This is a genomic window from Aromatoleum toluolicum (assembly GCF_012911005.2).
Classification (GTDB): Bacteria; Pseudomonadota; Gammaproteobacteria; order Burkholderiales; family Rhodocyclaceae; genus Aromatoleum; species Aromatoleum toluolicum.
Genome location: NZ_WTVS01000053.1, coordinates 1 through 41,069 on the forward strand (window position 1 = coordinate 1; position 41,069 = coordinate 41,069).

Sequence of the window (41,069 nt, forward strand, 5' to 3'; positions counted from 1 at the left end):
GCTTAACCCATCCCCACCCCAACCCTCCCCTTGAAAGGGAGGGAGTGAGCAACGGCCGTCAATCCGAGATCAAGCGATTGTTGGCAGGAAGATAAGGGACATCAAATGCAACTCGAAAACAGCACCTTCATTGTCACCGGCGGCGCCTCCGGCCTCGGTGAAGCGACCGCGCGCGCCTTCCACGCCGCCGGCGCCAACGTCGTCATCGCCGACCTCAACACCGCGGCGGGCGAGAAGCTCGCCGACGAGCTCGGTCCGCGCGCGGCCTTCCATCGCACCGACGTCGCCACGGAGAGCGACGCGCGCGGCTGCGTCGAACTCGCCGTGTCGCGCTTCGGCGGGCTGCAGGGGCTCGTGAACTGCGCCGGCATCGGCACCGCCGCGAAGGTGCTGGGCAAGGACGGCCCGCATCCGCTCGACGCCTTCAGCCGCATTGTGAATGTGAACCTCGTCGGCACCTTCAACATGATCCGCATCGCCTCCGAAGCGATGGCGCAGGGCGCGGCCAACGCCGGCGGCGAGCGCGGCGTGATCGTCAACACCGCTTCGGTTGCCGCCTACGATGGCCAGATCGGGCAGGCGGGCTATGCGGCCTCAAAGGGCGGCATCGTGTCGATGACCCTGCCGATCGCGCGCGAACTGGCGCGCTTTGGCATCCGCGTCGTGACGATCGCGCCGGGCCTGTTCCTGACGCCGATGATGAAGGGGCTGCCCGAGGACGTGCAGAAGTCGCTCGGCGAGTCCGTGCCTTTCCCGCCGCGGCTCGGCGAGCCGGCGGAGTACGCGCAGCTTGCACGCTCCATCGTCGAGAATGCGATGCTCAACGGCGAGACGATCCGGCTGGATGGGGCGATCCGGCTCGCGCCGCGTTGAGGTCGCATGAGCGATCGGGGCGCCGGTCGAGTGTTCCACAGGAATTGACGAGCAGGGTTGTTCGACCGCTGTGTGTGGCGGGATGCGCTTCGCTCCTCCCGCCCTACGAGATGCATCCGGAGACTGAAGCATGACCGAATACGCCGCGCCCCTGCGCGACATGCACTTCATCCTGCGCGAGCTCGCCGGGCTCGACGCGGTCACCGCCCTGCCGGGCTGCGAGGAGGCGACGCCGGACGTCGTCGAGGCCATCCTCGACGAAGCCGGCAAGTTCGCCGCTGGCGTGCTCGCGCCGATCAACCGGGCGGGCGACCTGCAGGGCTGCCGGCTGGAGGCGGACGGGCGCGTGACGACCCCCGAAGGCTGGAAGGAGGCGTGGCAGCAATACGTCGAGGCCGGCTGGATCGGGCTGTCGTTGCCGGTCGAATACGGCGGGCAGGGTCTGCCCAAGCTGGTGTCCACGCCCGTGTGGGAGATGTGGTTCTCCACCAACATGGCCTTCACGATGCTGCCGCAGCTCAACGTGAGCCAGGCCGAGGCGCTGCGCATCGCCGCGAGCGACGCACTGAAGCAGACCTGGCTGCCCAAGGTCGTCAGCGGCGAGTGGGGCAGCACGATGAACCTCACCGAACCGCAGGCGGGCTCTGATCTCGCGGCGACGCGGGCCCGCGCCGAGCCGGCGGCGGACGGCACATACCGCGTGTTCGGCCAGAAGATCTTCATCTCCTGGGGCGAGCACGAACTCACGGAGAACATCGTCCATCTCGTGCTCGCGCGCCTGCCGGACGCCCCGGCGGGCGTGAAGGGGCTGTCGCTGTTCCTGGTGCCGAAATACCTGCTCGATGCCGACGGCAAGCCCGGCGCGAAGAACGACGTGCGCTGCATTTCGATCGAACACAAGATGGGCATCCACGGCAGCCCGACCTGCACGATGAGCTACGGCGACGCGGGCGGGGCGGTCGGCTGGCTGGTCGGCGAGCCGAATCGCGGGCTGGAGACGATGTTCATCATGATGAACGAGGCGCGCTTCGGCGTCGGCGTGCAGGGCGCGGGCCTCGCCGAGCGCGCCTACCAGCTGGCGCTCGCCTATGCGCGCGAACGCGTGCAGGGGCGCGACGCGATCACCGGCGAGGCCGGCAAGCCCATCCTGTGCCATCCCGACGTCAAGCGCATGCTGCTGTCGATGCGCGCTCGCGTGATGGCGATGCGGGCCTTGCTGTATACCGCCGCCGGCTGGTTCGACGTTGCGCACCAGCATCCGGACGCGGCCGTCGCCGGCAGGGCGCGACGCTATGTCGATCTGCTGATGCCTGTGGCGAAGGGCTGGTGCACGGAGGTGGGTCAGCAGGTGTGCGGCGATGCCATCCAGGTGTTCGGTGGGATGGGCTTCGTCGAGGAGACCGGCATCGCGCAGTTCGCCCGCGACGCGCGCATCATCACGATCTACGAAGGCACGACCGGCATCCAGGCGAACGACCTGGTCGGCCGCAAGATCCTGCGCGAAGGCGGCGAGACGCTGTTCGAGCTGATTGCCGAGTTGCGCGAGACCGTCACGCGCTTGCGGGGCGAGGCGGGATTCGGCGCCATCGCCGACGCGCTCGCTGAAAACGTCGCCTCGCTCAACGAGACGACCCACTGGCTGCTTGCGACCGGGAAGGATCGATTCGGCGAAGTCCTCGCCGGTGCGGTGCCTTTCCTGCACCTGCTCGGCACCGTCTGCGGGAGCTGGCAGATGGCGCGCATGGCGCTCGCGGCGCGACGCAGAGTGGCCGCCGGGGAGGGTGACGCGTGCTATCACGCGAGTCTCATCGACCTTGCGCGTTTCTACATGGCGAGTTTCGCGCCGCAGGCCGCAGCGTATGGCCGCACGGTGCGCGAGGCAGGGGGGGCGGTGGCCGCGTTCGATGCGGCCGCTTTCTGACGAGAATCCCTCAGCGCACGGTGATCGTGATCTTCTTCGAGCGAACCGGCGGGTTGTGGGGAACGTGCTTGTCGTCGCCCATCAACAGCTGCAGCGTGTGCTTGCCCGGCGCCAGTTCCACCATGGCCTCGGTCTCGCCCGCGCCGAAATGCAGGTGGTTCCGGTCCGACGGGATTTCCTGGTCCATCGCAGGCAACTCCGTGTCGATCAGCAGGTGGTGGTGGCCCGTATTGGGGAATGCGACGCCTTTCGGCGCAACACCCATGTTGCGCAGCCCGAACCACACCTTGAACGGTTTCCCGGCGGGCATGACCTGGCCGTCGACCGGCCAGCCGATGTAAAGATATGCATTCGCCGGGGCGGGCGTGCTGCCGGCGAGCGCGAAATCCGATAGCAGCAAGGCCGCGATGGCGGCAACGAACGGCTTGTACATGGATTCGCTCCCAGTTCCTTACTGCGTAATGATGAAACCTAAGCCGCGGCGATGAGGGTGGGCCGCCCGTTCAGGGCACGGTGATCGTGATCTTCTTCGAATGCACCGGCGGATCGTGCGGGACGTGCTTGTGGTCGCCCAGGAGCATCTGCAGCGTGTGCTTGCCCGGCGGCAGCTCGATGCGCGCCTCAGTCTCGCCGGCACCGAAATGGAGGTGATTCCGGTCGGACGGAATCTCGCCCTCGGTCGTCAATTCCGTGTCGATCAGCAGGTGATGGTGGCCGACGTTGGGCATCTCGACCCCTTTCGGGCACACGCCCATGTTGCGCAGGCCCATCCGTACCCAGAGCTTGCCGCCGACGATGACCGCTCCGTCGGGCGGCCACAGGATGTAGGCCTCGGCGTTCGGCGGTGAGGGGGTCCCCGCTGCGATCGCGGCCGAAAGCGTCAGAGTTGCCGTCGTCAGCGCGGCAAGAGTGATTTCTCGCAACATGCTGCGCGCCCTCCCTGCCATGAATCCAATGCACATACACGGACGCGATTGCAGGATGCGTCCGACCGGCCAGAACTGATTCTCACTACACATTAGGACGGAACTTGCCGGAAAGATACATATAATGGATTGAGATATGGCCCGACCGCGCCGGTCGAAATCCCGCGCGAAGGTTGCGCGGTTCGGCCATGTCTTCTTCCTCCGCGCGACCGCCCGAAGGGGCTCGTCGAAGGCGCCCGCGGCGCCGGAAAGATGCGATTCCGGGGGAGGCCGTACGCTCAACTAAAAAGCAAACGGGGTGCGGACGTGTGGCGAGAACTTCTCATCGTTGCGGTGTTGGGGGCGTGCGCTTCGGCGGGCGTCCAGGCCGGGGTCCTGCCGAAGGACAGCGCCGAGCAATACGAACTCACGTTCTGGGATTCGGTGAAGGACAGCCAGCACGCCAGCGACTACGAGGCCTACCTGAAGGCGTACCCGAACGGACGTTTCGCGGCGCTCGCCAAGGCGCGCATCGAACGGCTGCGCGCCGCGGCACCGAAGGTCGAGACGCCAGCGCCCAAGGTGGAGACGCCGGCCCCGCGCGCACCTGCGCCCGCGCCGGCCCCCCCACGTGCTGCCGAGCGGGCACGCCCAGTGGCACCGGCGGCACCGGCCGCGCCCGAGCGCCCGCGCCCCGCGCCATCGGCTGCGCCGGCAGCGGCGGTATCCGCGGGCGCCGTCGCCGCGCTCGGCGAAACCAGGGATTGCCCCGCCTGTCCGGTCATGGTGGGGCTGCCGCCGGGTGACTTCGTGATGGGGAGCAACACGGACGATCCGACGGAACGGCCTGCGCATCGGGTGTCGATCGCACAACCCTTTGCGATCGGAAAATACGAAGTCACCAACGAGCAGTGGAGCGCCTGCGTCGATGCGGGCGCATGCCCGCGCCTGGCCAGCGAGGCGAATAGCGTGAAGAATGCGCCGGTACGCGACCTGAGCTGGGATGACGCGCGGCAATACGTCCAGTGGTTGAGCAAGAGCACCGGCAAGTCCTATCGGCTGCCGACGGAGGCGGAATGGGAGTACGCCTTGCGCGGCGGCACGGCGACGCGATACTGGTGGGGCAGCCAGATGCGCAGCGGCAATGCGAACTGCAAGGACTGCGGTGAACCGTGGCGTCCGGACGGCCCCGCCAACGTCGGTTCCTTTGCGGCCAATCCGTTTGGCCTGCATGACATGAACGGAAGCGTCTGGGAGTGGGTCAGCGACTGTTGGCACAACTCCTACAAGGGGGCACCCGAGGACGGTCGTTCATGGGAGGACGCGAACTGCTCGGTGCGTGTGATTCGCGGCGGATCCTGGCGTGATGGGGCGGACTACATGTTGGCCTCGACGCGTTTCAAGTACGGCGCCAGCGTGCGTCATTCACAGAACGGATTCCGCGTGGTGCGGGACGCGAAATAGCGCCGCGGCGCGCGGATGGCGTCGTCACCGTCCGCGCGCGTGCGTGGTGATCTGGACCAGATCCACGGCGATGCGATCCTGTCCGTATTTCGCCGCGATCTCGCGCAGGCGCACTTCGACAGCGCGCAGGTAGTCTGCCCTCGATTCCGATTCGGGCCGCAGGGTGTCGAAAAGCGGTACCGGGGTGACCAGCAGCGCGATCAGTTCCGAGCCGAACGGCTTCGAGATCGTCCACCCCGCAAGGGTCCCGATGGTCGCCGAGTAGTTGGGCGGCGCCTGATGGGCCTTGGCCCGTCGGCTCGGCACGAGGTGGACGACGCTGCCGTCGAGGACGTGATAGTCGACATGCACGTAGGACTCGTATCCGGGCGTCGAGACGTCGACGATGAGGGAATCGCCCTCCGTCAGGTCCGTGCCGGTGCCGCGCATCTGGATCGAGGCGAGCCGTCCGGCTTGCCGGTTCCTGACCCAGTAGGGAGCGAGCGTTTCGATGACGCTGCATTTGTCGTCGCTCACCTGCTGCACGTCCGTCTTCAGGGTCGTCACGCCGGGGATGGCGCTCAGGGATTCCTTGAAGCGTGCGATGCCGAATCGTTCGGGCAAGTAACCTTGCACCTGCAGCGTCGGTCCGCTGACCGACGCAGTCAGGGCGGAGCAGGGCACCTGCGCGAGCACGGGGGTGACCGCCCCAAGCGAGAGGACGGGAAGAGGCGGCGGTGTCGCAGGTGCCGCGGGTTGGGCCGGTGCTGCGGGCGGCGGCGCTTCCTGCTGCGGCGTCGGCGCAGGGGTCGCCACGGAGCGGTCGGGGCTGGCGGGCAGCGTTTCGGGGCGCTCGGACGGTTCCCAATACGAGATCACGGCGACCGCCAGCAGTGCCGCCGTCGCGACGCCTGCGGCACCGAGCGCCAGGGGCATGGCGAGCCGATGTTCGCCTCTCATCCCGTTGAGGAACTGGGCCACGCTGGCGGTTCGCGCTTCGCGATCGAACGATAGTGCGGCTTTGAGCGCCCGCCACTGCATGGTGGGGAGGTTTTTCGGGCGCTGCGGCCGCAGACCGGCATTGCGCGCCTGTGTCGCCGGCAGGCGTCCGAACGGATGCGTGCCGGTCAGCAATTCGTAGGTGATGCAGGCAAGGGCGTAAACGTCATCGCGCGGGTCGGGTTCGACGTGTTCGAGGATCTCGGGGCTGGCATAGGCCGGCGTCAGGCCGCCCAGGCTGCCCGCATCGAAAACCGTCGCTTCGACTTCCTCCTCGGAGCGGCGGAAGACACGCGCGATGCCGAAGTCGATGATCTTGACCTGCCCCTTGTCGGTCAGGAAGACATTTGCGGGCTTGAAGTCGCAATGCACGAAGCCGCGTTCGTGCGCATACGACAGCGCATTCGCCATGCCGGTGAAGATGCGCAGCGCGTCGGCGTAGGGCATGCCGCGAAAATCCGGCGCGTGCAACAGGCGACTCAGCGGCTGCCCCGACAGGTACTCCATCGTCAGGTACACCATCGGCCCGTCGCGGTCGAAGTCATACACCGTGACGATGTTCGGGTGCGCGAGCGTCTGCGCCTTCTTGGCTTCGCGCTGCAGGGCGATCAGGGACTTCGGATGGCCGCGGAACTGGACGTTCAGGATCTTGATGGCGATGTAGGGGTTGCGGTCGGCGGCCTCCAGCTTGCGCAGGTCGAGCGCCTTGTACACCGTGCCCATGCCGCCGAAGCCGATGCATTCCTCGAGGCGGAAGCGTCCCTTGATCGTCTCGCCGACCCCCTTGATGCGTTCCGGTGCGCCGTCCGGCGGGGTGGGCGAAGCCGCATCCTCCGGCGGAAAGATGGCGCCGGGATTGATGAGCATCCGCGTCTGGTCGGCGGTGCCGACGCCCTTCTTCTGTTCGGGTTCCGCGAGGTGCTCGATACGGCGATGAACTTCCGCATACACCTCCGGCGGCAGCGGAAACTTGGTGTGCTCCTCGCTGAGGACTTCCATCAGCTGGGTGTAGTCGGTCTTGTCAGTCGACAGAACGCGGTCGACTTGCGCCAAGAACTCATTGCTGGACAAACCTCCGGCCTGAAAGGCGTGAATCGCGTGCGAAAGAGTAGCCATCCGCTTTCCCTCTGTTGGCCACGAGTCTCGGGGTGTCACGTTCTCGCTCGGTCCGGCCTGCGAGGATGTACCAGGCGCTGTTGCAGGTTGATCGATGGGCGCGCATCGAGGTGCCGGTTCGGCCAGGGAACACGACCGCGCAAAATTCCCCAATCGGACCTTTCAAGAAAAATATAGCCCATATCCATGCGCTTGGCGGGCGTGCACCGTGTTCGGGCGCGGGGCACGGGCACGCTCCCCAAGGGTTCTTGGGGGAGGTGTTGCCTTCCGGCAGACAGTGTTCGGGCGAGCTGTTGGTCGCCACCCATCAGTCGACGTCAAGTTGGCGTCATCAGCGCCACCCGGTTTTGCGCGAGTTGAAGAAAAGCATAAAGTTAACAATGGCTTGCATTGTTGTCTGAGCGCGGTGGCGACGCTGGCACGGTCCCTGCGATAGGAGTTTCGAGCGCGCGAAAGTGCTCGAAAGAAATCACCGACCCAAGACTGAAACCCAAGGAGAGCCATCATGAAAACCCTGACCATCAACGACCTGCCGATGACCGAAGAACTGGGCTGCGAGGCCATGAGCGCAGTGCGCGGCGGCATGCACGACATGTACTACACGCCCTTCTACTGGGGCGGATACGTCGATACCTCGACCAGCAACGCCTCGTTCAGCGCCGCGCAGTTGATCAACCAGGGCCAGAGCGTGGTGACCAACGTCGGCAACAACGTCGCGGTGCTGGGCGGCATCGCCTCCCCGTCGGTGCCGGTCACCGCGACGCAGAACGCCAACATCAACAACCACGTCAGCTTCTGAACCGCCTGATCCCGACCCCCAAGGAGAATCATCATGAAAACCCTGACCATCAACGACCTGCCGATGACCGAAGAACTGGCCCGCGAGGCGATGAGCGAAGTGCGCGGCGGCATGATGTACTTCGCGCCCTACCCGTGGTACGGCTACGACGCCTCGGTCCAGAACTCCTCGTTCAGTGCCCTGCAGCAGATCAACCAGGGCCAGAGCGTGGCCACCAACGTCGGCAACAACGTCGCCGTGCTGGGCGGTTTCGCCTCGCCCTTCGTCCCCGTCACCGCGACCCAGAACGCCAACATCAGCAACGACGTCAGCTTCTGATCCTGCACTGATGCGCGGAGGCAGCCTGCCTCCGCGGCAATACCCTGATCCAAATCCGACCCCCAAGGAGAATCATCATGAAAACCCTGACCATCAATGACCTGCCGATGACCGAAGAACTGGCCCGCGAGGCGATGAGCGAAGTGCGCGGCGGCATGATGTACTTCGCCCCCTACCCGTGGTACGGCTACGACGCCTCGGTCACGAACGCATCGTTCAGTGCCGTGCAGCAGATCAACCAGGGGCAGAGCGTGGCCACCAACGTCGGCAACAACGTCGCCGTGCTGGGCGGTTTCGCCTCGCCCTTCGTCCCCGTCACCGCGACGCAGAACGCCGACATCAGCAACAACGTGCACTTCTGAGTCCCCGGGCCCGCGGCGGCGGCAGACGGCCGCCGCTGCGAGCGTCGCATGCCAACCGGAACCGGTCTTCCAGCGCCATGTCAAATTTCGATGGGATTGCCGGTCCGGTGCATGGGGGAGGAGGGGGGATGCAAAACTCGAAATCCGTTCCCGGGGCCGCGACTCCAGTGATGGCTTACCTGGAAGTGACCGCTGCGGGCAAGGTGTTCCCCCTTCACGATGAAGTGCTCATCGGGCGCGATCCGCAGGATTCGCTGGCTTCGGACCGCTTCCTGTGCATTCCCGAGCACACCGTCAGTCGCCGCCATGCGCGTATCCGCCTGCGCGACGGCGCGTATTTCGTCGAGGATCTCCACTCGTTCAACGGCACCTTCGTGTCGGGCAAGCGCCTGCAGCCGGGCGCCTGGCATCCGCTGTGCGATGGCGACGAGTTCTCCGTCGCGGCGGCGCACATCGTTTTCCATTCCCTGCTTGCGCCACCGCCCGAGAGCAAGCCGACGGTGATCAAGCAGACGGTCGACGCGACCCTCTATTCCCGCCCGCTCGCGGCGCCAACGCCGCAGGCGCAAGGCGACGTGCAGCTCACGATCCGCAAGCTGCACGCGATGGCGCAGGTCGGCATCGCCGTGGGCGCGGTGACGAACAGCGAGACCCTGACCGAGAAGATCATGAACCTGATCTTCGACCTGTTCCCGTTGGCCGAACGGGCCTTCATCCTGCTGCGGAAGAACCGCGACGAGGCGCCGGTGCAGGTGGCGGCGAGACGGCGCGACGGGCCGATCGAGGATGCCGACAAGCTGCGGCTTTCGCGCACCATCGTCGATGAGGTGCTGGAGAAGAAACTGTCGATCCTGTCGGTCGACACCCTTGCCGATAGACGCTTCGGTTCCCAGGAATCGATCGTCCAGCAGGCTATCCGCAGCGTGATGTGCGTGCCGCTCCTGCTGGAGGGTGAAGTGCTGGGTCTGATCCAGGTCGACACCTCGTCGGATCCCTACGCCTTTAAGGGGCAGGACCTCGAGATGCTGAGCGGGGTGTGCGCGGAAGCGGCGGTCGCGCTGAAGAATTTCCAGCTGTATTCGGATATCGAGCGCCTGCTGGAAGGCTTCGTCCGCGCCTCGGTGCAGGCAATCGAGGAGCGCGATCCGGTCACGGCGGGGCATTCCTTCCGCGTCGCGCATTATGCGGAAGGCCTGGCCTTGGCGGTGGATCGCGCCGACGCGCCGGAACTGCGGCAGGTCGTGTTCAGCAAGGACCAGCTGCGCGAGATCCGCTATGCCGCCTTGCTGCACGACTTCGGCAAGGTAGGCGTGCGCGAACACGTATTGCGCAAGGAAAAGAAGCTGCACCATGCCGACATGCGCCTGCTCGAGCAGCGCTTCAAGTATGCGTGCGCGTGCCTGGAGCGCCAGGCGTATCGACAATTGGTGGAGCGGCAGTGCGAGCACGAGCTGGGCATTGCGGCGTTTCGCGAGGAGAAGCGCCGGGTCGAGGAGGAATTGGCCGCGGAGTTCGGGCGCCTGGACGAATTTCTCGCCGCCATTCGCCGTGCCAACGAGCCGGCAATCTCGTACACCGCAGCCCCGCACGAGCTCGACGCAATTCTCGACTATACCTACAGAGAACCGGACGGTGTCGCCGTGCCCCTGTTGCAGCCGCACGAGCACCTGGCGCTCGGTGTATCGAAGGGCTGTCTGACCGCCGAGGAGCGCACGCAGATCGAGTCGCACGTCGCCGATACCTATTCGTTCCTGATCCTGATCCCGTGGACGCATGACCTGGCCGGGGTGCCGGCCATCGCGCACGGGCACCATGAGAAGCTGGACGGTTCGGGCTATCCGATGGGGTTACGCGGCGGGCAGATCAGCGTCCAGACGCGCATCCTGACGATCTGCGACATCTACGACGCGCTGACCGCGGGGGACCGTCCCTACAAGAAGGCGGTGCCGGTTCCGGAGGCGCTGAATCTGCTGGAGGCGGAGTGTCGGGCGGGACACATCGATCCGCGGCTCTTCAGGGTATTCGTCGAATCGAAGGTGTGGGCCGCGGCCTAGTCCGCGTGTCCGCGAAAGCACAAGAGGCGTCGTCGTCGAACGGTTGGCACTGCGGGCGGCGGGAGAAAATGGAATGAGACCTATTAACCTGATTGCCGCCCGTTTGCTGCTTGTCGGCGTGAGCACCGTCCTCGCGGGCGGTTGCGCCAATGTGGGCATCACCGAGTACGCCCGTCCCGACACGCCCGCGAAGGCCGCGTGGTCGAGCCCGGCGGTGTCGGCGGCCGACACGATCGCGCCCGACTGGTGGCGGGAGTTCCGCGACCCCTATCTCGACGAGTTGGTGAACAAGGCGATTGCGGGGAACTTCGACGTCAAGATCCTCGCCGCGCGTATCCAGGTCGCCAACGCACAGATCGGCGAGGCGCGTGCCGGCGCGCTGCCGACGCTGGACCTCGGCGCCGGCGCGAGCTTCGAGAAAAGCACCGGCCAGAAATCCGTGACGCAGTACAACCTCGGCACGCAGCTCAACTGGGAAATCGACATCTGGGGCAAGGTGGAGAAGGGCGTTCAGGCGCAGACTGCCGAGTACCGCGCGTCCGAGGCCGACTGGCGGGCCGGCTACCTGACGCTCGTCGCCAACGTATCGACGACCTATTTCCAGATTCTGCAACTGGACGAGCAGATCGACCAGCAGCAGCGCGCGCTCGCCAAGAACCGCGAAATCCTCGCCACCTACGAGGCGATGCACAAGCACGGGCTCGTGCCCAATACGCAGGTGCTGCGCCAGCGCGCCGAGATCAACAAGCTGACCCACGACCTGCTGGACCTGCGCCGCTCGCGCGAACTGGCCGGCAATGCGCTCGCGACCCTGCTCGGGGTGCCGGCGGGCGAATTCAGGGTGCCGGTCGGGCGCCTGCAGGACCGTGTCCAGCTGCCGGCGGTGCCGGCCGGCCTTCCGTCCTTGCTGCTCGAGCGCCGGCCCGACATCGTTGCGGCGGAGTTCCGTGTGCTGCAGGCCCATAACCTGGTCGGGCAGGCCAAGCTCGCGCAGCTTCCGTCGATCAGCCTGACCGGGCGCGGTGGCACGTCCAGTTTCGCCCTCGGCGACCTGCTGAAGTCCTTCACCTTCGGCTTCCTGCCGAGCATCAACATCCCGCTGCTGGACCCGAGCGTGAAGGCACGCGTGAAGACCAGCGAGGCGCAGATCAAGGTCGTGGAGCACGATTACCAGCGTGTCGTGATCGGCGCGTTCGAGGAAGTGGAGAACGCGCTGGTGAATCTCGATGCGCACAAGCAGCAGAGAACCGAATTGCAGCAGCAGATCGACCAGCTGCAGGTGGTCGCGACCCAGACCGAACGGCAGCTCAAGGAAGGCGTGGTGTCGCAACTGGAAGTGTTCGAGACCGAACGCACCCTGCTGGCGGCGCAACTTGCGTTGCTCGCCAATCACCAGCAGATCCTGGCCGATACGGTGACCCTCTACAAGGCGCTGGGCGGCGGCTGGCCAACGGTGGGGGTGGCGAATGCCAGCAATTGAGCAATTACTTTCCCGGCAAGCAATTACGTGATGTCAGCTGAGTGCTTCACGCTTGCTCCCTCCCCTTCAAGGGGGCGTAGGCGGGGTTTCGCGGAGCACCGCTCCACGCCGCCGGAGCGGCGGAGCGAAGCGGAGACTCCCGGGCTGGGGTGGGGATGGGTTAAGCGGAGGTGGCACAAAACCCATCTCCCTCCTAACCTCCCCCTTGAAGGGGGAGGAACGAGGTGCCCGAGCAGACTTCACATATTTGATTGCCGCATTAATGACCGAGGCGCCAAATGCATGAGCCTGGTGTCGCAACATGACCGCTGACGAAGCCTTTTCCGCCGCGATGCAGGCAATGGCTGAACAGGAGTTCGATGTTCGGCTCAAGCCCAGGTCGCATCCGGAACTGGGCGAGATCCTCATCGAGGAGAACCTGTTCGCGATCGGGCGCAACGAGTCGCCGTTCGCGTCGTATGACCGCGAGCTCATCGCCGAGCTGTCGCGGCGCCATGCGCGGATCTTCTGGGAGGGCGGTGCGCTTTACGTCGCCGACCTGGGCAGCAAGAACGGCACGAGCGTGAACGGCGTTGCCGTGCAGGAAAAGCCGTGCAGGCTATACGACCGCGACGAGATCGGCCTGGGCGGCACGCTGACGTATCGCGTCAAGATCGCGCCGCGCACGACGAAACCGAGGCGTGCGGGCGCGTTGCTGAGCCTGACGCTCACGCCCGTGCGCGACGACCTCGGGCTCCAGCCCATCGTCATCGCCCGTTTCCCCTTCCTGGTCAGCAAGGCCGACGAGGTGTTCGCGCGCTACAAGGAGGCGAGCCCCCATCAGGTGAATTATGTGTCGCGGCGCCATGCCCATATCTTCCTGAAGAGCAATGCGCCCTTCGTCGAGGACCTGGGCAGCACGAACGGGACCTTCGTGGACGGAAAGCGGCTCGACGAGCATGCCGTGGAGCTGCGCGAAGGCACGGTGCTGGGGTTTGCCGGCAGTCATTTCGTTTACACGGTCAGCCTGCAGCGCGAACCCGAGACCGATCCGACGCTGACCACGTTCAGCCCAGTCGATGCCGTCGCCGCCGATCCCCATGCCAATGCCGACCGCACGACGTTCGTCGCGGCAGCCGACTCCTTCCTCGACATTTTCTGCAACGATCCTGGTGCCCCGCAGGACGAACTCAACAACGACGACGCGCGGGCCGAGGAAGCTCCACCGCAGGTGGTGGAGCGCGAGCGCAGTCGGGCCGCGATCCTGGTGCGCGAATTGGGCAAGGCCTTTGCGGGTGGCGATCGCGAGGCGAAGCAGCGTGCGCTGCGCTGGGGGATTCCCGGGCTGGTGCTGCTCGTGGCGATTGCGGTCGGGGTGTATTTCATCGGCTCCACCGAGCGGGAAATCAGGGATCTCATCGCCGATGGCGCCTATGCGCAGGCGCTCGCCGCTGCCGATGAATACCTGGCCCGGAATCCGGACGACGCGGCGCTGGAGGCTCTCGGCACCGAGGCCTTGTTGAAGGCGAAGCTCCCCGCGTGGATCGAGAGCCTGCAGGCTGGCGGCTTCGATCGGGCGACGGCCGTGCTCGCCGACATGAAGACGGGCGCCACCCACAATACCGATGCGCAGGCACTGCTCGGGGAGCTCGAATGGATCGCGGCCCTCGAACAGTTCGTTCGCGAGCGGCGCGGCGCCGATGCGCCGATTCGCATGTATGCGGACGAGGAGCGGATCCGGAGCCTGTTGCAGCGCTGGAACGACGACGCCAAGGGGCACCAACGGGCGCTCGCCCTGATCGGGGCGCACGTGCCGGCGTTCAAGGACGTCTACGCTGAAGCGCTGACCCATCTGCGCAGGCTGGAAAGCGACGAATCGGTCTATCTCGCCGCGATCGAGCGGCTGAACGCGAGTATCACCGAGGAACTGGCGCAGGACCGGCCGGAGGCGCTGGACGCTGTGTTGAACGAATACGCCGACAAGTACCCGCGGCTCGCGGGGATCGATGCGCTGCGCGAGGACTTGCGCCAGTACGTCGCGCTCGATGGCGCAATGAGCGCGGGCAAGCTGGGGCCCCTCGTCGCCGTCCTGGATAAGCTGAAGTTCGCGACGCCGCCCTTCCAAGAGCAGTTCGCGAAGCTCGGAGCGAGCCGGCTGCCATCGGCGGATCTCCTGCGCCACTATCGCACGGCCTCCGCCGCATGGCGTGAAGGCAAGGCGGACCAGGCGTTCGCCGCCCTGCAGCAGGTCTCGACCGGCCCTTGGGCCGACGTGGTTGCACGCCAGCTCGAGCACCGCAAGGCCGTGCAGCAGCAGTTCACGGAGCTGCAGCAGGTGCGCGGCAGCAAGGGATACGACGAGCGCCTGCTGGCGTTCTACAGTTCACTCGATACCGACGAAGACAGCTGGTTCGTCCGCGCGACCGAAGCGGACGTGCGCGTCTATCGCGAAAAGGCGCTGGGCCGGGCGAACGAACTGCTGAACCAGGCGCAGGGGATGTGGCGCCAGTACCGGAGCAACGGCGGCATCGGCGGCGAGCACCGGCTCGAATCCGGCATCTCGGGGGCCTTCCGCTCGCAGGCCCGCCTGCTGTCCGAAGCGCACACCGACATGCAGCAGGCGATGCGCATCTACCAGCTGCTGAACGCCGCGGACGCCGCGAAGTGGAGCGCGCTCGCGGACGAGATCGATACGGAGACCGAACTGCAGCGCCGCTCGTTGCGGGATCTGCACATGGTGCTGGAGCCCGGCTTGCTGAAGGCCAAGCTCGCGCTGATCGGAGGTCGGAGCGATGAAGAACGAAAGTCACCTCAGTAAGAGTCAACTCAGGCCGCTGACCGAGGCCCTGGAGGATCACAGCGCCGAGGGCATCGAGATCCTCACGGCGGAGCCGGGGCGACTGAGCCTGGCGCTCGTCGTCGTGATGCTGGGGCTGGTGGTGGCCACCCTGATCTGGTCCTTCGTCGGGCACGCCGACGTGATCGTGACGGCGCCCGGCATCCTCGCGCCCGAGTCGGAAGTCCGCCGCGTCTACGCCCCCATCGACGGGGAGCTGGCGGACGTCTACATGGAGCCGGGGCAGCCGGTGTCGAAGGGCGACGTGCTGGCGCGGCTCAACGCCCGGGGCGCGGTCGAGGCTGCGACCCATGCGCTGGAGGCGCAATTGAAGCTCGAGGATGCCGAGCGCGAATGGAAACGCTTTCCCGAGCGCAAGGCGCTGCTCGAGCGCAAGGCCGAAGCGCTGAAACAGCAGATCGAGGCGGCGCTGCACGTCCATGAGAAGCGCATCGCGGAGGGCACGACCAAGCTCGCCGAAGGCCAGAAGGCGCAGCTGCAGCAAGCGCGCAGCGAACTCGACAACGCGCGCCGGACGCGCGACGCGGCGAAGCTGGAACTCGACAAGTACCAGAGCCTGTTCGCGCTGCCCGGTGGCGGGGGCGTGTCGCAGCTGCAGGTCGAAACGAAGAAGACCGCTTGGCTCGCTGCGGAGAACGCCTTGCGCGTCGCGCAATCCCGGCTCGGCGAACTGGACTTCCGCTTGAGCCAGGAGACCGCGAAGGCGAGCGCCGAACTCGAAAGCAGCGACCAGGAAGTGACGCGGCTGCGGATCGAGCATGACGCGGCTTCGCGCGAAGTCGCGAAGGAGGAGGACAAGCTTCGGCTGCAATTGCAGACGGCGCGTCTCGCGGCCCAGGCAGCCGAGCGGATCCGTTTCGAGAACATCGACAAGGACAATTTCCTGCTGATCCTCGCGCCGGTCGACGGCGTCGTCACCGATGTCAGCTCGACCCAGCCCGGCGACAAGATCCAGGCGAACACGCCGCTCGGCGGCATCGCGCCGAAGGACGCGCGCGCGGTGATCAAGATGGAGATCGCCGAACGCGACCGCGCCTTCCTGCGCGAAGGCCTGCCGGTGAAACTGAAGTTCAATGCCTTCCCTTACCAGCGCTACGGCCTCATCGACGGCACGCTCGAATTCATCTCGCCCGCGACGGCGGCGTCGGCGAGGACCAAGGAGCCGGTCTACGAGGGCCACGTGACACTCGCCCGCGATCACTACCTCGTCTCGGACACCAAGTACCCCGTCCGCTACGGCATGACGGCCACCGCCGAGATCGTGGTGCGCGAGCGTCGCGTGATCGACCTGGCGCTGGACCCGTTCCGGCAGATCAGCGGTTGATTGGACAGGCGTTTACCTCAAGGAGCACATGACATGACGGCGATCGTGCGCATCGATGATGAGAACATCGGCACCGAGGAATTCGTGCGGATCCTGAAGCTGACGGGACGCTTCGAGGGTCTCGTCGACGAGATCGTGCGTGACCGGGTGGCCGTGCATGCGGCGAAGAAGCAGGGGATTCCGGTGTCGCCCGAGGAAATCCAGGAGCGCGCGGACCAGTACCGGCGCGTGCTGGGCCTGCATCGCGCGGCCGACATGAATCGCTACCTCGACGCGCTGGGCGTGAGCCTCGACGAGTTCGAGGAATTCATCATCGACGGCCTGTACCAGGAAAAGATGATGCAGCACGTCTGCAGCGACCGGGCGGTGGAGGAGTTCTTCCAGCTCAATTCGCCGCGCTTCGACAGCATCGAGGTGAGCCATATCGTGCTCGAGAACGAAGGCCAGGCGAAGGAAATGATGTCGCTGCTGGCCGACGATCCCGACAGCTTCGGCGAGCTGGCGCGCGAGCATTCGATGGCCGACACGCGTGAACAGGGCGGCTACATCGGCACGGTGTTGCGCGGCTCGCTCAAGACCGAGATCGAGGCCAAGGTGTTCAACGCCAACGTCGGCGACCTGCTCGGACCTTTCGCCGCGTCCGACCGCTCGTTCTTCGAGATCTTCCTCGTGAACGCGAAGAACCCGGCACGCCTCGACGGCGACACCGCGGCGGAGATCCGGCGCCTGCTGCGCGATGCCTGGCTGGCGGCGCGGGCGCAGGAACACGTCATCGAAGTGCGTTAGCACACGAGGCCGGCAGACCATGGACGCACCCCCGAAAACCCCGCCACAAACTGACTCGCTCGCCGACTTCCTGGCGTCCGTCGAGCTGTTGTCGCCCTTCACGCGCGACGAGCTCGAGCGCCTCGCGGAGCAGTGCCAGTCGCGCTTCCTCGCGTTCGGCGAGACGGTTTGCAACGCGGGCGAGGCGGCCGAGGGCGTGTTCGTGATCCGTTCCGGCTCGGTGCGCGTCTTCGCCGACGAGCACGGCAAGGAAGTGAGCCTCGGCGTGCGCAAGACGGGCGAGGTCGTCGCCGAGATGGCGATGTTGCGCGAATACCGCCACGAATTCTCGGCGCGCGCCTCGGCCAAGACCGAGCTGCTGCTGGTGCCGCGCAAGGCGATCGAACCGATCATCGCGCAGAACCCCGCCGCGCTCGCCTTCATCACCAGCTACGTCGCGATCGGGTCCGCGGGGGGCGTGGTCGCGCGGCTCTTCGACCTGCGCGGCAAGGTCGACAAGAAGGAACTCGAGGAGCTCGTGCGCAGCGTCGGCGTCAAGCGCGTCGCGGCGGGCAAGGAGATCCTGAAGCAGGACGGGCGCGAGGACCGCCGGCTGTACGTGGTGCGCCACGGCGAGGTGCGCGTCGTGCGCAGCGAGCAGGGCAACGAGTACGTGCTCGCGACGCTGGGCCACGGCGAGATCTTCGGCGAGAAGGCGTGCATGATGCGCCAGGAGCAGATGGCCTCCGTCATCGCCACGACCGACACGACGCTGCTGGTCGTGCCGGAGAAATCGGTGCACCTGATCCTCGAGCGCAATCCGAAGCTGCGCGAGGTGCTGGAGGAGCGCATCCGCTTCGTCGAACGCGAGCTGGAGCGCCAGAAGAAGCTCGCGGACCGGCGCAAGCTGAAGGTCATGCTCGACCTGCAGTCGAAACCGGAGATGGGCGAGCGGGTGATCCGCCGCTTCCCGCTGGTCGAGCAGGCCGAGGAGATGGACTGCGGCGCCGCCTGCCTGGCGATGATCTGCCGCCATTTCGACATTCCCATGACGCTGGGCAAGCTGCGCGAACTCGCCAACGTCACGACGCAGGGCGCGACGCTGGAGAGCCTCGCGCGCGCGGGCGAGTCGCTCGGCTTCACGACGCGCGGCGTGCAGTGCACCTTCGACGCGCTGCAGGGCTTCGAGCTGCCCTTCATCGCGCATTGGGAGGGCTACCACTACATCGTCGTCTACGGCGTCTCGAAGAAGCAGGTGTGGATCGCCGACCCGGCGCTCGGCTTCCGGCAACTGGCGGTCGAGGACTTCGAGCGCGGCTGGAGCGGCACCTGCCTGCTGTTCGCGCCGGGGCAGAACCTCGTGCAGATGGCGGCGGCGCGCTCGCCGTGGATTCGCTTCGTCGGCTACCTGCGCCCGTACAAGAAGATCCTCGCCCACCTGGTGATGGCGACCTTCGTGATCCAGGTGCTGGGCGTGGTGCCGCCGCTGATCATCCAGAACATCCTCGACGGCGTGATCGTGCATGAGAACGTGAGCCTGCTGCACCTGCTGATCGCCGGGCTGATCATCACCAACCTGTCGACGCAGCTGATGTCGACGATCCGCGCGTTTCTCGCGAACTTCATGGTGCGCAACATGGACTTCGCGATGATGTCGCAGTTCTTCAAGCACACGATGTCGCTGCCGTTCTCCTTCTTCGCCAAGCGCAAGACCGGCGACATCCTCGCGCGCTTCCAGGAAAACCAGACGATTCGCGCCTTCCTCACCGAGTCGACGGTCACGACGGTGCTGAACCTGCTGATGGTGTTCATCTACTTCACGATCCTGTTCCTCTACAACGTGAAGATGACGCTGCTGCTGATCGCCTTCGTCATCCCGATCATGGTGCTGACGGTGGTCGTCACGCCCAAGGTCAAGAACTACGCGCGCGAGATGTTCAGCGCCTCGACCGAAGCGCAGGCCTTCCTGATGGAGGCCCTCGGCGGGGTCGAGACGATCAAGGGCATGGGCATCGAACGCCCGGTGCGCCTGAAGTGGGAGAAGAAATACGCCAAGGCGCTCGCGGTGCAGTACCGGGCGCAGATGTTCAACGTGGGGGTGGGCTTCGTCAGTCAGCTGCTCAACTCGGCGACCACGATCACGATCCTGTGGGTCGGCGCCAATCAGGTCCTTGCGCACGAACTCACGGTCGGTCAGCTGATGGCCTTCAACGCGATGATGGGCAGCGTGCTGGCGCCGCTGATGGGCTTGGTGGCGCTGTGGAGCCAGGTCAATGACGCGGCGGTCGCGATGGAACGCCTCGGCGACGTGCTCGACATCGAGCCCGAACAGCGCCCCGGGGACGTCGCCTCGCGCGTCGTGCTGCCCGACCTGAAGGGCGAGATCAGCCTCGAAGGCGTGTATTTCCGCTACGGCGGCAACGACACGCCGTACGTGCTGGAGAACATCAGCTTCGACATCAAGCCGGGCGAACTGATCGCCATCGTCGGCCGCAGCGGTTCGGGCAAGACGACCCTGGCGAAGCTGCTGGTCGGATTCTACCCGCCGTCCGACGGGCGCATCGTGGTCGACGGCTACGACATGAGCGTGATCGACAAGGAGTACTACCGCGCCCAGGTCGGCTACGTGATGCAGAGCAACCTGCTGTTCTCGGGGACCATTGCCGAGAACATCGCCAGCGGTGACGAGACGCCCGACCGCCGGCGCATCGAGGAGGTGGCGAAGATGGCCGACGCCCACGCCTTCATCCGCAAGCTGCCGCTCGGTTACGAGCAGATCGTCGGCGAGCGCGGAATGGGGCTTTCCGGCGGCCAGATCCAGCGCCTGTGCATCGCCCGCGCGCTGTACCACGACCCGCGCCTGCTGGTGTTCGACGAGGCGACGTCCGCGCTCGACACGCAGTCGGAGAGCAACATCATCGGCAACATGCAGGAGATCCTCAAGGGGCGCACCGCGGTGATTATCGCGCACCGATTGAGCACGATCATGCGCGCCGACAAGATCCTGGTGCTGTACGAAGGGGCGATCGTCGAGCAGGGGCGGCACGACGAGCTCGTCGCGCGGCAAGGCATGTACTACCAACTGGTGCAGAAGCAGCTGGCGGCGGCATGAAGATCATCCCTCCAGCTTCGCGCGGCAGTTCGGCGATCTCCTACGCAGGCTTGCTGGAGAAGATCGAGATCCTGCGCTCGACCCTGCGCTGGGCCTCGACCCTCGCGCGGCCCGAGATCGAGAAGCTGCTGCGCCAGGCGAACACGCTGCGTGACGAGGTGATGCAGCTCTCGCACAAGGAGCGCTTCGTGCAGGCGGCGGCCACCGAGGTTGAGCCGGTCGACCTCGCGCCGGGTGCGCGGCGGCGCGCCTTGCTCGATCGCAGCTTCGTGTTCGAGGGCGCCTTCGGCGACAATCCGCAGCTCCTCGAAGCCCTGGAAATAGCCGAGAAGGCCGCGCCGACCGATCTGCCGGTGCTCATCGACGGCGAAAGCGGCACCGGCAAGGAGCTGATGGCGAAGGTCATCCACGCCAACGGCTCGCGCTCCGACAAGCCTTACATCTCGGTGAACTGCGGGGCGATTCCGGACAACCTGCTCGAGTCCGAACTCTTCGGTCATCGCAAGGGCGCATTCACGGGCGCCGTCAGCGACCGCAAGGGCAAGTTCGAAAGCGCGCACACCGGCACCATCTTCCTCGACGAGATCGGCGAACTGCCGCTGCCCGGGCAGGTGAAGCTGCTGCGGGTGCTGGAATCGCACGAAATCCAGCGCGTCGGCTCCGACGAGCCGATCGCGGTCGATGCGCGCATCGTCGCCGCGACCAACCGCAACCTGCGCCGCCTGAGCGAGGAGGGCACGTTCCGCGAGGACCTGTTCTATCGCCTCAGCGTCATCCACCTGACCCTGCCGCCGCTGCGCGAGCGCCGCGACGAGATCCCGCTGCTGTTCGCCTTCTTCGGCGACGAGGCCGCAGAGGCGCTCAAGCGCCGGCCGATCAAGATGACGCCGCGCCTGCGCGACTTCCTGCTGCGCTATCGCTATCCCGGCAACATCCGGGAGCTGCGCAACATGATCTATCGCCTCTCCTGCCTCGCCGGTGACACGGCCGACCTCGAACACCTGCCGCCCGACATCCGCCCTACGTCCGCGGTTTCGCCGGCGGCGCCGGCTCCCGCGGCCGGCGCGGCAGCCGCGGCGGAAGCGACCTCGCTCAGCGACGCCAAGCGGGTCGCGAGCGACGAAGCCGAAAAGCTGTTCCTGGAACGCGGGCTCGAGCAGGTGGGCGGAACGGTGGCCGAACTGGCCCGCCGCTGCGACATGAACCGGTCGCACCTGCAGACGCTGTTGAAGAAGCACGGCATCCACTCGAAGGACTTCCGCAAGGGGAATTCCTCGCGCGGCGAGGGCGGTACTGAGGGGGCAACTTGAGGGGCCACTCTGCGGGCGCGTGGCGCAGCCCCGTTACAGCGCCGGATTCAGCACCGTCATGTCCGAGCAGTCGGGGTCGTCGGCACGGATGACGACGGCGGTGATGTTGTCGTGCCCACCGGCTTTCAGGGCGAGGTCGACCAGCGCGTCGGCCGCCTGGCGGCAGTCGCCCGCGGCAAGATTGTCGCGGATGTCCTCCTCGCTCACCAGATTGCTCAGTCCGTCGCTGCACAGCAGGAAGATGTCGCCGTCGCCGACCACGACCGCGCCCTGGTCGAGAGCGAGGACGTCGACGGCGCCCACCGCGCGGGTGATCAGGTTGTGGCCGGGTTGCAGCGCGTCGTTGCCAACCGGAAAGCCGCGCGCCCGGAGCTCCTCGAGTGTGCTGTGGTCGCGGCTGAGCAGGGTGAGCCTGCCTTTGCGATACAGATAGATCCGGCTGTCGCCGGCCCACAGATAGGCGCCGTAGCGTTCGCACGCGAGCAGGGCGACGACCGTGCTGCCGATGATCGAGACATCGCGCATCAGCGCCTCCGCGCGAAGCCGGCGGTTGACGTCCTGCAGCCGCTCGCGTGCCGCGTCGACGAGGTTCGTCAGGCTCGAAAAGGCGGGCAGTCCGTCCAGCGTGGCGACCACCATGCCGCTCGCGAGGTCGCCCGCGTCGTGCCCGCCCATGCCGTCCGCGACCGCCCAGAGCGCGCGCTCGGGGCGGTCGAGGAAGGAGTCCTCATTGACCTCCCGCACCAGCCCGACGTGGCAGCGTGCGGCGGAGGTCCAGCGAATCGGAGTTGGGCCGGTCAAGCTTGTCTCCCCAGATGGGGCCCGGCTACTGCTTCAGCGCGTTGCCGTCGGCGCCCACGCCGACGCTGATCGTCGAGTTGGCGGCCGTGTTCGTGATGTCGATGACCTGGAACTGATTGACCATCTGGTCGGCGACGAACGTGTTGCTGATCTGGTAGTAGTTCACCGACCGGCCGAAGCTGGGCTGGGACGACACAAAGGGGCGGATCCAGCCGTAGACCCACGGCGCGCCGCCGCCCTTGATGGACGCCAGTGCGGCGCGATCCAGATCGCGATTCATGCTGAGGTCGTGGATGGCGATGGCGGACATGATATTTCTCCGGATTCGATGTCGATCAGGGCGGTCGGCTTCGGTGCGCAGGGGTTATTTGAACAGCGTGCTCATCGCGGGACGCCGCCGCGTGTCGGGCCTCGCGGCACCGGCGTCACGCGACAGCTCGGGAAAGCGGGGGGCGCGGACCGAGGCAGCCGGACTGGCGCGCAGACGCGCGCCTCCGGTGATTGCCTGCATCGCTTCGCGATCGAGGTCCATGTTTTCCGGCAAGTCCTTGATAACGATGGTGGCCATGGTTTTTCCTGACGGTACGTGGTTGGGGTGACGATCGACGATGGTTCAGTATAGGTCACGCGATTCGACCCTCTGATCGACAAGGGAGGCCGCGGGCCTCCGTTGCCCTAGATTGCGATGACCGGGTTTGCGATCTGCGCCGCATTCAGGTCGAGTTCGAAGCCGAGGTCGGCCCCGATCACGCCCACGTTGTTGAGCGCATTGACCTGGATATTCTGGAATTGTGCGATCGTCTGGTTGATGCCGACATTGACGTTCACGTTTGCGAAGGGAAGATGTGCGATGGGCCCCAGCGCGCCTCCGCGAACGGCTGACATTTCGCCGCTGTCGAGTTCCTTGCTCAGGGCCAGATCGCGAATCATGATCGACGACATGGTAGTGCTCCTCATATTGGTGTGGATCGGTGGAGACCCGGGGGCCTCCACCTGATTCGGTTACGTTCAGAAGTGGACGTGGTTGTTGATGTTGGCGTTCTGCGTCGCGGTGACCGGCACCGACGGGGACGCGATCCCGGCCAGCACGGCGACGTTGTTGCCGACGTTGGTCGCCACGCTCTGCCCCTGGTTGATCTGCTGCAGGGCGCTGAACGACTCGTTCGTCGTGGAGGCATCGACGTAGCCCCCCCAGTAGAAGGGTGTGTAGTACATCGCGTGCATGCCGCCGCGCACTTCGCTCATTGCCTCGCGGCCCAGTTCTTCGGTCATCGGCAGGTCGTTGATGGTCAGGGTTTTCATGATGGCTCTCCTTGGGTTTCGGTCTTGGGTCGGTGATTTCTTTCGAGCACTTTCGCGCGCTCGAAACTCCTATTGCAGGCGCCGTGCCAGAATTTCAGAAGAGCGATGAATATCGTGCAACGTACTGAAAAATAACGATTTAAATCGAAATTCCGGAGGCGGTGCGGGCGCATGATCGTGGCCGGGCGGTGCGAACTGGTGGGCAGCGGCGAACACCTCGCCGTGCCGCTGTCTGCCGACGGGCAACACCCGTGGCCGACGACGCCGCGGGCACGCGCTTGCGGCCCCGGCGCGGCACCATCGGCATTCGCCCGCGCGTGGTCTATCGTGGTTAATAGATCATCTGGCTGGATCACCTGAACAGGCGGGGGCCCCATGAGCCGGACCGTGAACGTATTCGTCAGCTACAGCCACGACGACGGCGCATGGTGCGACGTCGTCGTGAAGCATCTGCAGGGCCTGCACGACCCGATCGAGGTGGAGGTGTGGATCGACCGCAAGGGCATCCGCGCCGGCGACAAGTGGCTGCCGGAGATCGAGACCGCGCTCGCGCAGGCCGACCTCGCGCTGCTGCTGATCAGCCCGTCTTTCCTGAGCTCCGGTTTCATCCGCAAGACCGAACTGCCCAAGTTGCTTGAGCGCAGCAAGGAAGGATTGCGCGTAATTCCGGTGCAGATCCTCCCGAGTGCGTGGGAAGTGATCGGCTGGCTCAGGGAAACCGAGCTGCGGCCCAAGGAAAGGGACGAGAAGACGCGCAAGATCAAGGCGCTGGCGGAGTTCGGCAGCGAGAAATCGGTCGCGGTGAGCCGCAGGCTCAGTGACCTGATGGTCGAAATCGCGGGAATCCTCCGAGACGACGCGAGCGACGCGAAAGCGGTCGCCGGGAACGGTCGCAAGCAGGCAAACGATGACGCACATGCGCGCGCGGCCGCGTCGCTGCTCGTGGCGACGCTGCTGCAGGAGACTGCTGTCGAGGAGCGCGAGCCCTTCGCGCGGCGGAGCGTCGAACGTCTGGCCGCGTACTGCAAGCTGTCGGGCGAGGCGCTTCTCTGCGCGGTGCGCCTCTTCGTCGAGTATCAGCTGCTGCGTGCCGATGCGCCCACGTCGATACTGGAGCTGCAGGCGACGCTGGATGGCCTCGAAGACGATGAGACCGCACAGCGTCTCGCCAGCGAGCTGAAGCGCGGCGCGCACGACGGCGACTTCAGCGGCAGCGTGATCGAGATGAAGTCGCTGTTCTTCATGCTTGCACGAGAGCGTGAGGCGCTGTGGGAGAGCTACTTCGATGCGGTTGCCCGGACCGTGCGCGACACCCCTGCGCGCGATGCCATCGCGACGCTCGCGCGCATCCGGGTGAACCTCGGCTTCATCGCGCCGCAGTTCCTCGTCGCCGGGCTGCTGTCGCGCTTCGAGGACGACTGGCGCCCGGTCCTCAACGCCTACCGGCATTCGATTCCCAAGGCGGGCGGGCGCTCGGGGGCGTTCGAGAGCCTGCAGGCCTCGCAGTGGAACTGCTGGCTGGTATGGGGGCCCAGCATCCCGATCTGCCGCTGTGCGCAGTGGCAGGGGCGTTTTGCGTACCAGTACGGGTACGGCGACGAAAACAACTCGCTGCCGTTGATCGAGCTCGACGTCGCCGACAACGACGAACCGCGCACCCTCGGCCCCCTGGTGGCGGATCTCGCCGCCGAGGGACGCGGCGCGAAGCTGGTGCAACTCACCGGGCGGCTGCGCTGGGGGCCGGATTTCCAGCGCGAAGGAAGCGACCAGGGTAAGCGCGCGCCGGACGACGAAGCGACGCTGGACCTGATCGACGAGCTGGAACGCGACGATTCCGGCGAGGAGCCTCCGCCGCGCAAGTATCCGATGGCCGCCGCGCAGGCGAGCCTATGGTGCGGCGACGGTCCGCAGCACGCGCATCATTCCGACGGTCTCGTGCTGCAGCTGGAGTCTGTCGACCACGCCGTCGAGGAGACGCGTGTGTACTTCTCCGCCTACCTGTGGATGATGTTTCTCGTCGCGCTCGCCCGGCCCGACCGGTCCTCCCCGGACATCGGCCCGCGCCTGCTGCGCCGCAAGCCCTATCCGTCATGGCCGGAGAGCCCGGTCGAGCGCGTGCGTGTCGGCGACGCCCGCCTGTGGGAGAACCTGCTGCCGGTCTTTGTGCACGCCAACGTGGCCGACCCGGCGGCGCTGCATTTCCAGCGGCGCGCGGTGGTCGAGAACAGCGTTCAGTTGCTGCGTCAGGTGTGGGAGCGACGGGCCGAGTTCTTCGACGCCGACGACGTCGCCAGCGGCATCCGCTTCCACCTCGTGTGCAGTTCGGACTACTCCGGCTGTGATTGTGCGATCCGCTACCCGTCGGCCGATCCCTTGCCCGAGTTGCTGCGCCAGCGACTCGAGGCAGAGAGCGATCGCGACTTTGCCGCGGCCGTGGTCGTGCCGGGGAGTGCCGACAACCCCGCGCAGCGGCCCTGGGGGCTCGCCGGCTATTTCTCGTCCTGTCACCTGCCGGAGCTGGTCGCCGACTACTTCGGCTACGTCGACCAGCTGCAGCGGCAGAAATCCAAGCGCTGACATGGGCGAAAATGGAGGGCCGCGCGTCGCCGCAGGCTCCCGGGCGCCCAGCGTGCGCTTCCGCAAGATCGACGCCTCGTCGGCCGGGCTGGCGGCGCTGGAGCGCTTCTACCGCGAGCGCTACGTCGCGGAGTTTCCCGACCCCGACGAGCGCGAGTCGCTCGACAACATGCGGCGCTATCTCGCGCTGAAGGCGCAGGGTTGGTACGGCGACAACAACTACCACATCGTCGTCGCCGAATGCGACGGTGAAGCGGTCGGGGGCGTCGTGTTCGACTATCTCGCCCGGCCGCGTGCGGGCGTGATCGAGTTCCTGTTCGTCGCGTCGAACCGGCGCGAGTCGGGCATCGGCCGCGCACTCCTGGACGAGGCGGTCCGCCTGCTGCGCCGGGACGCCCGTCGGCACGGCGCGCGCCTGGCCGCCGTGGTCGCCGAGATGAACGATCCGTTCCTCCGCCCCGCGACGCCCGACAATATGGACCCCTTCCGGCGCGCGGCGATCTGGGGCCGCTGGGGCTTCGGCGTGCTCGAATTCCCCTACGTCCAACCGGCGCTGTCGGCGGGACAGCAGCCGGTCGACTGCCTGCTGCTGATCATGCGGCCGTTCGGGCGCGTGCCGCGGTCGGGCTTCCGCTCGCAATGGGTCGAACTCGTCGTCGCGGAGTATCTGCGCTGGGCGATGCGCATCGAGGACCCCGCTGCGGACCGCGATTTCCTCGCGATGTCCCACGCGCTCGCGTCGCGTCCGCGCGTCGCGCTGGTTCCGCTCGATCGCTACGCAGGCGAGGACCCGACCGACGGATTGGTGGTCGAAGTCGTGTCGGCGCCGGATCGGCGCCCGGACGGCATCGCGACGGCGGCCGCGATCGCCCGCGCGGCGATTCCCGTCCCCGGCCGCGTCGCCGCGCAGCAGGATTTTGCCGCGGCCTTCGCGCTCGGCGACAGCGGCGCGGCGCACTACCACCTGTGGCTGTTGCGCACCGCACCGGACGCCCCGGCCGAGGGCATGGCGAGTTTCTTCACGCTGCCGACGGCCGGATTCGGCGGCTATCTCGTCCTTGCAGGAGGCCTGCGCGGGCGCGGCCTGCTGCGCCGGGTAGTCGCACGCATCGAGGCGCGCATGAGGCAGGACGGGACGTCCGCGGAAGGCTGGTTCATCGAATGCGGAGCGGAAGCGGTGGCGGTGTTCCGGCACATCGGTTTCGTCGCCGTGCCGTGCGACTACCGCCCGCCGACGGTGGGCGAGGCGTCGCCGGGCGGCGCGCCGGAACGTCTGCACCTGCTGTTCAAACCCTTCGGCATGCGGCGCGAGCCGGACCGCCTCGAGCGCGACTTCGTGTGCCGCGCGCTGCGGGAAATCCTCGTCTCCGTTTATGCGATCGGCAATCCTGCGGCCTCTTCCTGCTATCGGCGGGTGCTGCGGACGCTGGCCGACAGCGGTCGTGAGAGGGGCCGAGGATGCATGTAGGTGCTTGAAAACCATGCTTTTGTCAGGGCTATTACCCGACAAAAGCGGTTGGATATCGGGCGTCGATTTGCTATAGATACGTCATGGATGGGGATTCATCTCCGCAACACGGAGCGATCTCCCCGAATCCGCGTCGCGTTCGCGAACCGGGGAGTGCACATGGCGATGGACGTTTGCGGTCTGCTGCTGGACGAGGCGCCCGATGCATTCGTGGTGCAATCGCCGCAGGGGAGCGTCCTGCACTGGAGCAGGAGCGCCGAAGCCATCTTCGGTTACCTGGCGGACGAAGTCGTCGGGCGGGATCTGCTCGATCTCGTCGTGCCCTCCGACCGGGCCGAAGAGGAGCGCGGCATGCGTCGCGAGGCGCTGGAGAACGGCCTTGCCGCGATCGAATCGCTGCGGCGCTGCAAGGGCGGTTCGCTGGTCTACGTCTCGATCAGTGCGAAGACCGTGCGCGACGGCGAGGGGCGGCCGCAGTACCTGATCGTCGGGATGCAGGACGTCACGCAGCTCAAGGTGCTGCGCGACGCGAAGCTCGTCGAGGCGCGCTACGGCAAGCTGCTGGAGTCGATGCCCGACGGGATCGTGCTGATCAACGCGTCGGGGCGCATCGTGTTCGCGAACAGCCAGGCCGAGGCCATGTTCGCCTACGAGGCGGGACGCCTGCGCGGCCAGCCGGTGGAAGTCCTGCTGCCCGAGCGCCTGCGCGGCGGGCACGTCGCGCATCGTTCGGCCTACTTCGGGCAGCTGCGCACGCGGACGATGGGCATGGGGCTGGAGCTGTACGGCCTGCGACAGGACGGCAGCGAGTTTCCGGTCGAGATCGGACTCAGTCCGCTGGAGACGGGGGAGGGCACGCTGGTGACCAGTGCGATCCGCGACATTACCGAACGCAAGCGCATCGAGCAGGCGCTGCACGAAAAGAACGTCGAACTGGCGAAGGCAAACGCCGCGAAGGACCGCTTCCTCGCGAGCATGAGCCACGAGCTGCGCACGCCGCTCAACGCGATCATCGGCTTCACCGGCACGCTGCTGATGAAGTTGCCGGGGCCCCTGAACGAGGTGCAGGAAAGGCAGCTGCGTCGCGTCCAGTCCGGCGGCCAGCATCTGCTCGAACTCATCAACGATCTGCTGGACATCGCGAAGATCGAGGCCGGCAAGGTCGAGCTGGTGGTCGAACCCCTGGATTGCCGGGCGGTCGTGGAGGACGTGGCGGCGACGCTGCGCCCCGGGGCGGAAGGGAAGGGGCTGGCCTTCGCCATCGAGGTCGTCGACGAGCCCTTGCGGCTGGCGACCGACCGGCGCGCCTTCAGTCAGATCCTCATCAACCTGGTGCAGAACGCGATCAAGTTCACCGAGCGCGGAGGCGTCACGATCCGGCTCGCGCGGCGCATGGAGGGCGAGCGTGCGCTGGTCGAGGTCAGCGTCCGCGACACCGGCATGGGCATCGGCGAGGAGGACCTGCAGCGCCTGTTCGCCCCGTTCTCGCGCATCACGCCGCGCAGCGGCAAGTTTGCCGAGGGAACCGGCCTCGGCCTGCACCTGAGCCAGAAGCTCGCGGGGCAGATGGGCGGGCGAATCACCGTCGAGAGCGTGCCGGGCGTCGGCAGCACCTTCGCGCTCGTGTTGCCGGAGGGATGACCGTGGCGGCGCGCATCCTCCTCGTCGAGGACAACCCGGCGAACCTCGAACTCGTCAGCTACCTGCTCGAAGCGGCCGGGCACATCGTGCTGATCGCCGAGGACGGCCGGCAGGGGCTGGAACTCGCCCGCAAGGAGCCGCCCCCCGACCTCATCGTCAGCGACCTGCGCATGCCCGTGATGGACGGCTTCGAGATGCTTCGACACATCCGTTTGGACGTCGCCCTGAACGATGTCCCCGTGATCGCGGTCACAGCGTTCTCGATGTCGGGCGACCAGACTCGGGTAATGCTCGCGGGCTTCGACGGCTACATCTCCAAGCCCATCGTTCCCGAGACCTTCGTCGGCGAGGTCGAAGCCTACCTTAAGGCCGGACGGCGCAAGGCCGATCCGCCCGCCGACCCGTGAGGATGCGTGCCGATGGCGAAGATTCTTGTCATAGACGACCATGCTGCCAATCGCGAACTCATCGTCGCGCTGGCCGGCTACGAGGGGCACGAGGCGCTGGAGGCGGGCGACGGCGCCGAAGGGCTCGCCATCGTGCGGGCGCAGCGTCCGCAGCTGGTCATCTGCGACATCCTCATGCCCAACGTGGACGGTTACGAGTTCGTGCGCAGGCTGCGCGCCGATCCCGAGATCGCCCACACGCGCGTGGTCTTCTACACCGCCAACTATCAGGAACGCGAAGTGCGCAACCTCGCCGGCATCCTCGGCGTGTCGCGCATCCTCGTGAAGCCATGCGACCCGGATCAGATCGTCCGGACGATCGCCGATGTGCTGGCGGAGGGCGCGAGGGAAAACCTGCCCGCGAGCGACGCCGAATTCGAACGCGAGCACTTGCGCGTGCTCACCGACAAGCTCGCCGCGAAGGCCGAGGAGCTCGAACGCCGCGCCGCGGATCTCGCGGGCGAGGTCGAGACCCGCAAGCTCGTCGAGGTGCAGCTGCGGCGAGTGCTGCGCGCGCGCAAGGTGATGGCCGAGTGCAACCGCACGCTGGTGCGCGCCACCGACGAGCGGCGGCTGCTCGCGGACATGTGCCGCTTCCTCGTCGAGCTTGGGAACTACGGCATCGCGTGGGTGAGCCTGGCGTGGCACGACGCCGACTGCACCGTGGAGACGGTCGCCGCCGCGGGCGAGGGGGCCAGCCTGCTGAAATCCTTCCGCTTTTCGTGGGGCGACAACGCCTGTGGCAACGGCCCGGTGGGCGAGGCGGTGCGCACGCGCGAACCGCAGATCGTGCACGACATCGCGTCGGACCCGCGCCTGGGGCGCTGGCGCGAGGCGGCAATCGGACGCGGCTTCCAGGCGGCCGCGGTGCTGCCCCTCGTGTTCGAGCGCGAGATCTTCGGCGTGCTGTGCATCGTCACGCGCGAAAAGGAAGCCTTCGACGCGGACGAACTCGAACTGCTCGGCGAACTGGCGGACGACATCGCCTACGGCATCCACACGCTGCGCGCCCGCGTCGTGCAGCAGCGCACCGAGGAGACGTTGCGCCTGCGCAACCGCGCCATCGACGAGAGCATCAACGCCATCGTGATCAGCGCGGCCGACCGCGACGCCGACAATCCGGTGCTGTACGTGAACCCCGCCTTCACGCTGATGACCGGCTATGCACCGGAGGAGGTCATCGGCCGCAACTCGCGTCTGCTGATCGGCAGCGACTGGGACCAGCCCGACATCGAACGCCTGCGCGAGGCCGTGCGCCGCGGGCGCGACGCGCGCGTGGTGCTGCGCTGCTATCGCAAGGACGGTTCGCTGTTCTGGAACGAAGTCTCGCTCGCGTCGATGCACGACCCGAGCGGGCGCGTGTCGCACTTTATCTCGATTTTCAACGACCTCACCGACCGCAAGCGCTACGAGGCGGAACTCGAACAGCAGGCCAACCACGACGCACTGACCGGGCTCGCCAACCGCAACCTGCTCAACGACCGCCTGCAGCAGGCGATGATCCGCGCCCAGCGCAACGCCGGCGCGGTGGCCGTGATGCTGCTCGACCTCGACCGTTTCAAGCTCATCAACGACAGCCTCGGCCATGTCGTCGGCGACGAACTGATCTGCGAAGTGGGGCGGCGCCTCGCAGCCTGCGTGCGCCAGGGCGACACCGTGGCACGCCTCGGCGGCGACGAGTTCATGATCGTCATGTCCGAGTTGTGGGCCGAAAGCGACGCCGCGTCGCTCGCCGCCAAGGTGCTGCAGGCCGTGTCGGCGCCGATGAAGCTGTCGGGCCACGAGATCGTCGTCACCGGCAGCCTGGGCGTCGCGCTCTATCCGCGCGACGGCGAATCGGCGCCCCTGCTGGTGAAGAATGCCGATGTGGCGATGTATCGCGCGAAGGAGCAGGGCCGCAACGACTTCCGCTTCTACGCGCCCGAGATGAACGCGCGCATGCTCGAACGCCTTGAGCTCGAGAACGGCCTGCGCCGCGCGCTGGAGCAGGACGAGCTGGAACTGCACTATCAGCCCAAGGTCGATCTCGCCAACGGGCGCGTGGTCGGCGCCGAGGCGCTGATCCGCTGGCGCCATCCGGTGCTGGGTATGGTGTCGCCCGCCGATTTCATCCCGCTGGCGGAGGAAACGGGGCTCATCGTGCCGATCGGCGAATGGGTCATCAACACCGCGTGTCGCCAGCTGAAGGCCTGGCGCGAGGAAGGGCTCACGGGCGTCAGCGTCGCGGTCAATGTCTCGGCGCGGCAGTTCCAGCAGGAGGATCTCGTCGGCGTGCTGGGCGAGGCCTTGCGCGCGTCCGAGGTGCCCGCGCGGAGCCTGCACCTCGAAGTCACCGAGAGCGGCGTGATGAGCAACCCGGAGCGGACCATCGTGATCCTGCGCACGCTCAAGGAAATCGGTGTCCTGGTCTCGCTCGACGACTTCGGCACCGGCTATTCCAGCCTGAACTACCTCAAGCGCTTCCTCATCGACAGCGTCAAGATCGACCAGTCCTTCGTCGCCGACCTCACTACTTCGTCCGAGGATGCCGCGATCGCGCGCATGGTCATCTCGCTCGCCCACAGCCTCAACCAGACCGTCGTCGCCGAAGGCGTCGAGACCGTGGCGCAGCTCGACTTCCTGCGCCGCCACCACTGCGACGAAATGCAGGGCTTCCTGTGCAGCCGTGCGGTTCCCGCCGCGGAGTTCGCCGGGATGATCCGCGACGGGGGCTGCGTGCTGCCGTCGATGGCGGGGGCACTGCACTAGCTTTCACCGTTTGCTCCCCGCATTGGCACTAGAATGCGGCTGCTACGGTCCGCACAACCGGCCTCGTGCCGCCCCCCATGTCCGAAACTTCCCTGCGCGTCCTGTCGGTGATCCCGCCGATGACGCAACTCAACACCCCGTACCCCTCGACGGCCTACCTCACCGGCTTCCTGCGTTCGCGCAGCGTCGATGCGGTGCAGGAGGACCTCGCCCTCGCGCTCGTGCTGCGCCTCTTGTCGCGCGATGGCCTCACCGCCATCCGCGATCGCATCGAGGCGACGCCCGAGCGCGAGCGCAGCCCGCGGGTGAGGGCCTTCCTCGCGCAGTTCGAGCGCTATCGCATCACGATAGGCCCGGCCATCGCCTTCCTGCAGGGCCGCGACCCGACCCTCGCGAACCGCATCTGCGGGCGAAACTTCCTGCCCGAGGGCTCGCGCTTCGAATCGCTGGACGTCTACATCGACCCCGAAGGCGGCGACCCGCTCGCGTGGGCCTTCGGCGCGCTGGGGCTGGAAGACCGCGCCCGCCACCTCGCGACGCTGTACCTCAACGACGTCGCCGACGTGCTGCGCGAAGCGGTCGATCCGCGCTTCGAGTTCGTCCGCTACGCCGAATCGCTGGCGCAGAGCCAGGCGAGCTTCGAGCCGCTGGCGCTGGCGCTCGCCGAGCCGCTCAACCTCGTCGACGAGACGCTGCGCGGACTCGCGCTCGATGCGATCGCCCGCCATGCACCGCAGGTCGTGCTGCTGTCGGTGCCCTTTCCCGGCGCAGTGTATGGCGCCTTCCGCATCGCACAGGCGATCAAGGCGCGCGACCCGAAGATCGTCACGGTGCTGGGCGGCGGCTTCGTCAATACCGAGCTGCGCGAACTGACGGAGCCGCGCGTCTTCGACTATTTCGATTACGTGACGCTCGACGACGGCGAGCGCCCGATCCTCGCGCTGCTCGACCACCTGCAGGGCGGCCGCGGGCGTTCGCGGCTTGTGCGCACCTTCTTCCGCGACGCCGACTCGGGCGAAGTGCGCTACGTGAACCTCGGCGAGGCCGACATCGCCTTCGCCGAAGTCGGCACCCCGACCTGGGATGGCCTGCCGCTCGACCGCTACCTGTCGGTGCTCGACATGCTCAACCCGATGCACCGCCTGTGGTCCGACGGACGCTGGAACAAGCTCACCGTCGCGCACGGCTGCTACTGGAAGAAGTGCAGCTTCTGCGACGTCAGCCTCGACTACATCTCGCGCTACGACGGCGCGAGCGCGAAGACGCTGGTCGACCGCATCGAGGCGATCATCGCCGAGACGGGGCAGACGGGCTTCCACTTCGTCGACGAGGCCGCACCGCCCAAGGCCCTGAAGGCGCTCGCGCAGGAACTTATCGAGCGCGGCGTCGCGATCTCGTGGTGGGGCAACATCCGCTTCGAAAAATCCTTCACCCCGGACCTGTGCCGCCTGCTCGCCGAGAGCGGCTGCATCGCCGTGTCGGGCGGGCTGGAGGTCGCCTCGGACCGCCTGCTGCAGCTCATGAAGAAGGGCGTCTCGGTGGACCAGGTCGCGCGCGTCACCAACGCCTTCACCGAAGCCGGCATCCTCGTGCACGCCTACCTGATGTATGGTTTCCCGACCCAGACCGTGCAGGACACCGTCGACGCCCTCGAATACGTGCGCCAGCTGTTCGAGTCCGGCTGCATCCAGTCCGGCTTCTTCCACCGCTTCGCGTGCACGGTGCATTCGCCGGTCGGCCAGAACCCGGACGAATACGGGGTGAAGCTCGTCCCGCTGCCGCCCGTGACCTTCGCGAAGAACGACGTGCGCTTCATCGACCCGACCGGCGTCGATCACGACCAACTGGGCGTGGCGCTGAACAAGGCGCTCTACAACTACATGCACGGCATCGGGCTGGAACAGGACGTGCGCAGCTGGTTCTCCGACCGCGTTCCGCGCCCCCGCGTACCGCGCAACTTCATCGAGCGGGCCTTGCGCTAACCTCATCCGCGGCGACCCGATGGGCCGGGTACCTGCATCGCGCTGCGAACCTTCGCGGCGCAATGGGCTCAAACACAGATTCGGAATCGTTGACCGTGCCGAAAGCGGGTAGTCCCGCTACCCGAACGGAGGTATCGGAGAGGTCTTTGATTTCGATAATAATTCCGCAACGTGATGGTTCTACCATCGACAGGCAAGTCGGCATCAGACCGCAGCCGGACGAGTTTCAATGGAGGAGACAGCAATGAGCATGACACCGAACGAACGACTCTCCACACCCAATCTGGAGAACGAGTTCATCCCACCCATCGGGCAAACCGAGGCGAACGACGTCGCGTGGGATCAGCGCCTGAATGCCGAAGTGGCGTGGCAGCTCGCACGCGCGACCGTCGATGACGGACTCGCGCAGTGGACGGACAGCGCCGGTGAGGGCGCGCCGCGGCGCCTGCCGACGATGCGCACGATCGCGCGCATGAACACCGCCCTCGTGGCGCTGCGCGAACGGCTCTACCAGATCCAGACCGAGGCCGCGAACATCGCGATCTCCGAGCTGGCATTGCGGCAGGAGGCCGATCCCGCCGCGTCGTCCGAAGATGCATTCTCGCCGCTGCACGCCCAGAACGCGCGCCGGACCGAGGCGCTCGCCGCGTCCTGCTACGAACTGCTGGCCGCGGCACAGGGCAACCTCGCGGCGGTGGCGGGCAAGGTGCCGGTCGAGTATTCCGCTGATTCTCGCACCTCTGGCCGTGTCGGGCTGGAGGACTCGTTGTACGCCGAGCGCCGTCAGCGCGAAGCGGCCATCGACTTCCCGGATCGCCGCGTCGCCGCGTGAGTTTTCGCGGGTGATGCAGCTCTGCGTCATCCGCACTCCCGGCGCGCACGATCATCTGTCGCGCCGGGAGTTTCTTCTGCAGCATTGGTCCTGCGTCGTCAGGCGGGGACCGATTCCCTGATCAGCAAGCGTAGGGCGGGAGAAGCACAGCGCATCCCGCCAGAAGGCCCGGCAGTCGCCCTGCACATCAGGCCGGCACGGACTCCCTGATCAGGTGATCGAAGGCCGCCAGCGAGGCTTTCGCGCCGTCGCCCATCGCGATGACGATCTGCTTGAAGGGCACCGTGGTGCAGTCGCCGGCCGCGAACAGGCCCGGGACCGAAGTCTGGCCGCGCGCATCGACGACGATCTCGCCGAATTTCGTGCGCTCGACCGTGTCCTTCACGAAGTCGGTGTTCGGCAGCAGGCCGATCTGCACGAAGATGCCTTCGAGCGCCAGGCGCTGCGATTCGCCCGACACGCGATCCTTGTAGACCAGGCCGTTCACCTTCGCGTCGCCGGTGACCTCGGTCGTCTGCGCGTTGGTGATCACCGTGACGTTGGGCAGACTCGCGAGCTTCCGCTGCAGCACCGCGTCGGCACGCAGCGTGTCGGCGAATTCGAGCAGCGTGACGTGCGCGACAATGCCGGCGAGGTCGATCGCCGCCTCGACGCCCGAGTTGCCGCCGCCGATTACCGCGACGCGCTTGCCCTTGAACAGCGGGCCGTCGCAGTGCGGGCAGTAGGCCACGCCCTTGCCGCGGAATTCCTTCTCGCCCGGCACGTTCATCTCGCGCCAGCGCGCCCCGGTCGCCAGTATCACCGACCGCGCCTGCAGTGACGCGCCGTTCTCGAGCCTGACCTCGAAGCCGTGCTGCTGCGGGATCACCGCCGCCGCGCGCTGCAGGTTCATGATGTCGACCTCGTATTCCTTGACGTGCTCCTCGAGCGCCATCGCGAGCTTCGGGCCTTCGGTGGCCGTCACCGAGATGAAGTTCTCGATCGCGAGGGTGTCCATCACCTGGCCGCCGAAGCGTTCGGCGATGACGCCGGTGCGGATGCCCTTGCGCGCGGCGTAGATCGCGGCGGCCGCGCCGGCCGGTCCGCCGCCGACGACGAGCACGTCGAACTCGCTCTTCGCTGCGATTTTTTCTGCGGCACGCGCCTGGGCGCCGGTGTCGATCTTCGCGACGATCTCGGCGAGCTCCATGCGGCCCTGGCCGAAGTGCTTGCCGTTGAGGAACACGGTCGGCACGGCCATGACCTGGCGCGCGTCGACCTCGTCCTGGAACAGCGCGCCGTCGATCATCGTGTGGCGGATGTTGGGGTTGAGCACCGCCATCAGGTTGAGCGCCTGCACGACGTCCGGGCAGTTGTGGCAGGACAGCGAGATGAAGGTCTCGAACTCGTAGCTGCCGTCGATCGCGCGGATCTGCTCGATCACGTCCTGCTCGACCTTGGGCGGGTGGCCGCCCACCTGCAGCAGCGCGAGGATCAGCGACGTGAATTCATGGCCCATCGGCAGGCCGGCGAAGCGCACGCCGGTGTCCTCGCCCTGGCGGTTGATCGCGAAGGAGGGCTTGCGCTCGGCATCGTCGCGGCGTTCAACGATGGTGATCAGGTTCGACTGTTCGGCGATGTCGCCGAGCAGGGCCTGCATCTCGCGCGACTTGTCGCCGTCGTCCAGTGAGGCGACGATCTCGATCGGCTGGGTGACCCGTTCGAGGTAGGTCTTCAACTGGTTCTTGATGTTCGCGTCGAGCATGGCGGGATCGTCCGTGAAATGCGGGGGAATTCTGGGGCGGGCGCTTGTGGCGTCCTGGAATTGATGCGGATTTCGTAGGGCGGGAGGAGCCGAAGGCGTATCCCGCCGTGCGGCCGATGGGTGGACTTCGGTGCCTGGATTGGCGGGATGCGCTGCGCTCCTCCCGCCCTACGATTAACTTGCCGACTCAGATCTTGCCGACGAGGTCCAGCGAGGGGGCCAGCGTCGCGTCGCCTTCCTTCCACTTGGCCGGGCACACTTCGCCCGGGTGGTTGGCGACGTACTGCGCGGCCTTGACCTTGCGCAGCAACTCCGAGGCGTCGCGGCCGATGCCGCCGGCGGTGATCTCGACGATCTGGATCTTGCCCTGCGGGTCGATCACGAAGGTGCCGCGGTCGGCCAGGCCTTCCGATTCGATCATCACGTCGAAGTTGCGCGCGATCGTGCCGGTGGGGTCGCCGACCATCGGGTAGCGGATCTTGCCGATCGTTTCCGAGCTGTCGTGCCACGCCTTGTGGGTGAAGTGGGTGTCGGTCGACACGGCGTAGATCTCGACGCCCAGCCTCTGGAACTCGGTGTAGTTGTCGGCGAGGTCGCCGAGCTCGGTCGGGCACACAAAGGTGAAGTCGGCCGGGTAGAAGAACACCACCGACCACTGGCCCTTGAGCGATTCGTCGCTGACCGGAACGAATTTTCCGTTGTGGAAAGCGGTGGCCTTGAAGGGCTTGATTTGCTGGTTGATCTGGGACATGTCGCACTCCTGTGTCGTAGTGGGTAAGAGGACCGGGCGGTTTGTCTCGCTCGATGGGTGTCACTCTAACGACCGGTGTTCGATAGTTCCAATTGAATGAAAAAATTAACTCGATAGGTGGTAACGATTGCTCGCTTCAATCCCGCTGCGCGGCGATCTCGCTCACGGTCGCGTCGATGAGCCGGCGCGCGATGCTGACGCGGTGCGGCAGGCGCGGCAGGCGGTCGATTGCGAACCAGTCCGCGGCCTCGATCTCGTCGGCCTGCAGCGCGAGCTCGCCGCCGGCGTAATCGGCGACGAAGGCGATCATCAGGGAATGCGGGAAAGGCCAGGGCTGGCTGCCGAAATAGCGCACGTTGGCGATCTCGATGCCGACCTCCTCGCGCACCTCGCGCGCCAGCGTCTGCTCCAGCGATTCGCCCGGCTCCACGAATCCGGCAAGCGCGCTGAACATGCCTTCGGGAAAGTGCGGCGAGCGCGCGAGCAGCAGTTCGTCGCCGCGCCGCACCAGCGCCATCACCGCCGGGGCGAGGCGCGGGTAGTGCGCAAGGCCGCAGTCGGGGCACACGCGCGAATGCTCGTTCGCATGCGGCGCGGTGGCCGTGCCGCAGCGGCCGCAGTAGCGGTGCGTGAGGTCCCACTGCACGATCTGGATCGCCCGGCCCGCGACGCCGAACGTCATGTCGTCGAGCCGGCCGAACAGGGCGCGCAGGTCGCGCCATTCCATGCCGTCGGGGGCCTGTGCCTCGGGTCCGACGGCCGCGGCGTAGCAGTGCCGGTTTGCGAGGCGCCCGACGTAGTGCTGCGGGCCCGACGGATCCAGTCCGCCCGGCTCGCTGCGTGCGGGCACCCGGGTTTCGCCTTCGCTTGCGAACACGAGCAAGGCGTTGTTGCGGAAGACGAAGCTCAGGTCGTCGTCGTCGAGCGGGGCGGGCGAGCGATGTCCGGGTGTGAACATGTGGGTGTGCAGTGGGTTCGGGTATGTTGCAGTGATGATGCGCGGGGTGCCGCAGGTGCGCAACACCACCGCCCGAAATTGACATTGCTCATGGGGAATATGGCCCGCCTGGGCTATGTTCGCTGCTTCGGCGGCGAAAGGGAGCGTTTTGACATGAGCAGCGGCGCATGGAGTTGTCCGCATGACCTCGATGGCGTGTGCCAGCGCGTACAGGGTGCGGTGTGCGAACCCGGCATGCGCGGCTGCGTGCTCGAAGGCAAGGTGCGTTTCGCCCGCGAGGAGATGAACCTGCCGCGCAAGCCGGTCAAGGCCGTGGCGGCACCGGCGGAAAAGAAGCCGGCCCAGCCTCCGAAGCGTCGCCTGCCGTTCTGAGCCACCCCATATGGCAAGGCGCATAATGCCGGGCGGAAGTTTTTCCTGTCGGCATACGTCCGTTTCGCGATCTAATAGGAATCATTCCGGCTGCTGCGACGTCGCGGGGGCCAGTCGTTTCGGGGAAGCTCGTTGATGGGAGAACAGGACAGCATGCTCGATGCGAAGGCAGGCGTACTCAGGGTCGTCCTGGCGTATGCAGTCTTCGCTTCGCTGTGGATCCTGCTTTCCGACGAAGCGGTGGGTTTCCTCTTCCGCGACCCCGATCTCATCGTGAGGGTCAGCCAGGGCAAGGGCTGGTTCTTCGTCGCAATCACGGCTGTGTTGCTGTACGGCCTGTTGATTCGCCTGGTCGGCAGGCTGGATCAGAGTCTGCGGCGCGAGCTCGCATCGGAGACGGAACGCCGACACGCCGAGGAACTGGTGCATAACCTGTCCTTCTACGATTCGCTCACCAGCCTGCCGAATCGCCGTTTGCTGTTCGACCGCCTCGGTCAATCGCTGCTGGCCGGTCGTCGCACCGACACCCGCGGCGCGGTGCTGTTCATCGACCTGGACGGATTCCGGGCACTCAACGATACGCGCGGCCACGAAGTCGGCGACCGCCTGCTGGTCGAGATCGCGCGCCGCATTGCTGCCAGCGTGCACCGCGAGGACACCGTCGCGCGCGTCGGCAGCGACGAGTTCGTCGTTGTCGCCAACGGCCTGAGCCCGGAAAAGGATGCCGCTGCGGTCGCAGCGCGCGAGATCGCCGAGCGCATTCAGGCCGTGGTGAGGCAGCCGTTCGATATCGACGGACACGAGATCCAGAGCTCGGTCAGCATCGGCATCAGCATGTTCTCGGGCACCGAGGGCACCGTCGATGAACTGCTCAAGCAGGCCGACGCGTCGATGTTCGAGGCGCGCAGCCACGGGCGCGACGGCATTCATTTCTTCGACGCCACGATGCAGGCGGCGTTGGAGGAGCGGGTGCGGCTGGAAGGCTGGCTGCGCAAGGCGCTGCCCGACCAGTTGCGGCTCTACTACCAGATGCAGGTGGATAGTGCCGGTGTGATCCAGGGCGCCGAGGTGCTGATCCGCTGGCAGCACCCCGAGCGCGGCATGATCCCGCCCTTCGAGTTCATCCCGTTGGCGGAGGAGACCGGAATGATCCTGCCGATCGGCCGCTGGGTGCTGGAGACCGCGTGCCGCCAGCTGAAGGCCTGGGAGGCCGATCCGGCGACGCGCCACCTGAAGCTTTCGGTGAACGTCAGCGCACGCCAGTTCCAGCAGGGCGAGTTCGAGCATGAGGTGCTCGATGTGGTGACGGCGACCGGGGCAGACCCCGCGAACCTCAAGCTGGAGCTCACCGAGAGCATGGTCGTCGAGAACATCGACCAGGTCGTGCAAAAGATGGCCACCCTGAAGGCGACGGGCATCCAGTTCTCGCTCGACGACTTCGGCACCGGCTTTTCGTCGCTGTCCTGCCTGCGGCGGCTGCCGCTCGACCAGCTCAAGATCGACCAGTCCTTCGTGCGCGACGTCACCGAGAACGCCAACGACGCCGCCATCGTCCGCACCATCATCGCGCTCGGCCAGAGCCTGGGGCTGGAGGTGATCGCCGAAGGCGTCGAGACCGCCGAACAGCGCAACTTCCTCGCGGTGCACGGCTGCAGCAACTTCCAGGGCTATTTTTTCAGCCGCCCGGTGCCGCTGGACGACTTCGAGCAGCAGTTCTCCGCGGCACGCCGCCTCCCGTAAGTCCGGGCGGCGATGTTCCTCCCCCTTCAAGGGGGAGGTTAGGAGGGGGATGGGTTCCTGCGGCGCCTGCTTAACCCATCCCCACCCCAA

At 66.6% G+C, this 41,069-nt stretch carries 33 protein-coding genes; 22 read left to right on the forward strand and 11 right to left on the reverse strand.

The window, feature by feature from the left end; genetic code table 11:
- Nucleotides 1-105 precede the first annotated feature (105 nt).
- Nucleotides 106-873, forward strand: coding sequence for a 3-hydroxyacyl-CoA dehydrogenase (locus tag GPA27_RS20530; protein WP_169142348.1), 768 nt, complete (start codon nt 106-108; stop codon nt 871-873).
- 130 nt (nt 874-1,003) lie between these two features.
- A complete protein-coding gene (locus GPA27_RS20535) occupies nt 1,004-2,794 on the forward strand; it encodes an acyl-CoA dehydrogenase (RefSeq protein WP_169142349.1) in 1,791 nt (596 codons plus the stop codon).
- Nucleotides 2,795-2,804: 10 nt separating this feature from the next.
- Here GPA27_RS20535 and GPA27_RS20540 read toward each other — a convergent pair whose 3' ends face one another.
- Together GPA27_RS20540 and GPA27_RS20545 are read right to left on the reverse strand one after the other, a co-directional pair.
- Complete coding sequence (locus tag GPA27_RS20540; protein WP_169142350.1) at nt 2,805-3,227, reverse strand: DUF4399 domain-containing protein; 423 nt, start codon at nt 3,225-3,227, stop codon at nt 2,805-2,807.
- Nucleotides 3,228-3,297: 70 nt separating this feature from the next.
- Nucleotides 3,298-3,720, reverse strand: coding sequence for a DUF4399 domain-containing protein (locus GPA27_RS20545; RefSeq protein ID WP_169142351.1), 423 nt, complete (start codon nt 3,718-3,720; stop codon nt 3,298-3,300).
- A 252-nt stretch (nt 3,721-3,972) separates the two neighbouring features.
- On the opposite strand from GPA27_RS20545, the gene GPA27_RS29635 reads away from it, so the two are divergent.
- A complete protein-coding gene (locus GPA27_RS29635) occupies nt 3,973-5,163 on the forward strand; it encodes a formylglycine-generating enzyme family protein (RefSeq protein ID WP_169142352.1) in 1,191 nt (396 codons plus the stop codon).
- A gap of 24 nt (nt 5,164-5,187) precedes the next feature.
- Here GPA27_RS29635 and GPA27_RS20555 read toward each other — a convergent pair whose 3' ends face one another.
- A complete protein-coding gene (locus tag GPA27_RS20555; RefSeq protein WP_246261304.1) occupies nt 5,188-7,194 on the reverse strand; it encodes a serine/threonine protein kinase in 2,007 nt (668 codons plus the stop codon).
- Nucleotides 7,195-7,762: 568 nt separating this feature from the next.
- On the opposite strand from GPA27_RS20555, the gene GPA27_RS20560 reads away from it, so the two are divergent.
- The 10 genes from GPA27_RS20560 to GPA27_RS20605 all read left to right on the forward strand — a co-directional run bounded on the left by GPA27_RS20560 (nt 7,763) and on the right by GPA27_RS20605 (nt 21,617).
- Nucleotides 7,763-8,056 carry a hypothetical protein gene (locus GPA27_RS20560; RefSeq protein WP_169142354.1) on the forward strand — a complete coding sequence of 98 codons (294 nt, stop codon included), beginning with the start codon at nt 7,763-7,765 and terminating at the stop codon, nt 8,054-8,056.
- 33 nt (nt 8,057-8,089) lie between these two features.
- Complete coding sequence (locus tag GPA27_RS20565; RefSeq protein ID WP_169142355.1) at nt 8,090-8,374, forward strand: hypothetical protein; 285 nt, start codon at nt 8,090-8,092, stop codon at nt 8,372-8,374.
- 77 nt (nt 8,375-8,451) lie between these two features.
- Nucleotides 8,452-8,736, forward strand: coding sequence for a hypothetical protein (locus GPA27_RS20570; RefSeq protein WP_169142356.1), 285 nt, complete (start codon nt 8,452-8,454; stop codon nt 8,734-8,736).
- Nucleotides 8,737-8,864: 128 nt separating this feature from the next.
- Complete coding sequence (locus GPA27_RS20575; RefSeq protein ID WP_169142357.1) at nt 8,865-10,790, forward strand: HD domain-containing phosphohydrolase; 1,926 nt, start codon at nt 8,865-8,867, stop codon at nt 10,788-10,790.
- A 73-nt stretch (nt 10,791-10,863) separates the two neighbouring features.
- Nucleotides 10,864-12,270 (forward strand): efflux transporter outer membrane subunit, encoded by a 1,407-nt coding sequence (locus tag GPA27_RS20580; protein WP_169142358.1) that lies wholly within the window; start codon nt 10,864-10,866, stop codon nt 12,268-12,270.
- Between the two features lie 301 nt (nt 12,271-12,571).
- Nucleotides 12,572-15,067, forward strand: coding sequence for an FHA domain-containing protein (locus GPA27_RS20585; RefSeq protein WP_169142359.1), 2,496 nt, complete (start codon nt 12,572-12,574; stop codon nt 15,065-15,067).
- Entirely contained in the window at nt 15,042-16,430 is a 1,389-nt protein-coding gene (locus GPA27_RS20590) for a beta-barrel domain-containing protein (RefSeq protein WP_169142360.1), read from the forward strand. Before GPA27_RS20585 ends, GPA27_RS20590 begins: the two co-directional genes overlap by 26 nt.
- Before the next feature lie 33 nt (nt 16,431-16,463).
- Complete coding sequence (locus GPA27_RS20595; protein WP_169142361.1) at nt 16,464-17,216, forward strand: peptidylprolyl isomerase; 753 nt, start codon at nt 16,464-16,466, stop codon at nt 17,214-17,216.
- Between the two features lie 19 nt (nt 17,217-17,235).
- Nucleotides 17,236-20,307 (forward strand): ABC transporter transmembrane domain-containing protein, encoded by a 3,072-nt coding sequence (locus GPA27_RS20600; protein WP_169142362.1) that lies wholly within the window; start codon nt 17,236-17,238, stop codon nt 20,305-20,307.
- Nucleotides 20,304-21,617 carry a sigma-54 interaction domain-containing protein gene (locus tag GPA27_RS20605; protein WP_169142363.1) on the forward strand — a complete coding sequence of 438 codons (1,314 nt, stop codon included), beginning with the start codon at nt 20,304-20,306 and terminating at the stop codon, nt 21,615-21,617. The genes GPA27_RS20600 and GPA27_RS20605 overlap by 4 nt, the downstream gene beginning before the upstream one ends.
- 33 nt (nt 21,618-21,650) lie before the next feature.
- Here the strand turns inward: GPA27_RS20605 and GPA27_RS20610 are convergent, their stop codons facing one another.
- The 5 genes from GPA27_RS20610 to GPA27_RS20630 form a co-directional block, all read right to left on the reverse strand.
- Nucleotides 21,651-22,418 (reverse strand): PP2C family protein-serine/threonine phosphatase, encoded by a 768-nt coding sequence (locus tag GPA27_RS20610; RefSeq protein ID WP_169142364.1) that lies wholly within the window; start codon nt 22,416-22,418, stop codon nt 21,651-21,653.
- A gap of 25 nt (nt 22,419-22,443) precedes the next feature.
- Complete coding sequence (locus GPA27_RS20615) at nt 22,444-22,728, reverse strand: hypothetical protein (RefSeq protein WP_050416356.1); 285 nt, start codon at nt 22,726-22,728, stop codon at nt 22,444-22,446.
- A 54-nt stretch (nt 22,729-22,782) separates the two neighbouring features.
- The gene (locus tag GPA27_RS20620) at nt 22,783-22,986 is read right to left on the reverse strand and encodes a hypothetical protein (RefSeq protein ID WP_169142347.1); all 204 of its coding nucleotides are present in this window, start codon (nt 22,984-22,986) and stop codon (nt 22,783-22,785) included.
- 107 nt (nt 22,987-23,093) lie between these two features.
- Entirely contained in the window at nt 23,094-23,360 is a 267-nt protein-coding gene (locus tag GPA27_RS20625) for a hypothetical protein (protein ID WP_169142365.1), read from the reverse strand.
- 66 nt (nt 23,361-23,426) lie between these two features.
- A complete protein-coding gene (locus tag GPA27_RS20630) occupies nt 23,427-23,720 on the reverse strand; it encodes a hypothetical protein (RefSeq protein ID WP_050416353.1) in 294 nt (97 codons plus the stop codon).
- Nucleotides 23,721-24,095: 375 nt separating this feature from the next.
- On the opposite strand from GPA27_RS20630, the gene GPA27_RS20635 reads away from it, so the two are divergent.
- The 7 genes from GPA27_RS20635 to GPA27_RS20665 all read left to right on the forward strand — a co-directional run bounded on the left by GPA27_RS20635 (nt 24,096) and on the right by GPA27_RS20665 (nt 35,414).
- Nucleotides 24,096-26,297 carry a toll/interleukin-1 receptor domain-containing protein gene (locus GPA27_RS20635; protein ID WP_169142366.1) on the forward strand — a complete coding sequence of 734 codons (2,202 nt, stop codon included), beginning with the start codon at nt 24,096-24,098 and terminating at the stop codon, nt 26,295-26,297.
- 1 nt (nt 26,298) lies between these two features.
- Entirely contained in the window at nt 26,299-27,765 is a 1,467-nt protein-coding gene (locus GPA27_RS20640; protein ID WP_169142367.1) for a GNAT family N-acetyltransferase, read from the forward strand.
- A 159-nt stretch (nt 27,766-27,924) separates the two neighbouring features.
- Nucleotides 27,925-29,406 (forward strand): PAS domain S-box protein, encoded by a 1,482-nt coding sequence (locus GPA27_RS20645; RefSeq protein WP_169142368.1) that lies wholly within the window; start codon nt 27,925-27,927, stop codon nt 29,404-29,406.
- Nucleotides 29,403-29,813 carry a response regulator gene (locus GPA27_RS20650; protein WP_211165142.1) on the forward strand — a complete coding sequence of 137 codons (411 nt, stop codon included), beginning with the start codon at nt 29,403-29,405 and terminating at the stop codon, nt 29,811-29,813. Before GPA27_RS20645 ends, GPA27_RS20650 begins: the two co-directional genes overlap by 4 nt.
- A gap of 12 nt (nt 29,814-29,825) precedes the next feature.
- The gene (locus GPA27_RS20655; protein ID WP_169142370.1) at nt 29,826-32,600 is read left to right on the forward strand and encodes a two-component system response regulator; all 2,775 of its coding nucleotides are present in this window, start codon (nt 29,826-29,828) and stop codon (nt 32,598-32,600) included.
- 77 nt (nt 32,601-32,677) lie between these two features.
- Nucleotides 32,678-34,582, forward strand: coding sequence for a B12-binding domain-containing radical SAM protein (locus GPA27_RS20660; RefSeq protein ID WP_169142371.1), 1,905 nt, complete (start codon nt 32,678-32,680; stop codon nt 34,580-34,582).
- A gap of 244 nt (nt 34,583-34,826) precedes the next feature.
- Nucleotides 34,827-35,414 carry a hypothetical protein gene (locus GPA27_RS20665; RefSeq protein WP_169142372.1) on the forward strand — a complete coding sequence of 196 codons (588 nt, stop codon included), beginning with the start codon at nt 34,827-34,829 and terminating at the stop codon, nt 35,412-35,414.
- Nucleotides 35,415-35,601: 187 nt separating this feature from the next.
- Here the strand turns inward: GPA27_RS20665 and ahpF are convergent, their stop codons facing one another.
- The 3 genes from ahpF to nudC all read right to left on the reverse strand — a co-directional run bounded on the left by ahpF (nt 35,602) and on the right by nudC (nt 38,867).
- On the reverse strand, nt 35,602-37,158 hold the full coding sequence (gene ahpF, locus GPA27_RS20670; RefSeq protein ID WP_169142373.1) for an alkyl hydroperoxide reductase subunit F: 1,557 nt from the start codon (nt 37,156-37,158) through the stop codon (nt 35,602-35,604).
- 187 nt (nt 37,159-37,345) lie between these two features.
- The gene (gene ahpC, locus GPA27_RS20675; protein ID WP_169142374.1) at nt 37,346-37,909 is read right to left on the reverse strand and encodes an alkyl hydroperoxide reductase subunit C; all 564 of its coding nucleotides are present in this window, start codon (nt 37,907-37,909) and stop codon (nt 37,346-37,348) included.
- Between the two features lie 136 nt (nt 37,910-38,045).
- On the reverse strand, nt 38,046-38,867 hold the full coding sequence (gene nudC / locus GPA27_RS20680) for an NAD(+) diphosphatase (RefSeq protein ID WP_169142375.1): 822 nt from the start codon (nt 38,865-38,867) through the stop codon (nt 38,046-38,048).
- 153 nt (nt 38,868-39,020) lie between these two features.
- Here nudC and GPA27_RS20685 point away from each other — a divergent pair, with 153 nt between their 5' ends.
- Nucleotides 39,021-39,239 (forward strand): hypothetical protein, encoded by a 219-nt coding sequence (locus GPA27_RS20685; protein ID WP_169142376.1) that lies wholly within the window; start codon nt 39,021-39,023, stop codon nt 39,237-39,239.
- A 135-nt stretch (nt 39,240-39,374) separates the two neighbouring features.
- A complete protein-coding gene (locus GPA27_RS20690) occupies nt 39,375-40,979 on the forward strand; it encodes a putative bifunctional diguanylate cyclase/phosphodiesterase (protein ID WP_169142377.1) in 1,605 nt (534 codons plus the stop codon).
- Nucleotides 40,980-41,069 lie beyond the last annotated feature (90 nt).

Coding starts and splice junctions, on each gene's coding strand:
- GPA27_RS20530 (WP_169142348.1), top strand. CDS start 106: ATGCAACTCGAAAACAGCACCTTCATTGTCACCGGCGGCGCCTCCGGC.
- GPA27_RS20535 (WP_169142349.1), top strand. CDS start 1,004: ATGACCGAATACGCCGCGCCCCTGCGCGACATGCACTTCATCCTGCGC.
- GPA27_RS20540 (WP_169142350.1), bottom strand. CDS start 3,227: ATGTACAAGCCGTTCGTTGCCGCCATCGCGGCCTTGCTGCTATCGGAT.
- GPA27_RS20545 (WP_169142351.1), bottom strand. CDS start 3,720: ATGTTGCGAGAAATCACTCTTGCCGCGCTGACGACGGCAACTCTGACG.
- GPA27_RS29635 (WP_169142352.1), top strand. CDS start 3,973: ATGCGATTCCGGGGGAGGCCGTACGCTCAACTAAAAAGCAAACGGGGT.
- GPA27_RS20560 (WP_169142354.1), top strand. CDS start 7,763: ATGAAAACCCTGACCATCAACGACCTGCCGATGACCGAAGAACTGGGC.
- GPA27_RS20565 (WP_169142355.1), top strand. CDS start 8,090: ATGAAAACCCTGACCATCAACGACCTGCCGATGACCGAAGAACTGGCC.
- GPA27_RS20570 (WP_169142356.1), top strand. CDS start 8,452: ATGAAAACCCTGACCATCAATGACCTGCCGATGACCGAAGAACTGGCC.
- GPA27_RS20575 (WP_169142357.1), top strand. CDS start 8,865: ATGCAAAACTCGAAATCCGTTCCCGGGGCCGCGACTCCAGTGATGGCT.
- GPA27_RS20580 (WP_169142358.1), top strand. CDS start 10,864: ATGAGACCTATTAACCTGATTGCCGCCCGTTTGCTGCTTGTCGGCGTG.
- GPA27_RS20585 (WP_169142359.1), top strand. CDS start 12,572: ATGACCGCTGACGAAGCCTTTTCCGCCGCGATGCAGGCAATGGCTGAA.
- GPA27_RS20590 (WP_169142360.1), top strand. CDS start 15,042: ATGAAGAACGAAAGTCACCTCAGTAAGAGTCAACTCAGGCCGCTGACC.
- GPA27_RS20595 (WP_169142361.1), top strand. CDS start 16,464: ATGACGGCGATCGTGCGCATCGATGATGAGAACATCGGCACCGAGGAA.
- GPA27_RS20600 (WP_169142362.1), top strand. CDS start 17,236: ATGGACGCACCCCCGAAAACCCCGCCACAAACTGACTCGCTCGCCGAC.
- GPA27_RS20605 (WP_169142363.1), top strand. CDS start 20,304: ATGAAGATCATCCCTCCAGCTTCGCGCGGCAGTTCGGCGATCTCCTAC.
- GPA27_RS20615 (WP_050416356.1), bottom strand. CDS start 22,728: ATGTCCGCCATCGCCATCCACGACCTCAGCATGAATCGCGATCTGGAT.
- GPA27_RS20620 (WP_169142347.1), bottom strand. CDS start 22,986: ATGGCCACCATCGTTATCAAGGACTTGCCGGAAAACATGGACCTCGAT.
- GPA27_RS20625 (WP_169142365.1), bottom strand. CDS start 23,360: ATGTCGTCGATCATGATTCGCGATCTGGCCCTGAGCAAGGAACTCGAC.
- GPA27_RS20630 (WP_050416353.1), bottom strand. CDS start 23,720: ATGAAAACCCTGACCATCAACGACCTGCCGATGACCGAAGAACTGGGC.
- GPA27_RS20635 (WP_169142366.1), top strand. CDS start 24,096: ATGAGCCGGACCGTGAACGTATTCGTCAGCTACAGCCACGACGACGGC.
- GPA27_RS20640 (WP_169142367.1), top strand. CDS start 26,299: ATGGGCGAAAATGGAGGGCCGCGCGTCGCCGCAGGCTCCCGGGCGCCC.
- GPA27_RS20645 (WP_169142368.1), top strand. CDS start 27,925: ATGGCGATGGACGTTTGCGGTCTGCTGCTGGACGAGGCGCCCGATGCA.
- GPA27_RS20650 (WP_211165142.1), top strand. CDS start 29,403: ATGACCGTGGCGGCGCGCATCCTCCTCGTCGAGGACAACCCGGCGAAC.
- GPA27_RS20655 (WP_169142370.1), top strand. CDS start 29,826: ATGGCGAAGATTCTTGTCATAGACGACCATGCTGCCAATCGCGAACTC.
- GPA27_RS20660 (WP_169142371.1), top strand. CDS start 32,678: ATGTCCGAAACTTCCCTGCGCGTCCTGTCGGTGATCCCGCCGATGACG.
- GPA27_RS20665 (WP_169142372.1), top strand. CDS start 34,827: ATGAGCATGACACCGAACGAACGACTCTCCACACCCAATCTGGAGAAC.
- ahpF (WP_169142373.1), bottom strand. CDS start 37,158: ATGCTCGACGCGAACATCAAGAACCAGTTGAAGACCTACCTCGAACGG.
- ahpC (WP_169142374.1), bottom strand. CDS start 37,909: ATGTCCCAGATCAACCAGCAAATCAAGCCCTTCAAGGCCACCGCTTTC.
- nudC (WP_169142375.1), bottom strand. CDS start 38,867: ATGTTCACACCCGGACATCGCTCGCCCGCCCCGCTCGACGACGACGAC.
- GPA27_RS20685 (WP_169142376.1), top strand. CDS start 39,021: ATGAGCAGCGGCGCATGGAGTTGTCCGCATGACCTCGATGGCGTGTGC.
- GPA27_RS20690 (WP_169142377.1), top strand. CDS start 39,375: ATGGGAGAACAGGACAGCATGCTCGATGCGAAGGCAGGCGTACTCAGG.